The 57,671-nt window shown below is 72.5% G+C and carries 30 protein-coding genes (2 of these 30 only partly in view); 17 read left to right on the top strand and 13 right to left on the bottom strand.

Annotated features, from left to right (window positions below; genetic code table 11):
• The 3 genes in view from LV78_RS17160 to LV78_RS17150 are tightly spaced (at most 32 nt apart) and all read left to right on the top strand, a layout consistent with a single transcriptional unit that may run on beyond the window.
• Nucleotides 1-2,979, top strand: the 3' portion of a protein-coding gene (locus LV78_RS17160; protein ID WP_253846232.1) for a trypsin-like peptidase domain-containing protein. 516 nt of this gene lie to the left of the window's left edge; 2,979 of the gene's 3,495 nt are visible here — the last part of the coding sequence; the start codon falls outside the window, past its left edge; its stop codon occupies nucleotides 2,977-2,979.
• 32 nt (nucleotides 2,980-3,011) lie between these two features.
• Nucleotides 3,012-8,345 (top strand): trypsin-like peptidase domain-containing protein, encoded by a 5,334-nt coding sequence (locus LV78_RS17155; RefSeq protein ID WP_253846231.1) that lies wholly within the window; start codon nucleotides 3,012-3,014, stop codon nucleotides 8,343-8,345.
• A gap of 3 nt (nucleotides 8,346-8,348) precedes the next feature.
• Nucleotides 8,349-9,332 (top strand): Gfo/Idh/MocA family protein, encoded by a 984-nt coding sequence (locus tag LV78_RS17150; protein WP_253846230.1) that lies wholly within the window; start codon nucleotides 8,349-8,351, stop codon nucleotides 9,330-9,332.
• Here the strand turns inward: LV78_RS17150 and LV78_RS17145 are convergent.
• Entirely contained in the window at nucleotides 9,329-9,547 is a 219-nt protein-coding gene (locus LV78_RS17145) for a hypothetical protein (protein ID WP_253846229.1), read from the bottom strand. The genes LV78_RS17150 and LV78_RS17145 overlap by 4 nt on opposite strands.
• Before the next feature lie 101 nt (nucleotides 9,548-9,648).
• Between LV78_RS17145 and LV78_RS17140 the strand changes: the two genes are divergently transcribed.
• Genes LV78_RS17140 through LV78_RS17130 form a run of 3 tightly spaced genes read left to right on the top strand, consistent with a single transcriptional unit; the run spans nucleotide 9,649 to nucleotide 11,382 of the window.
• Nucleotides 9,649-10,485 carry a helix-turn-helix domain-containing protein gene (locus LV78_RS17140; protein ID WP_253846228.1) on the top strand — a complete coding sequence of 279 codons (837 nt, stop codon included), beginning with the start codon at nucleotides 9,649-9,651 and terminating at the stop codon, nucleotides 10,483-10,485.
• Nucleotides 10,482-10,676 carry a DUF397 domain-containing protein gene (locus LV78_RS17135; protein ID WP_372494931.1) on the top strand — a complete coding sequence of 65 codons (195 nt, stop codon included), beginning with the start codon at nucleotides 10,482-10,484 and terminating at the stop codon, nucleotides 10,674-10,676. Before LV78_RS17140 ends, LV78_RS17135 begins: the two co-directional genes overlap by 4 nt.
• A 46-nt stretch (nucleotides 10,677-10,722) precedes the next feature.
• Entirely contained in the window at nucleotides 10,723-11,382 is a 660-nt protein-coding gene (locus tag LV78_RS17130) for a DUF1707 SHOCT-like domain-containing protein (protein WP_253846226.1), read from the top strand.
• Nucleotides 11,383-11,400: 18 nt separating this feature from the next.
• Here the strand turns inward: LV78_RS17130 and LV78_RS42205 are convergent, their stop codons facing one another.
• The 4 genes from LV78_RS42205 to LV78_RS17110 all read right to left on the bottom strand — a co-directional run bounded on the left by LV78_RS42205 (nucleotide 11,401) and on the right by LV78_RS17110 (nucleotide 14,901).
• A complete protein-coding gene (locus tag LV78_RS42205) occupies nucleotides 11,401-12,180 on the bottom strand; it encodes a tetratricopeptide repeat protein (protein WP_504923061.1) in 780 nt (259 codons plus the stop codon).
• A 1,408-nt stretch (nucleotides 12,181-13,588) separates the two neighbouring features.
• A complete protein-coding gene (locus LV78_RS17120; protein WP_253846224.1) occupies nucleotides 13,589-14,101 on the bottom strand; it encodes a DUF6879 family protein in 513 nt (170 codons plus the stop codon).
• A complete protein-coding gene (locus LV78_RS17115) occupies nucleotides 14,076-14,255 on the bottom strand; it encodes a hypothetical protein (protein ID WP_222840701.1) in 180 nt (59 codons plus the stop codon). The genes LV78_RS17120 and LV78_RS17115 overlap by 26 nt, the downstream gene beginning before the upstream one ends.
• A gap of 241 nt (nucleotides 14,256-14,496) precedes the next feature.
• Nucleotides 14,497-14,901, bottom strand: coding sequence for a hypothetical protein (locus LV78_RS17110; RefSeq protein WP_253846223.1), 405 nt, complete (start codon nucleotides 14,899-14,901; stop codon nucleotides 14,497-14,499).
• Between the two features lie 281 nt (nucleotides 14,902-15,182).
• Between LV78_RS17110 and LV78_RS17105 the strand changes: the two genes are divergently transcribed.
• The 5 genes from LV78_RS17105 (at nucleotide 15,183) to LV78_RS17080 (ending at nucleotide 21,026) form a co-directional block, all read left to right on the top strand.
• Nucleotides 15,183-15,506, top strand: a complete 324-nt coding sequence (locus tag LV78_RS17105) for a hypothetical protein (protein WP_253846222.1) — start codon at nucleotides 15,183-15,185, stop codon at nucleotides 15,504-15,506.
• A gap of 5 nt (nucleotides 15,507-15,511) precedes the next feature.
• Nucleotides 15,512-16,687 carry a bifunctional WXG100 family type VII secretion target/C40 family peptidase gene (locus LV78_RS17100; protein WP_253846221.1) on the top strand — a complete coding sequence of 392 codons (1,176 nt, stop codon included), beginning with the start codon at nucleotides 15,512-15,514 and terminating at the stop codon, nucleotides 16,685-16,687.
• Between the two features lie 4 nt (nucleotides 16,688-16,691).
• Nucleotides 16,692-17,066 carry a hypothetical protein gene (locus LV78_RS17095; protein ID WP_253846220.1) on the top strand — a complete coding sequence of 125 codons (375 nt, stop codon included), beginning with the start codon at nucleotides 16,692-16,694 and terminating at the stop codon, nucleotides 17,064-17,066.
• Nucleotides 17,063-19,729, top strand: coding sequence for a YbaB/EbfC family nucleoid-associated protein (locus tag LV78_RS40795; protein ID WP_308208726.1), 2,667 nt, complete (start codon nucleotides 17,063-17,065; stop codon nucleotides 19,727-19,729). The genes LV78_RS17095 and LV78_RS40795 overlap by 4 nt, the downstream gene beginning before the upstream one ends.
• An 82-nt stretch (nucleotides 19,730-19,811) precedes the next feature.
• Complete coding sequence (locus LV78_RS17080) at nucleotides 19,812-21,026, top strand: SatS C-terminal domain-containing protein (RefSeq protein WP_253846219.1); 1,215 nt, start codon at nucleotides 19,812-19,814, stop codon at nucleotides 21,024-21,026.
• 90 nt (nucleotides 21,027-21,116) lie between these two features.
• Here LV78_RS17080 and LV78_RS17075 read toward each other — a convergent pair whose 3' ends face one another.
• Nucleotides 21,117-22,178 carry an adenosine deaminase gene (locus LV78_RS17075; RefSeq protein ID WP_253846218.1) on the bottom strand — a complete coding sequence of 354 codons (1,062 nt, stop codon included), beginning with the start codon at nucleotides 22,176-22,178 and terminating at the stop codon, nucleotides 21,117-21,119.
• 320 nt (nucleotides 22,179-22,498) lie between these two features.
• On the opposite strand from LV78_RS17075, the gene LV78_RS17070 reads away from it, so the two are divergent.
• From LV78_RS17070 to LV78_RS17060, 3 genes are all read left to right on the top strand, one after another.
• Nucleotides 22,499-23,686, top strand: a complete 1,188-nt coding sequence (locus tag LV78_RS17070; protein ID WP_253846294.1) for a coiled-coil domain-containing protein — start codon at nucleotides 22,499-22,501, stop codon at nucleotides 23,684-23,686.
• A 351-nt stretch (nucleotides 23,687-24,037) separates the two neighbouring features.
• Entirely contained in the window at nucleotides 24,038-24,616 is a 579-nt protein-coding gene (locus tag LV78_RS17065; protein WP_253846217.1) for a hypothetical protein, read from the top strand.
• 185 nt (nucleotides 24,617-24,801) lie between these two features.
• Nucleotides 24,802-25,386, top strand: coding sequence for a hypothetical protein (locus tag LV78_RS17060; protein WP_253846216.1), 585 nt, complete (start codon nucleotides 24,802-24,804; stop codon nucleotides 25,384-25,386).
• A gap of 61 nt (nucleotides 25,387-25,447) precedes the next feature.
• On the opposite strand, the gene LV78_RS17055 is transcribed toward LV78_RS17060, so the two are convergent.
• From LV78_RS17055 to LV78_RS17030, 6 genes are all read right to left on the bottom strand, one after another.
• Nucleotides 25,448-26,722, bottom strand: a complete 1,275-nt coding sequence (locus LV78_RS17055; RefSeq protein WP_253846215.1) for a thymidine phosphorylase — start codon at nucleotides 26,720-26,722, stop codon at nucleotides 25,448-25,450.
• A complete protein-coding gene (locus tag LV78_RS17050) occupies nucleotides 26,719-27,144 on the bottom strand; it encodes a cytidine deaminase (protein ID WP_253846214.1) in 426 nt (141 codons plus the stop codon). The genes LV78_RS17055 and LV78_RS17050 overlap by 4 nt, the downstream gene beginning before the upstream one ends.
• Nucleotides 27,137-28,402: an ABC transporter permease gene (locus tag LV78_RS17045; protein WP_372494930.1), complete on the bottom strand. Its 1,266-nt coding sequence runs from the start codon at nucleotides 28,400-28,402 to the stop codon at nucleotides 27,137-27,139. The genes LV78_RS17050 and LV78_RS17045 overlap by 8 nt, the downstream gene beginning before the upstream one ends.
• On the bottom strand, nucleotides 28,399-29,472 hold the full coding sequence (locus tag LV78_RS17040) for an ABC transporter permease (RefSeq protein WP_253846213.1): 1,074 nt from the start codon (nucleotides 29,470-29,472) through the stop codon (nucleotides 28,399-28,401). The genes LV78_RS17045 and LV78_RS17040 overlap by 4 nt, the downstream gene beginning before the upstream one ends.
• Nucleotides 29,472-31,031 (bottom strand): ABC transporter ATP-binding protein, encoded by a 1,560-nt coding sequence (locus LV78_RS17035; RefSeq protein ID WP_253846212.1) that lies wholly within the window; start codon nucleotides 31,029-31,031, stop codon nucleotides 29,472-29,474. The genes LV78_RS17040 and LV78_RS17035 overlap by 1 nt, the downstream gene beginning before the upstream one ends.
• 70 nt (nucleotides 31,032-31,101) lie before the next feature.
• Complete coding sequence (locus LV78_RS17030; protein WP_253846292.1) at nucleotides 31,102-32,238, bottom strand: BMP family lipoprotein; 1,137 nt, start codon at nucleotides 32,236-32,238, stop codon at nucleotides 31,102-31,104.
• 565 nt (nucleotides 32,239-32,803) lie between these two features.
• Between LV78_RS17030 and LV78_RS17025 the strand changes: the two genes are divergently transcribed.
• Together LV78_RS17025 and LV78_RS17020 are read left to right on the top strand one after the other, a co-directional pair.
• Nucleotides 32,804-33,325, top strand: a complete 522-nt coding sequence (locus LV78_RS17025; RefSeq protein WP_253846211.1) for a YbaB/EbfC family nucleoid-associated protein — start codon at nucleotides 32,804-32,806, stop codon at nucleotides 33,323-33,325.
• A gap of 65 nt (nucleotides 33,326-33,390) precedes the next feature.
• On the top strand, nucleotides 33,391-35,046 hold the full coding sequence (locus tag LV78_RS17020) for a hypothetical protein (protein ID WP_253846291.1): 1,656 nt from the start codon (nucleotides 33,391-33,393) through the stop codon (nucleotides 35,044-35,046).
• A 25-nt stretch (nucleotides 35,047-35,071) separates the two neighbouring features.
• On the opposite strand, the gene LV78_RS17015 is transcribed toward LV78_RS17020, so the two are convergent.
• Nucleotides 35,072-39,796, bottom strand: a complete 4,725-nt coding sequence (locus tag LV78_RS17015; protein WP_253846210.1) for a hypothetical protein — start codon at nucleotides 39,794-39,796, stop codon at nucleotides 35,072-35,074.
• On the opposite strand from LV78_RS17015, the gene LV78_RS17010 reads away from it, so the two are divergent.
• On the top strand, nucleotides 39,681-57,671 hold the 5' portion of the coding sequence (locus LV78_RS17010; RefSeq protein WP_253846209.1) for a toxin glutamine deamidase domain-containing protein. 13,242 nt of this gene lie beyond the right edge of the window; 17,991 of the gene's 31,233 nt are visible here — the first part of the coding sequence; the start codon lies at nucleotides 39,681-39,683; its stop codon lies beyond the right edge, outside the window. The genes LV78_RS17015 and LV78_RS17010 overlap by 116 nt on opposite strands.

Raw genomic sequence — 57,671 nt, 5'->3', positions numbered from 1 at the left:
TACGCGGTGCCGGTCGAGGTGTTGGCCGAGCTGACAGCGGAGTGGCGGTCGACCGATCCGGTGGTGCTGCACCTGCCGGGGCTTCGGTGCGGGAGTGGGTTACCCCTGCCTCGGTTCGAGGAGGACGTGCGGGCGGATCTGGTGGTGGTCGCCGGGGATCTGACGGAGCACGGGTTGCGGAGCGAGTTCGCCGAGGCTTTTGGGGTGTTGGCGGAGGTCGCCGAGCGGTTGGGGTTGGCGCGTGACCGGGTGGCGGTGGTGCCGGGGACGCGGGATGTGAACTTGAAGGCTTGTGCGGCGTACTTCCTGGCGGCGGAGGCGGAGGAGCGGGAGCCTGTGCCGCCGTACTGGCCTAAGTGGCAGGCGTACAAGGAGGCGTTCGACCGGTTTTACGAGGGGTTCGAGGTCGAGTTCACCAGGGATGCGCCCTGGACGTTGTACGAGCACCCGGAGTTGGGGGTGGCTGTCGCTGGGGTGAACTCGACGGTGGGGGTGAGTCATCTCAGCGCAGGTGTCGACGTGGCGCAGCCTCCGGCGCAGCGGGTGGAGGAGTGCCGGGCGCGGGGGTGGTTGGTGCTCGGGGTGGCGCACGGCTTGGAGGCGGACCGGTCGTGCGACGCGTGGTTCCGGGATGTGCCGGATACCGCTGTGGTCACCGTTCGACGCGGGGCGACCCAGCGGGACGAGGTCTCCAGGGAGCCGGGCGGGTTCTTCGAGCGGGTGGTGGAGGCGACGGTGGTCGCCCGACCCGAGGCGACCGTGACACCGGCCGAGGGGTACTTGCGGATCACCGAGCGGCTTCCCGGTGGCGGGGTGGACTCGTGGGCGGTGGGCACGGTCGAGGGGGAAGTCACCGCGGCGGCCGTTGACCGGTTCGCCGCAGAGGTGCACACCCGGTTCGCCTCGGGTGATCCCTCTGCCAGGTCGGAACTGGTTTACAGCGGCCCACCGGCTTCGGGAGAGCTGGTCGAACAGGCGCGACGGCGAGGCGTCCGCCTGCGCAGTTGGATCGACTACCTGGGCTTGATCGACCTGCGCCGGTACGAGCAGTCACTACGGGAGCGGCTGGCGGCGGACACGATCTACCCGGCGGAGCTGTACGTGCGGCAGCGATACCAGTATGGAAATCACGCAGGCACGGATGCTTTGGGACAGGTGCTCGACTGGTTGGGCAGCAGCACCGCGCAGTTCGTCATGGTGCTGGGAGATTTCGGACGCGGGAAGTCGTTCCTGCTGCGGCAGGTCGCCAGGGAGCTGAATGGGCCGACCCCGTTGCTGGTGGACATGCGGAGGCTGGAGAAGGCGCCGTCGCTGGATCAACTCCTGGTTCAAGTACTGGTGGACCAGGGCGTTGACGTGGTCGACGTGACCAAGCTGCGGTACATGATCAGCAGCGGCCGGGTGGTGCTGCTGTTCGACGGCTTCGACGAGCTGGAACTGCGGGTCGGCTACGACAACGCGGCCGACTACCTGACGACGCTGCTGGACGTGGTCAGCGGTGAGGCGAAGGTGGTGCTGACCAGCCGCACTCAGCACTTCAAGTCGACCCGCCAAGTGCTGACGGCGCTGGGGCGCGACGTGGCGTCCTTGAGTGCGAGCAAGTTGATGGATCTGGAGGACTTCACGGACGGGCAGATCCTGGAGTTCCTGCACAGGCACTACGGCGGGGACGCCGTTCGCGCACGAGCACGGGTTGAACTACTGCACGAGGTGCACGATCTGCTCGGGCTATCAGGTAACCCCCGGATGCTGTCGTTCATCGCCGACCTGGACGAGGACCAGTTGCGGGAGGTGCAGCGACGGGAGGGATCGATCAGCGCGGCCGAGCTGTACCGGGAACTCGTGGACTACTGGCTGCTGCGCGAGAGCGAGCGCCAGGAGCACCCGCGCGGGTTGCCGTCGTTCGACCGGGACGAGCGGTTGCGGGTGTGCACGGAACTGGCGATGCAGTTATGGGACACGACGGAGGAGACGATCCAGGAGAAAGACCTGGGTGACGCCGTGCAGGTATTGAGCAGGTTGTCCGAGCGGGAGTACTCGCTGGAGCAGGCCGTACACGCGGTTGGTTCGGGGACGCTGCTGGTGCGGAAGGACGACGGGTTCGGATTCGTGCACCAGTCGGTCATGGAGTGGCTGGTCGCCAACGAGGCAGCGGCTGTGCTGCGCGAGGGCGGTGACATCAGGGACATCGTGAAACGATCTTTATCGCTCCTAATGGTGGATTTCTTCTGCGACCTGACCGGTCATGACCAGGCGCGCACGTGGGCGGCCAACCTGGTGTCCGATCAGAGTGCAGACATCCAAAAAAGACACAATGCGCTTAAGGTGCTCAGGAGGCTGAGAGGCGCGGGTCCACTGGATCTGCGTGGACTCGACCTGCGAGGCCTGATTTTTGAGAACGACGACCTCACAGACGCGGCGCTGACCGGGAGCAATTGGAAAGGCGCATTACTGATAAACGTGCGAGGTTTCGAGGCGCACCCGGAACTGACGGATGCGGCGGTGCTGGGCCGCAGCCAGCCCGAGATAGTGCTCGCTTCATCTCCTGCGACCTACGGGGTTGTCTACCAAGAGGACGGCACTCTGCTCACCGTCCTCGAGGACATGAGCGGACAGATCTGGATTCCGAGCGGGGTGTGCGCAGCCACGCTGCACCAAGTCGCAGAAGCGGTGGTCCAACGCAGCGAACCGACAACCGCACGATCACCGGATGGCTCGCGTACAGCCACTATCTTACCCAATGGAGCCACCGAAGTGCGCGGGGCCGACGGCACCCTCCTCATGACACTGGCGACACGCGGAAAGAATTGGCTGACCGCTTTCCCCAGCGGCGCGTACAGGTGTAGCGAGGAATCCTCTGCATTCCCCAGATGGCAAATCGAGCACTGGAATCTATACCTGCGGGAAATCGCCCGCTACTACCCCCACATCCGCCGCCTGACCGACACCGACCCCATCGATCCCCCACCAACCCCCTGACCACGCTGCGCAACCTGTGGTAACCCTGAGAAGTGCAGCCCTCCGCCTTACCCGGCTCCGCCGCCCGCGTGCTCGACGCCGACGACAACCCCGTCGGCGGGGCCGTGTTGCTGGCCGACGGCAAGGTCATGACCTGCGCGCACGTCGTCAACCACGCCCTCCGCCGCCACGAGCGCGACCCCGCCCGCCCCGACGCGCCCATCCGCCTCCAGTTCGGCCCCCACACCACCACCGCCCGCGTCGTCCACTGGATGCCCCCACCGCCCCGCGAAGGCGACCCCGGCGACGACATCGCAGGCCTCGCCCTCGACGCGCCCCCGCCGGACGTCCCCCCGGCCCGCCTGATCGCCACCCTCCCCCGCCCCGGCAGCGTCGTCCGGATCTTCGGCTACCCCGCCAAGCCCGTCCGCCCCGACGGCGCCTGGGTGGACGCCCTCGTCAAGGGCCGCAACAGCCGAGGCCACCTCCAGCTCGAATCCACCTCCGCCCTCCGCGTCCAACCCGGCTTCAGCGGCAGCCCCGTCTGGGACGACGCCACCGGCCGCGTCGTCGGCATCATCGCCACCGCCGGGACCTCCACCCCGGACAGCTACGCCATCTCCGCCGAACAGCTCCGCGTCGGCTGGTCCGCCCTCGGCAGCAGCCGCACCGCCAAGCGCCCCGACCTCGTCACCGCCCTGCACCTCCCCGGTCCCCGCGCGGGCGGCGGGAGCTGGCCGTTCACCGGCGACGACCTGCTCCGCGACCTCCCCGCCGACACCCCGCCCGACCTCCTCGTCGTCACCGGGAACCTCACCGAGCAGGGCGGCAAGGCCGAGTTCACCAGCGCCTTCCACCTCCTCGCCGACCTCGCCGAGGACCTCGACCTCCCCCGCGACCGCGTGATCGTCGTCCCCGGCGCGCACGACGTGAACCGCAAGGCGTGCAAGGCCTACTTCGACACCGCCGAAGCCGACGACGAGACCCCCGTCCCCCCGTTCTGGCCCAAGTGGAAGCAGTTCGCCGCCGCCTTCGACCGGTTCTACGACGGCCACTCCCCCACCTTCACCGCCGACGAGCCGTGGACCCTCTTCGAGGTGCCCGACCTCTCCGTCGTCGTGGCCGGGTTCAACTCCACCACCGCCGACACCCACGAGCGCGCCACCGCCGAGCTCGGCCGCGACCAGGTCTCCCGGTTCCGGACGTGGCTCGACGGGTTCCGCGAGCACGACCGGCTCCGGCTCGGCGCGGTGCACCGGGAAACCCCCGAGTCCACCTGGCGCGCGGACCTGCACCACCTGTTCTCCGCCCCCACCACCAACGACGGCTACCAGCTCGTCTCCTTCGACCCGACCCGCACCACCCGCCAGGCCCGCCGCTTCGCGCACGGCCGCTGGACCGGCGACACCCGCATCAGCCCCACCGGCGCCGCGTGGCGCGTCACCGAGCGCCGCCGCCCCGACCCCGCCCAGGACAGCCCCCCGCCCCCGTCCGGCAACGCCTTCTTCGGCCGCGTCGTCGAGGCCACCCGCTTCGCGCACCCCGACGCGAGCACCGTGCCGCACCCGGAGAAGTCCTACCTGCGCGTCGGCCTGCCGATCCCCGGCGGCGGCGTGGACTACCGGCCGGTGGGCGTGGTCGACGGGGACCTGACCGAGCAGGACGTGGACGCGTTCGTCGTGGACGTGCACCGCCACTTCACCGCCGAGGACCCCGGCACCCGCTCGGAGATCGTCTACAGCGGTCGCCTCGCGTCGGCGGATCTGGTCGGCCGCGCGACCCGCCGGGGCGTGTCACCGCGCAGCTGGGTCGAGTACCGGGGCCTGCTCGACCTCGGCCCGCTGGAGGAGCGCCTCAAGAGCGCCCTGGCCCGCGACAAGGTCTACCCCGAGGCCCTGTACACCGCGCAGCGCTACCGGGTCGTCGGCCGCCACTCGTCCGGCGAGGTGGAACCGGACCTGCTCGCGCGGGTGCTCGACTGGCTCGGCCTGCGGGCGAGGCAGTTCGTGGTGGTGCTGGGGGACTTCGGGCGCGGCAAGTCCTTCCTGCTGCGGCAGCTCGCGCGCGCCCTGCCCGAGCACCTGGGCGGGGTGACGCCGCTGCTGGTGGAGCTGCGGACGTTGCAGAAGGCGCCGACGCTCAACCAGCTGCTGGCGAACGCCCTGGTCGGCCAGGGCGTGGCCGTGGTCGACGTGGACAAGCTCCGGTACATGATCGCCAGCGGGCGGGTCGCGCTGCTGTTCGACGGGTTCGACGAGCTGGAGCTGCGGGTCGGCTACGACAACGCCGCCGACTACCTGCGCACCCTGCTGGAGGTGGTCAGCGGCGAGGCGAAGGTCGTGCTGACCAGCCGCACCCAGCACTTCCGCTCGGCCGCGCAGGTGCTGACGGCGCTGGGCGACGAGGTCGTGGCGACCGGGGCGAGCCGGGTGGTGGAGCTGGAGGACTTCGCCCGCGAGCAGATCGTGGAGTTCCTGACCAAGCGGTACGGCGGCGACCACGAGCGGGCGCGGGCGCGGTTGCGGCTGCTGGACGAGGTCCAGGACCTGCTGGGGCTGTCGCGGAACCCCCGGATGCTGTCGTTCATCGCGGAGCTGGCGGAGGACCGGCTGCGGGAGGTGCAGCAGCGCAAGGGGACGATCAGCGCGGCTGACCTGTACCAGGAGCTGGTGGACTCGTGGCTGCTGCACGAGCAGGCCCGCCAGGAGCACCGGCACGGGCTCCCGGTGCTGGGCAAGGACGAGCGGCTGCGGGTGTGCACGGACCTGGCGACGCGGTTGTGGACGACGGGCGCGAACGCGATCCAGGAGGACGAGCTGGGCGAGGTCGCGGTGGCCGCGCTGACCGAGGTGGCGGACCTCGGGTACACGCAGGACCAGGTGGCGCACGCGATCGGCTCGGGGACGCTGCTGGTGACGGGCGAGAGCGGTTTCGGCTTCGTGCACCGGTCGGTGATGGAGTGGCTGGTGGCGAACGAGGCGGCGCGGCGGTTGCGGGCCGGGGAGGGGCTGGCGGAGGTCGCGGGGCGGGCGATGTCGCGGCTGATGGTGGACTTCCTGTGCGACCTGGCCGGGCACGGGCGGGCGCGGCGGTGGGCGACGGCGGTGACGGCGAGCGCGCTGGCGAGCGCGGAGGAGAAGCAGAACGCGCTGCTGGTGGTCGACCGGCTGGGCGGGAGCGGGCTCGGGGACATGAGCGGGCTGGACCTGCGCGGGGCCGACCTGTCACGGCTCGACCTGCGGGGGTCGCGGTTGGTGGGCGCGGACCTGCGCGGGCAGCGGGTCGACGGGACCGGGCTGTGCGGGGTTGATTTGACCGGGGCTGACCTGCGGGGAGCGCGGGTCATCGGCGGGGACCTGGCCGGGGCGACCTTGGACGGGAGCCGGTGGGAGGGTGCGGCGCTGCTCGGTGTGACCGGGACCGAGGGGCACCCGGAGCTGCGGGCGGCGGCGGTGAGCGGGCGGGACCGGGCCGAGGTGATGCTGGCCCGCAGTGCGGCCGTGCTTGCCGTCGCGTACTCGCCGGATGGGGAGACCATCGCCCTCGCGCACGGCAAGCAGGTGGAGCTGCTGCACGCGGAGAGCCACTCGTCGCTGCGATTCATCGGCGACCACGACGGCAAGGTGACCTCGGTGGCGTTCTCGCCGAACGGGACCCGGCTGGTGACCGGCAGCGAGGACCGGACCGCACGCGTGTGGACGATCGACGGCGAACACGTCACCACCCTCAGGGACTACGGACACCCGGTCACTGCCGTCGCTTTCTCACCGGACGGCAAGCACATCGCCACCGGGACCAGGGAGGGCACCGCGCGCACCTGGACCTACGCGGGCGAGCTGGTCACCACCCACAGCGGCAGGCAGCGCATCACCTCGATCGCCTACTCGCCGGACGGCACGCGGATAGCAGTCGCGAACGTCGAAGGCGTCGTGCAGGTCTGGACCGCCGGGGGCGATCACGTCGTCACCCTCTCCGGGCACGGGAACGGGATCAACACCGTCACCTACTCCCCCGACGGCACGCACATCACCACCGGCAGCGATGACCGCACAGCGCGCACGTGGACCGCAGACGGCACGCAGATCGCCACAGTCATCGACGGCAACAGACCCATCACGGCAGTCGCATACTCACCTGACGGCACGCAGATCGCCACCGGCCGCAGTGATGGTATGGCGCACGTCTCGAACGCGAACGGCACGCACATCGCCGACCTCGCCGGCCACCAAGGCGGGATCACCTCGATCGCCTACTCGCCGGACGGCGCGCTCATCACAACGGGCAGTAGCGACAAGTCCGCACGTACCTGGACCACGGACGGCGCGCTGGTCGCCATCCCGACCAGCCGCTCCAGGACCATCACCAGCGTCGCCTTCTCGCCCGACCACACGCGCGTCGCCACGTCCAGCAGCGACGGCGCGGCTCGGATCTGGACCGTCGACGGGGAGCTGATCGTCACCCTCACCGGCCACGAGCAGCGGGTGAACGCGGTCGCCTTCTCCCCCGACGGCACCCGCATCGCCACTGGCGGACACGACGGCACTGCCTGCGTATGGACCGATGGCGGCACCCTGATCGCCAGACTCACCGGCCATGAGCAGCGGGTGAACGCGGTCGCCTTCTCCCCAGACGGCACCCGCATCGTCACCGGCAGCAGTGATCTGACCGCCCGCGTCTGGAGTGCCACGGGGATGCCGCTGGCCCTCCTCGGCACGCACAAGAACTGGGTCACCTCGGTGGCGTTCTCCCCCGACGGCAAGCTCATCGCCACCGGCAGCCACGACGGTGCCGCGCGGATCTGGATTCCCGACGGGACCCGCGTCTCGACCTTCGGGCACACCAGGCCCACCACGGCGGTCGCGTGGTCACCGGACGGAACGCGACTCGCCACCGGCAGCAACGACGGCACCGCCCGCACTTGGACCATCGACGGCATTCAGGTCGCCAGCTTCATATGGCACACGCGGCGGGTGCACACCGTCGCCTACTCGCCCGACGGCAGGTTCCTCGCCACCGGCAGCAGCGATGGCACCGCGCGGATCTGGACCGCTGAAGGGGAACCCCTGACCATCCTCACCGGGCACAGCGAGATCGTCATCACCGTCGCCTTCTCCCCCGACGGCACGCGCCTGGCCACCGGCAGCGTCGACGGCACCACCCGGATCTGGACCACCGGCGGCGCCCTCGTCGCCACCCTCATCGCCACCCACGAGGGCTGGGCCACCCTCTTCCCGGACGGCTCCTACAAGCACGGCGGCGACGTCGGCGCTTTCCTCTGGTGGGCCATCAAGTCCTGCCGCTTCGAGGTCGGCGAGCTCGACCGCCACTACCCGGAGATCCGGCGCCTGCCTCACAGCGCCCCCATGCCCCCGCCACTACCCTCCTGACCCATGAGCGACCGCGTGCGGATCGGGGTTCTCGGGGCTGCCGCCATCGCCCCCGCCGCTCTCGTCAAGCCGGCACTCAAGTCGTCCGCCGCGGAAGTGGTCGCGGTCGCCGCGCGGGACCCCGAGCGGGCCAGGGCGTTCGCGGACAAGAACCTCGTGCCGCGGGTCCTGGACGACTACCAGGCGCTGATCGACGACCCCGACGTCGACGCCGTCTACAACCCGCTGCCCAACGGGCTGCACGGCAAGTGGACGTTGAAGGCGCTCGCGGCGGGCAAGCACGTGCTGTGCGAGAAGCCGTTCACCGCGAACTCCGAGGAGGCCGAGCGGGTCGCCGACGCGGCCGACGCCAGCGGGCTCGTGGTCATGGAGGCGTTCCACTACCGGTACCACCCGCTGGCCAGGCGGATGGTCGAGGTGCTGCCCGAGCTGGGCGCGCTGCGGCACGTCGAGGCGCGGATGTGCTTCCCGCTGCCCAAGTTCTCGGACATCCGCTACGACTGGGACCTCGCGGGCGGCGCGCTGATGGACGCCGGGTGCTACGCCGTCAACGCGGTCCGGATGCTCGGCGGCGAGCCCGAGGTGCGCAGCGCGCGGGTGCGGCTGCGCAACCGGAAGGTCGACCGGGCGGTCAAGGCGGACCTGGTGTTCCCCGGCGGGCACGTCGGGTTCGTGCACGCCTCCCTGTGGTCGGGCGCGGTGCTGAAGCTGTCCGCGCGGGTCATCGGGGAGAAGGGCGAGCTGCGGGTGGTGAACCCGTTCATGCCGCAGTTCGGGCACCGGATGGCGGTGCGGTTGGACGGGCACACCAGGAACGAGCGGTTCGGCTGGAAGCCGTCGTACCGGTACCAGCTGGACGCCTTCACGGACGCGGTGCTGCACGGCAAGCCGTTCCCGACGACGGCTCGGGACGCGGTGGCCAACATGAAGGTGGTCGACGCGATCTACCGCGCGGCCGGTCTTCCGGTGCGGGTGCCGACGGCCTAGGCACCCTCCTGGTCTTCGAGGTTGAGCTTGTGGCTGAGCTCGTTGTCGTTGACCAGCACGCGGAAGTGGCCGACGAGCGAGGCGTATTCGGGTTCGCGGCACTCGATCGCCGTGCCGTTGTTCGGCGGGGTGACGGCGATCTTGAGCTCCCAGTTCGCGTACGCCCCGCTGATCTTCCAGGTGCGCTCGACGGCTTGTTCGGTCGGTGATTCCATGCTGGGAACGGTGGTTTCTTGCCAACGGGGCACGCAAGCGCCTCCACTTTCGGGTGATCAACACTTTCTTGCCCGCCTGGCAAGGCGCGAGAGTCTGCGGCATGACGCACAAGGGGGCTTCGTTCCGGCAACGGCGGGTGTCCGCCGAGCTGCGGGCGCTGCGGATCGAACGGGGACTGACCTGCGCGGACGTGGCACGGGCACTGGGGGCATCGGAGAGCAAGATCAGCCGGATGGAGACGGGCAAGCGCGGGCTGCAAGCTTTCGACGTCGCCACGATCCTGGGATTCCTCCAGGCCCCGCCGAAGCTGCGCGAGGAGTTGATGGCCCTTGTCAGCGCGGGCGAGGGGCGGAACTGGCACACGATCCACGGCAAGTTGCCCGGCCATTGGCGAGACCTGATCGAGTTCGAGGGGCAGGCCTCGGCGCTCTACAACTACGAGACGCTCCTGATACCCGGCCTGGCGCAGACTTCCGACTACGCCCGCACGATCATGCGGGGCAGCGCGGTTCAGTTGTCGGAATCCGAGGTGGACGCACTGGTCGCGACCAGGCTTGGCAGGCAGGCGGTCATCGGCAAGGCGCAGGTCCAATTGATCATCGATGAGGCGGTGCTGCACCGCCCGCTCGGCGACCCTCAGATGATGCGGGCACAGCTGCACCACTTGGTGGCGCTTGCCAACAGGGCCAAGACGCAGGTGCAGGTGGTGCCGCTGGACAGCCCGGCTCATACCGGCCTGGACGGCCCCTTCCTGCGGCTGGAGTTTCCCGACCAACCGAGTCTCGTCTACGTCGAAACCCGGTTCACCAGCAGTTTCCTGGAAGAGGAGGAGCACCTGCTCAACGCTAAGCTTGCCTGGCGACAGCTCTGTTCCCTGGCGCTGGCACCCGAGGAGTCGGTGGCGCTGATCGCCAAGCACGCTGGCAAGTTGACATGACGGGAGTGCCTTCGATGAGCCTGAACTGGCGCAAGTCAAGTCGCAGCAACAGCACCCAGGCCAACTGCGTCGAGGTGGCTCGCACCCCGAACGGAGTAGCCGTTCGGGACTCCAAGAACCCGAATGGCCCAGTGCTGCGCTTCTCCGCAGCGGCATGGGGGCAAACCCTGAAATCAACCCTGGAATCGTGACCGACCAGGGGGTACCGCACCCCCTCCCCCTCCTAGACTGACCACCGTGAGCGACGAGCTGGTCCCGGACCCCCGTCAGATGCGCGCCTCCGACGCCGACCGCGAGCGCGTGGCGCAGGTCCTGCAGAAGGCGCACGGCGAAGGCCGCATCGACCTGGGCGAGCTGGACGAGCGCCTGGCCTCGGTGTACGCGGCGAAGACGTACGGCGAGCTGGTGCCGCTGACCTCCGACCTGGGCGTGGTGCCGTTCGGCGAGGTGTCCGCGCAGCAGATCCAGCAGCAGCGGTCGCTGGCGAACCGGGTCGACCCGTCGGCGATGCAGGGCCCGTCGACCTCGTTCGCGTTCTGGTCGGGCGTCGAGCGCAAGGGCGACTGGGTCGTGCCGCCGACGCACACCGCGATCGCGGTCATGGGCGGCATCGAGATCGACCTGAGCCGGGCGAGGTTCACCCAGCAGCACACGACGATCAGCGCGAGCTGCTTCTGGGGCGGCATCGTGATCTACGTGCCCGAGGAGGTGACCGTGCAGGTGGACGGCACGGGCATCATGGGCGGCTTCGACGACAAGACCCACCGGACCGAGACGATCCCCGGCGGCCCGGTGGTGCGGATCACCGGCGTGGCGATCATGGGCGGCGTCGAGGTGCGGCGGCCGAAGCGGCCGAAGCTCAAGCGCGGCAGCGACCGGGGCGAGCTGACGGACTGACCAGGGGGCGGGCGCGGGTCAGGTGAGCCGCGCCCGCAGCTCGGGCCCCCTCGGGTCGCCGACCTCCTCGTAGCGCTCGGCGGCCCGCGCCCACAGCTCCCCGGCGGCATCGGCCCCGGCTCCCGCGACCGCCCCGGTTCCGGCTCCCGCGACCGCCCCGGTTCCGCTCGACGCCAGCGCGTCGCCGTGCGCGTGCAGGCTCATCGCCTCGCTGCGCGCGTCCCCGAAGGCGCGGAACACCCCGGCGGCGACCTCGAACTGCCCGACCGCCTCACCGGTCCGCCCGGCGGTGGCCAGGCTGCGGCCCAGGGCGAGCCGCCCCCACGCCGTGGTCCAGGTGTCGCCCAGCTCCTCGAAGATCCGGACGGCCTCGGCTCCGCGCGCCACCGCCTCGGCGAAGTCGCCGAGGCCCGCCGCGCACTGGCCGAGGCTGAGCAGGGCCATGCCCGCGCCGCGCCGCTCGCCGATGCCGGTGAACACCTCCAGCGCCTCGGTGAAGTGCCCGCGCGCGCCCGCGTGGTCCCCCCGGTCGGTCAGGACCAGGCCGATGCCGCGCGCGGCGAACCCGGTCACCCAGTCCGGTCGCACGCCCCGGCCGCTCTCCTCGCGCGCCGCCGCGCGTCCGGCCGCCCGCGCCGCGTGGTAGCGGTCGACGGCCTCGTCGGCGCTGCCGTCGCGCCAGCAGGCGTCCGCGAGGGTGAGCAGGCTCAGCGCCTCGCCGAGGTGGTCGCCGAGCGCGGTCGCGGCCTCGACCGCCCGGAGCGCGGTGCGCCGGAGGTCGTCGCGGTAGGAGCGCATCTCGAAGAAGCCGTCGACGGCGGCGGCCGTCTTCCACACCAGCTCGTGCTCGCCGCGCTCGACGAGCTGGTCGAGCACGGCGAGCAGGGTGGGGCGCTCGTCCTCCAGCCAGCGCAGCGCCTCGGACTCGTCGGCGAAGTCCGAGGGCGGGCTCACCCCGTCCGGGAGCGGCGGCGGAGGGGCGGCGGCCGAGTGCGGGAGGATGCGCAGCCGGGCGCGGTCCGCGCGGAGCAGGAGCCAGGTCGCCGACCTGCGCACGGCCGCGTCCGCGTCCGCGGCGGCGACCAGCTCGGCGGCGTACTCGCGCAGCAGGTCGTGCACGCGGAACCGGCCGGGCAGGTGCTCCTGCGCCAGGCTCACCGACGCCAGCTCGCGCAACCGCCTGGTCGCGGCGGCGAGCGGGACGCCGAACAGGGCGGCGGCGACGTCGGCCCCGACGTCGGGCACGGGGTGCAGGCCCAGCAGGCGGAAGGCGGCACGCAGCTCGGGGCCGAGCGCCCGGTACGACCAGGAGAACACCACCCTGGTGTCGCTGAGCTCGTCGTCGGGCGAGGCGAGCGCGTCGAGCCGCTGCCGCTCGTCGCGCAGCTCGGCCTCCAGCCGGGGCAGGCGGGGACCCGGCCACCCGGAGGCCCGCTCGCCCGCGATGCGGAGCGTGAGCGGCAGGTGACCGCACAACTCGGCCACCCGCAGGGCAGTCGGGCGGTCGGCGGCCACCTCGTGCGGTCCGATCAGCTCGCCGAGCAGGTCGGCCGACTCGTCCGGGGACAGCGCGTCCAGCGTCACCCTCGCGGCTCCTTCCCTGACGACCAGCCCGGAGAGCACGCTGCGGCTGGTGACGACGGTGCAGCAGCGAGGGGACGCGGGGAGCAGGAGGCGCACCTGGTGCGGGGAGCGCGCGTTGTCGACGACGACGAGGAGGTGCTTGTCGTCGAGGAGGGACCGGAAGAGGGACGCCCGGTCGGCCTCGTCGTCGGGGATGTGGTCGGGCGGGGTGCCCAGGGCGCGCAGGAAGCCGTCGAGCGCGGCGGACGGGTCCAGCGGGAGGCCGGGACCGTAGCCCCGCATGTCGACGTAGAGGGCGCCGTCGGCGAACCGCTCGCGCACCCGGTGGGCCCAGTGCACCGCGAGGGCGGTCTTGCCGACGCCGGGTGCTCCGACGAGGACGAGCAGGGCGGAACCGGTCTGGGCGCGGGCGGGGCGCAGGAGGAGGTCGAGCCTGCCGAGGTCGACCCTGCGGTTGACGAACGGGACCGGGCGGAGCGGGAGCTGGCGGGGGCGGGGCCCGGTGGGGGCGGCTGCGGCGCCGGTGACGACGACCCCGCCGTGGAGGGTGCCCACCTGGAGCAGCGACTCGATGCTGTCCCCGGAAGCGGTGTTGCCGCCTGCGGGGGTGTCCGGCACGGCACTACCCCGGCCGGTATTCGCTGTGGTCGACGGCGCGCGCCCAGACGGCCTCGAACGCGTCGCGGCACAGGGCGACGACCTCGGGGGCCTCGGTGATCTCGTCGCCGAGGTAGGTGCCGTCACCCGCGAAGTGGCCGAAGCGGACCAGGCGGTCGTCGAAGAGCCAGAAGTCGTTGCCGGGCAGGGCGAGGTCGGAGGCCTCGCGGCGGGGCAGCCAGCGGACCCGCTCACCTGCGGCGACGTTGAGCGCGGCGGTGTCCTCGTGCTCGTGCCGGATGTAGTCGGTGACCGGTTCGGAGACGATCCGGGCGCGGCGGATCTCCACGCCCCTGGCGACGGTGGCGACGACGAGGTCGTACCAGTCGCGGAAGCGCTCGACCGGGTCCGCGCGGACGCCGGACAGCCAATCCTGGAAAGCCGGGTCGGCGGGTTCGTACACCTCCCGCATTTCCAGGTGCACCGCAGAAGTGCGACAACCGGCGAACAGCTCAGCGAACGTCGGTCGCTCGGTCACGACAGGCCTCCTGGACGAGGTCCCGCATCCTGGCGGGAATGCGCACCACGGTCTCGTGCGGCGCGCGCGGGCTCTTGGCGGTCAGCTCGGCCAGCGCATCCTGGTCGGTGACCTGCGCGCCCTGCAACACCAGGTCCCCGGTCTCGTCGTCCACCCAGACCGCCGCGCAGTTCCCGCCCTGGCAAGCCTGATCGGTTCCCACTAATCGCATTTCCAACCCCCCGCGAGGTCGAACATCGGGCTTGAATGCAATGCTCGCACCAGCGGTTGGGAGGGTCAATAACCCGACCGAGTCGGCCGGGGAAATGTTTGTCCGCGCGTTCGAGGGAAAAGAAAACCTGGCCGCAGATCTGCGGCCAGACGAGTGGTTTTCCGGTCTACCGGGGTCGACGGCCCTAGTACCAACCATCACCCGATCGTGCGGCCTGGCTGTCCACCTCGGCGGCGGCCAGGTGGGACAGGGCGGCGACCGCCTCCTGGAGCTCCCGCTGGCGCTCCGGGGTCTGCTCGGCCTCCAGGCGCACCTCGATGCGGCTGCACCCGGCGCCGTCCTCGGTGACCACGGCCTCGCCGCCGTCCCAGGTGACCCTCCGGACCGACTCGTCCACCCGCACCCCGGTGGGCTCGATGCCCGGCAGGTGCTCGGTCAGGTTCTCCGGGCGGGCGACGAACTCGAACAGCCGCTGCGCGGGCAGGTCGACCGGCGCCCGGTAGGTGTAGGTGGTCATGGCGGGCGAGTACCCCCGGTCCACGCGGCCGAACCTGAGGGCGTCGAACGGGTGAGCGGGACCGGTCGGCACGGGGCGCGACCCCGTCGTCACGCACGGACGCCGACGCGCCCACGCGCGTTCCCAGGGGTCCCCCGCCGCGTCAACCGGGTGTAAAAATGCGAGTGGCCCTCGGCAACGCCGGACCGGTGCCGCCGCGCGTCCCCACGGCTCCTCGGACCGTCCCGCGCGGATCACCTCCCGGTGGTGCGCGGGAGCGCCGTTCGCGGGGCGCGATCTGCGTCGAAAGACCATCGCGGGCAGGCGCTGTCGGGCACTATCAGGGTGATTTCGAGCGGGCACGAGGGGGCAGGGTGGAACAGGGGTTCGGCGTCGACACGGCGGCGCTCGGCGGTTACGGGACGACGGCCTCCGGGCTCTCCGGCGAGGTGGCCGCGATCGGTTCCGGCACGCTGTCCGGGGTGGGCTCGCTGTCCGCCGACAGCTTCTCGAAGCTCGGCGAGGAGGTCGGGCTGGCCGCCGCGTTCCAGCGGGTCGCCCAGCAGCAGCTCGACGGGGCCGCAGGCGCGGCGAAGGCGCTCGACGCGCTCGCCACCGCCGTGCGCGACACGGCGACCGACTACGCCGAGCAGGAGACGCGGAACAGCGCCGCCCTGAACCAGGCCTACCGGGTCTGACCGCCGTGGACGTCTCCGGGCTGATCGGGGCCCTCATCCAGCCGATGAAGGACGACCTGGCCAAGCTGCAGGGCGACATCGGCGGCGCCTCGCGCGCGGCCGACTCGCTCGGCAGGGCCGCCTCCGCCTTCGAGGAGATCGGCGGCAAGCACTCCGGCGCGGCGCGCGACGTGCTCGGCACCTGGTACGGCGAGAAGGCGGGCGTCTTCCAGGACCGGGTGGCCAAGTTCGACGGCGGCGTCGACCTGCTCGCCCGCAACGCCACCGCCGCGCGGGACGCGGCGACCTCGGCCGTGTCCACCGTCGAGTCCGGGCGCACCTCCGTGCAGCGGCTCATCGACGAGTTCACCGACTGGGCGACCCCGAAGCTGTCGACCGCAGCGGCGCTGGACAAGATCGGCGCGCGGGGCGCGGTGCTCGGGATCACCGCCGCCGTGACCGCGCGCGGCGTCGAGTACCAGGGGCGCTCCACCAAGGAGGTGGACCGGCTCAGGGACGAGCTCAAGGCCGTCGCCGACCGGCTCGCCTCGCTCCAGCCCGCCGACTTCGGCGGCGTCGGCGACGGCATCGGCGCGGAGAACGGCGGCGCGACCACGGCGGCGAGCGCCCAGGACGGCGCGGGCACGCGGGAGCCCTCCTCGTACTCCGGGCCGTCCGACAGCGGCGGTGGTGGCGGGAGCGGCGGCGGTGGCGGTGGCGCGGGTGGTGGCGGTGGCCACAGCGGCGGGGGTGGCGGCGGTGGCGTCGGGCCCCGGCTGCCGGTCGCGATCCCGCCCCAGCCGGGCACCGGCGTCGGCGTCAACCTGCCCGACGGCAGCTCCGCCGAGGCGCCCAACGAGATCGCCGCGCAGGCGGTCCGCAACGCGCTGTCCGCGCTGGGCACCCCGTACGTCTGGGGAGGTCAGAACCCTCCCCAGGGCACGGACTGCAGCGGGTTGACCAAGTGGGCGTACGCGGGCGCGGGCCTGGACATCCCCCGGCTCGCCCAGTCGCAGACGATCGGCGCGTCCGTCCCCGCAGGGCAGCTGCTGCCCGGCGACCTGGTGGTGTGGGACGGGCACGTCGCGATGGTGATCGGCAACGGCCAGCTGGTGGAAGCGGGCGATCCGGTTCAGGTGGGGCCCATCCGCACCGACAACATCGGCATGGCGTTCTACGGGTTCTACCGACCGACGGGCTGAGTGCGTGGACGAGGTCGAGCGGGTGGCCAGGCGGGTCGCCGACGCGGAGCGGGCGATCGCCGACCAGCTGGCCAGGACCGGGCCGCTGGTCGGTCGCGCGTCGTCCCCCGACGGCGCGGTCGAGGTGGTCACCGCGCCCGGCGGTCCGCCCCTTGAGGTGCGGATCAGCCGCGCGGCGCTGAGCATGGGAGCCGACGGGCTGGCGGCCGAGGTCCTGCGCGTGGCGCAGCGGGCCGCCGCTGCCGCCGGTGCGGTGGCCGAGCGCGCGCTGGCCGGGGTCGCCGAACCCGGCGGGCTGGCCGAGGCGGGCATACCGATCGCCGACCGGCGCGACGACGAGGACTTCGGTGACGGGAGCTACCTGAGGGGAACGCGGTGAACGAGCAGCGCCTGGACGCGGCCGACCGGCTCACCTCGGCGCTCGCGGGCGCGACCGGCACCGCCACCCACCCGAACGGCCTGGTCAGGGTGACCGCGACGGCCAACGGGGTGCTGCGCGACCTGAAGATCCAACCCGCCGCGCTGGAGCGCGGGCCGGAGGAGCTCGGGGTGCTGGTCGCCGAGACGGCCAGGCTCGCCACCGACGCGGCCGTGCAGACCGGGTACAACGAGCTGGCGAAGGCGATGGGGGACGCGGTGGCCACGGCGGTGGAGGCGGTGGCCGGGCCGCCGCCGCAGCCGGAGGGGCCGCAGGCCGTCGCCGGGCCCGGCGGTGGGAACGGTCCCGGCGGTGGGTTCGGGGACGGGCCCGGCGGTGGGTCGGGGAGCGGTGGCGGAGCGGTCGGCGCTTCGGGCGCGGGTCTTAGGACCGGTGCCGGATCGGGCGGGGCCGGGCACACTGGCGGGTGGTCGGCCGCGAAGTCGGAGGAACAGGGAGTCATGGACCCCTCCCAGTGGCAGGAAGAGGGCGAGGAGCCGGACACCCCGCGTCGGGTGTCGGGCCGCGAGGACGTGCGCGGGTGGCGGCAGGCCGAACCCCAGTCGCGGTCCGGGTGGCCGTCCGCGCGCTCCGCGCCGGGGCAGAGCTGGGCGGGCAAGCAGGCCGAGCGGGTGCCGACGTGGCGGGAGACCCAGGAGCGGGACCGCGCGCGGGCCGAGGAGCGCGAGCGGCAGCGCGCCAGGGAGGCCAGGGAGCTGGAGCAGGCCGAGCTGGAGCAGGCCCAGGCCGCCCAGGAGCAGGCGACCCTGCAGCTGGCGCGGGACGAGGCCGAGAAGGCGCGCGCCGAGGAGCTGGAGCGCGAGCGGGAACTGGCGCAGGAGCGCGAGCGGGAGCAGATCCGGGCCAGGCAGCTGGAGCGCGAGCGCGCCCTTGAACGGGAGCGGCAGCAGGAGCGCGAGCGGGCCGAGCAGGAGCGGGCCGAGCGGGAACGCGCCGAGCAGGAGCACTCCGGGCGGGACGGGCAGGAGCAGGACGAGGAGCCCGAGCCCGCGCCCGGACTGGAGCGCGTGCTCAAGCGCGCCCGCGACCTGGGGCTGGACGTCGAGCTGGAGCGCGAGGCGAGCGCCGAGGAGGAGGCCGCCGAGCACGCCACGAGCAAGATCGTCCGACCGGTGCCGCCGTCGACCGGGTCCGCCCCGGCCGGGTCGACCTCGTCCGGTTCTGCGCCGTCCGGTTCTGCGCCGTCCGGGAGCGCCTCGGATTCCGCGCAGGCCGACGCCGCGAGCGCCGGTCAGAGCGCACCGGCCTCGGCCGAGCACGCCTGGCAGCCGCCGACCGCCTCCTCGTGGCAGCCGCCGACCGCCTCCTCGTGGCAGGCGTCGGCCGACCGGAACTCGGCCGGTGGCGGCACCGCGCCGTGGCAGCGCGAGGGCAGCCAGGTCCCGTTCCCCGGCTCGACCGAGCAGGCCGAGGGCGGGCAGGAGCAGCGCGAGGGCAGGCACCACGCGGTGGGCGCCCAGTCCGGGCCCGGCGCGGGCGGTCAGCCCTCCGGCGCGCCGGGTGAGCAGCCGTGGGAGTGGAAGCCGTCCGTGATCGCGGGCGCCGAGAGCACCCCCGGCGGGCAGCCCCCGGCGGCACCGGCTCCGGCGGCCCAGAACCCCGCAGCGCAGAACCCCGCCGTGCAGGGCACGGCAGCGCCGGTTTCGGCAGGTCAGAGCCCGGCTGCCCAGAACTCGGCGGCGCAGGTCCCGGCGCCGCAGGCCCCTGGACAGCAGGTTCCGGGTCAGCAGGCCCCAGGTCAGCAGGTTCCGGGTCAGCAGGTCTCGGCGGTCCAGTCCCCGGCGCAGCAGGCGCCTCCCGCGCAGGGCTCCGGGCAGCAGCCCGCGCCGTCCTCGGGGCAGCAGCCCGCCGGGCGTCCGCAGGGACGGCCCTCCGGGCGCCCGTCCCGGCGCAACCTGGGCGTCGAGCTGCCCCAGAACCCGCTGTTCCCGCAGGGCCCCGACCAGTCCCGCTCGCCGTCGATGCCGCAGCCGCCGCCCGGCACCGCCGCGGCGATGCCGGTGGCCGCGATGGACCAGCGGTGGCAGTCGTTCGCCACCGACACCCCGGTGGCCGCCGACCGCGTCGCCGCGTGGCACGCCAGCGACTGGCGGCCCACGATCGCCTACGACGAGCCGCCCCTCCAGGGCGGTGGTCAGCCGCAGAGCGGCCCCGGCCCGAGGCAGGGCCGCCCCGGCGGTCCCGGCGGCCGTCCGCCCGGCGCGATGCCCCGTCCCCCGCAGGGGCTCCCGCCCGGCGCGGGGACCATCCCGCCGGGCGCCGGAACCATCCCGCCCGGCGCGGGGACGATCCCGCCCGGCGCGGGGACGATCCCGCCCGGCGGTCCCGGCCGGTTCCCGCCGCCGCCCGCCAACCCGGTCCCGCCGGGGCCGTGGCAGCGCGGCGTCGGCCAGGGCGGCGCGGGCCAGGGCGGTCACCAGGGCCCGCAGGACGGCGGCTACCAGCAGCAGCACGGCGGCCAGCAGCCGTGGGCCCCTCCCGGCGGGCCGCAGGGCGGTGGGCAGAACCGGGGCGGCTACCCGCCCCCGCCGCCCCCGCCGGGCCGTCGCGGCGGGCCCCGCCCCGAAGACGAAGGGGACCGGTTCCGCAGCCAGCGGCGGTAGTCGGAGATCGACCCCGTAGGCTCTGGTCCCGCATCGCACGGGCTGCAAGGCGTTGGTCGCAAGGCGTTGACCGGGAGGTCTGATGGCGCAGGACATCGTCCCGATCGAGCTGGGACTCACCCAGGGGGACGTCGTCACCCTGTGGGCTCCCCGCTGGCGGGAGGAGGGCGAGGAGTGGGAGGCCTTCCTCGGGCACGAGGAGGACCTGTACGCCTTCCCCGACGCCGCGCACCTCGCGGCGTTCGTGCGCGAGGCCGCGGAGCACGACCTCACCGACCACCCGGCGTGGCACGTGGTGCCCGCGCTGTCGGTGGAGGAGCTCTCCCCTGACGAGAACCACCAGTTCGACCTGGTCGGCGTGCCCGAGCTGGTCGCCGAGGAGCCCGACACCTGGGTGATCGGCGAGCTGGCCGACGTGGTGTCGATCGTGCGGTCGCTGGCCGAGGTGTGCGACCTGGAGAAGGTCCACGAGGTGCTCGACTCGGCCGAGGGCTTCGCGCTGCTGCCGCAGGGCACGCTGCCGTTCACCGGCCGCGAGGGCAAGGCGCTGTGGAGCGAGCTGGGCCAGGTCGTCGCGGAGAAGTGGGACGAGGTGCTCGACGCGATCGACGAGGTCGTGTCCACCCCGGACGTGGACGAGGCCGCGCTCGCGAAGGGGCAGGAGGAGCTGGCCGCGTACCAGGAGGCGGCCGAGGCCGCCCGCGCCGAGGACGACGACGCGGAGGAGGACGAGGAGGGCGACGCGCCCACCACGTTCTGGTCCGAGGTCGGCATCGACCCGGTGAAGATCATCACCAGCGCGGGCGAGTACTACACGCTGCGCTGCTACCTGGACGACGAGCCGCTGTTCCTCGGCCGCCGGGGGAAGATCGACGCGTTCACCTCGCCGCGCGCGCTGTCCCGGTTCATCGTCGAGGCCGACGACAACGACCTCACCGAGGTGTCGACCTGGCAGGAGCTGGTGGTCAAGGCGACCGGCGGCGACCTGGAGGTCGAGGTCGACCCGGACAACGTCTACGTGCTGACCGGCCTGGACGAGGACATCGCCGAGGGCCCGGACGGCATCGACCCGACCCAGCTGGACCTGGTGGTCGAGCTGCTGGAGGACGCGGCCGACTGGGCGGGCGACGACAGCGTGAAGCTGGCGCTGAACCAGTCGGAGAGCCTGGGCTGGCTGGTGTCGTACGTGCTCAAGCCCGACCCCAACCGGTTGGCCCCGAGCGCGCCGTACGACGCCGAGGTGACCTCGTGGCGGGCGCTGTCGGCGGCCTTCGAGGACCGGCTGCGCGTGCACTAGTCGTCCGACGCGCGAGAGGGGCGTTCCCGACCTGGTCGGGGACGCCCCTCCGGCGTTTCACGGGGGTCGCGCGCGGGCGGCTCGGCGCGGTCAGCCCTTGAGCGCGGCGTAACCCGGTTCCACGACGTCCTGGATCAGCGCCCTGCGCTCGTCCAGCGGCAGGAAGGCGGCCTTGGCGGCGTTGACCGTGAAGGTCCGCAGGTCGTCCCAGCCGCAGCCGAGCTCGTTCACCGCGACGGCGAACTCGCCGGACGGCGAGCAGTCGCTCATCAGCCGGTTGTCGGTGTTGAGCGTGACCCGGAAGCCGAGGTCGGACAGGCGCTTGAGCGGGTGCTCGGCGAGCGAGGCGACCGCGCCGGTGTGCAGGTTCGAGGTCGGGCACATCTCCAGCGCGATGCGGCGGTCGCGCACGTACGCGGCAAGGCGGCCGACCTCGTCGCCGGTGATGTCCTCGGTGATCCGGACGCCGTGGCCCAGCCGCTCGGCGCCGCAGCGCTGCACGGCCTGGTGGATCGACTCGGGGCCCGCCGCCTCACCCGCGTGGATGGTGAAGTGGGCGTTCTGCTCGCGCAGGTGCTCGAAGACCGGCAGCTCCCTGGTCGGCGGGAACCCGTCCTCGGGGCCCGCGATGTCGAAGCCGACGACGCCCGCGTCGCGGTAGCGCACGACCAGGTCGGCGATGCGCTGCCAGCCGTCGTTCTGGCGCATCGCGCACAGCAGCGAGTTCACCCTGATCCGGTTGCCGGAGGCGGCCTCGCCCTGGCGGAAGCCCTCGCTGACCGCCTCGACGACCTGCTCCAGGCGCAGGCCCCGGTCGGTGAACAGCTCGGGGGCGTAGCGGATCTCGGCGTAGGCGACGCCGTCGTCGGCCAGGTCCTGCGCGGCCTCGGCGGCGACCCTGACCAGCGCTTCCTCGTCCTGCATGACGCCGCAGGTGTGCGCGAAGCCCTCCAGGTAGCGGACCAGCGAGCCGGAGTCGGCGTTGTCCCGGAACCAGGCGCCCAGCTCGGCCGGGTCGGTGGTCGGCAGCCCCTCGTGCCCGCAGGCGTCCGCCAGCTCGATCACGGTCCTCGGGCGGAGGCCGCCGTCGAGGTGGTCGTGGAGCAGGACCTTGGGGGCGGCGCGGAGCGCTTCGGGCGAGAGGGGATTCATGGTCAACACCGTAACCTCGGGCCCGGTGGCGCGTTGTTCAGTCGTGATGCAGAACTTTGCGCTACGCGGGTGTGACCACATATCACCCGCTAGGGTCAGGATTCCTCGGCAGAGGGACTTGGCCAGCGCTGTTACCTGCCGGTACAGCAGGATCAGTTCACACTGATGGACTACAAGCTAGATCAAGATGGGCGATCCCGCCTAGGGGGTAGTACCTGTCACCCCGTGGTCGCGGTTAGGCTCCCGGACGTCTCCCCTCCCCTGGACGAAGGCACCCAGCCGTGAACGAGAACAGCAACTCCACGATGTCCTTCGATCGGATGCGCAACATGCTCACGCGCGCCGCGGAGATCCGTGAGAGCGAACAGCAGCAGATCTTCGACGCGCTGGACGAGATCCACGCGCGGATGTCCCCGCTCGAGACGCTGGGTTCCGTTCGCAAGCGGCTGTCGGAGCTGCCCGACCGGACCGAGGTCAGCGTGCTGGCCGAGCGGCTGGACGAGGCGCTGTCCCGCCTGGAGGCGCAGGACACCGCGGTGCAGGGCATCAACCGCGCGGTGGAGGGGCTGGTCGACAAGCTCGCCAAGCCGTTCGCCCAGCTCGACGGCAGGCTCGACGGTGTCGCGGGGCGCTTCGAGGGCGTCGCGGGCCGGATGGACGGCCTCGAGGACAAGCTGTCGCACATCCACAAGCGGCTGGACGACCTCGACGGGCACCTGGACAAGCAGGACGGCAAGGTCGAGCAGCTGCCCGGCGCGGTGACCACGCCGCTGCGCGAGCGCATCGAGGCGCTGGAGGCGGCGCTCCGGTCGCGCATCGACGAGGTGGACGAGGGCGTGCACGAGCACCTCGACGGCACCCGCGAGGCGCTGCAGCGGACCGTGTCCGACACGTCGGGCGCGCTGCACGGGCGGTTGGACGAGACCCGCGACAACATCAACTCGACCAGGGACGGGTTCCACGCCGCGCTCACGTCGACCAACGACAGCCTGCACTCGGCGCTCGCGGACACCCGCAGCACCGTGCACGGCAAGCTGGACGAGGCCCGCGAGGCGCTGCACGCCGCGCTGGACGAGACCAGGGACCAGGTCGACGCGACCGACCGCCTCGAGGGGCTGGCGCAGCGCTTGGAGCAGGTCACCTCGCGCCTGGACACCATGACGACCAGGCTCGACGCGGTGGAGGACGACTTCGCGACGCGGCTCAGCGAGCTGTCGGGCGTGGTCGAGTCGAGCATGGCGAAGGTCGAGGGCAAGATCTCCGAGCGCCCCGACGCGGACTCGCTCACCTCGATGGTCAACCGCAGCAACAAGGAGTCCGAGCTGCGCATCGGCGGCCAGCTGGACGAGGCGATGGCGACCTTCGCGGAGCTGATCCTCGGCGGCGGCCCGTCCTCCGCTCCCCCGCCCCCCACCGCCCTGCCCCGGCCGCAGCGGCGGGTGCGGAAGAACGGGCCGAAGAACGGCGAGCTGCGCGACGACGACGACCTGGACGCCCAGGGCGCCTGACCGGCGGACGAGCCGGACGGACGAGCCTGCCGGACGGCGGGCTGACCGGACGGCCGCGAGCCGGACGGATGAACTTGAGCGCCTGATCACGGGCGCCCGCTGGTCGGGGAGACTCCAGCGCGGCGCGAGCGCTCGGAAGGGCCCGCCCCTCACGGGGGTCGGGCCCTTTCGCGTGCGTGGGGCGGCACGGGTGCGCGTTCCCGCAGTGCTTCGAGCACCGTCGAAAGGCGGGGGTGGGCGGCCGTTGCGCGGCTAGCGTCGGGGGTGCCCGCAGGACCGGGGAGTCCGGCGGGCGCCGATCGCGGGGCGTCCGGTTCCACGACCGCCCCGCGCGATCCACCAGGGGGAACAGTGGTTCGGAGGAGCGGCAGGCTCATCGCACTGGGGGCGGTGGCGGCGGCAGTGGTGTCGCTGCTGCTGGGCGGCACGGCGAGCGCGAGCGGGGAGGGCGCGTTCACCGCGCAGGCCCGCGCGGCTGGGTTGACGGCGGAGCAGGCCGAGGGGTTGCAGGACAAGGTCGACGACTACCTGCGGGAGGTGGGCGGCAAGCAGGTCGCCCCCAACCGGATCGACCTCGGGGGCGCGGTGCTCACCGTGACCGTGCCCGGCGAGGACCGGACGAGATTCCTCGGCGAGGTCGGCGCGAACGTCGACAACGCACCCGAGTGCAACGGGAACTGGGCGCGGTACGGCTGGTTCTGCGCGTACGAGAACGAGCGGTTCAGCGGCAACAACATCGGGATGTTCTACTGCGGCGTGTACTACATCCCGTGGATCACGATGGGGTCGTGGCACAACAACCAGACCACCGGTACCAGGCCCTGGCTCTACTTCAACAACGGCCAGCCGCCGTGGCACATGCCCCCGGCCGACTCGCAGCAGGCGAGCGGGGTGGGCTGGAGCCCGGTGTCCCGCATCAAGAACTGCTGACCCGCAGGCCCGAACGCGGCGTCTCGAACGCCGCGCGAGCAGGGCTCGCCCCTTCGGGGGCGGGCCCTTGCGCTTCGTGGCGACTCGCCGGGGACCGGGATTCGACCAGGCCCGAAAGGTCGCCTCCGGTGGTTCGGCCGCCGATACCGTCGAGTTCGATCACCTGGACTGCCACAGGGGGAAGCATGGTCGTGGAGCGGTGGAGCAGGAAGCTGATCGCGCTGGGGGCGGTGGCCGGGGCGGTGATGTCCCTGCTGCTCGGCGGCGTGGCGAACGCGGACACCGGGAGCCGCTTCACCGCGCAGGCCCGCGCGGCCGGGTTGACGGCGGAGCAGGCCGAGGGGTTGCAGGACAAGGTCGACGACTACCTGGGGGAGGTCGGAGGCGAGCAGGTCGCGCCCAACCGGATCGACCTCGGGGGCGCGGTGCTCACCGTGACCGTGCCCGGCGAGGACCGGACGAGGGCGCTGGTCGGCGGTGCGACGACGCTCGACAACGACCCGCAGTGCAGCGGGAACTGGGCGCGCTACGGCTGGTTCTGCGCCTACGCGCAGGAGCACTTCAGGGGCGACAACATCGGCATGTACGACTGCGGCGGGTACCCGATCCCGTGGAGCACGACCGGCTCCTGGCACAACAACCAGACCACGGGGACGAAGCCGGTGCTGCTCTTCACGAACGACACCACCTGGATCATGCCTGCCGCCAGCTCGAAGCAGGCGACCAACGTCAACTGGGCCCCGGTGCGCGCGATCTACAACTGCCGCTGAGCCTAGGAACGCCGAAGGGGCGCGGCCACCCGGCCGCGCCCCTCCGTCCGTCGTCCCGGTCTCAGCCGCGAATGGTGTCGATCACCAGCGCCGAGCGCTCGGTGCTCTCCCCGTTCAGCTCCACCCCGCCGCGCAGCGTCTCGAACGCCGCGTCGAAGGCCTCCGGCGTGTCCGTGTGCAGCTCCGCGATCGGCTGCCCCGCGCTCACGCTCGCACCCGGCTTCACCAGGCACCGCACCCCGGCCCCGGCCTGCACCGGGTCCTCCTTGCGGGCCCGACCGGCGCCCAGCCGCCACGCCGCCACGCCGACCGCGTACGCGTCCAGCCCGGTCAGCACGCCGTCCTCGGCCGCCTCCAGCACCCGCGTGTGCTTCGCGACCGGCAGCGCCGCCTCCGGGTCGCCGCCCTGGGCCCTGATCATCCTGGCCCACGTCTCGTACGCCTCGCCGGACGCCAGCACGCGCGCCGGGTCCACGTCGATCCCGGCCAGCGCCAGCATCTCGCGGGCCAGGGCCACGGTCAGCTCGACCACGTCCTCCGGGCCGCCGCCGCGCAGCACGTCCACCGACTCGGCGACCTCGATCGCGTTGCCGACCGCCGCGCCCAGCGGCACCGACATGTCCGTCAGCAGCGCGGTGACCTTGCGGCCGTGGTCGACGCCGATGTCCACCAGGGCCCGCGCGAGGGCGCGCGCCCGCTCCTCGGTCTTCATGAACGCCCCGGAGCCGACCTTCACGTCCAGCACCAGCGCGTCCGCGCCCTCGGCGATCTTCTTCGACATGATCGAGCTGGCGATCAGCGGGATCGCCTCGACCGTGCCGGTGACGTCCCGCAGCGCGTACAGCTTGCGGTCCGCCGGGGCAAGGCCGGTGGTGGCCGCGCAGACCACGGCGCCGACCGAGCCCAGCTGGGCGCTGATCTCCTCCAGGGACAGCTGCGCCCGCCAGCCGGGGATGGACTCCAGCTTGTCCAGGGTGCCGCCGGTGTGCCCGAGGCCCCTGCCGGACAGCTGCGGCACGGCCGCGCCGCACGCGGCGACCAGCGGGGCCAGCGGGAGGGTGATCTTGTCGCCGACGCCGCCGGTGGAGTGCTTGTCCACGGTGGGGCGGTCGACCTGCAGGTCCAGCACGTCGCCGGACGCGATCATGGCCCTGGTCCACCTGGCCGTCTCGGCGGCGTCCATGCCGTTGAGGAAGATCGCCATGGCGAGCGCGGACATCTGCTCGTCGGCGACCTCGCCCCTGGTGTAGGCGTCGACGACCCAGTCGACCTGGCCGTCGGTGAGCCGGTGCCCGTCGCGCTTCGCCCTGATGACGTCGACAGCGGTGTGGCTCACGGCAGGTCCTCCGGTCCGAAGGCGTCCGGCAGCACGGCGCTCATCGGCAGCACGCCGGACGGGGTGTCCACCAGGCAGTCGGGACCGCCCAGCTCGTACAGCACCTGGCGGCAGCGACCGCAGGGCATCAGCAGCTGGCCGTCGCCGTCGCTGCAGGTCACCGCGACGAAACGACCGCCGCCGGTCAGCCGCAGCTGCCCGGCCATCGCGCACTCGGCGCACAGGCCGAGCCCGTAGGAGGCGTTCTCGACGTTGCAGCCGACGACCACACGACCGTCGTCGCACAGGGCCGCCGAGCCGACCTTGAGCCCGGAGTACGGGCAGTAGGCCAGCTGGGCGGCCTGGAGGGCGGCGGCGCGGAGCGCGGTCCAGTCGACCTGGACCGCGTCCCCGCGAACGCCTGTGCCGGAGGAATCACCCACGGCGGTAGACCTCACCATCGGCCGCGGGCATCCGCAACCGCTGGGACGCCACGGCCAGCACCACGAGGGTCACCAGGTGCGGCGCGTACGTGGTGAGCTGGCTGGGCACCTCCTCCACGCTGAAGTAGATCGCGTAGAGCACCACGGCCGCGACCGCGCCGCCGAGCGCCGCGATCCACCGCCGCTTCCACAGCTGCCAGATCACGACCGCGCCGACCAGCAGCACCGAGCCGTAGATCAGCGACATGAACGTGGCGCCGCCGCTGCGCAGCTGGAGGCCGTCGGCGTAGCCGAACAGGGCCGCGCCGCCGAGCAGGCCGCCGGGCCGCCAGTTGCCGAAGATCATCGCGGCGAGGCCGATGTAGCCGCGCCCGTTGGTCTGGCCCTCCAGGTAGCCGGGCTGGCCGGGGTTGAGCACCAGGGAGGCGCCCGCGATGCCCGCCAGCGCGCCGGAGATCAGCACGGCCGCGTACTTGTACAGGTACACGTTGACGCCGAGCGACTCGGAGGCCACCGGGTTCTCGCCGACCGACCGCAGCCGCAGGCCGAAGCGGGTCTTCCACAGGATCAGGTAGCTGGCCACCACGAGCGCGGCGGCGATCATCACCAGCGGGGAGACGCCGGTGAGCAGGCCGCGCAGGATGCCCGCGACGTCCGAGATGCCCACCCGCTGCTGCTGCTCCAGCTCGGCCAGCCAGTCGGTCAGGCCCGCCGCCGAGTAGGTGTCGAACTTCGGCACCGCCGGGGACTCGCGCGGGTTGTTGGACACCGGCTCGAACAGCAGCGTCGACAGGTACTTGGTGACGCCCGCGCCGAGCAGGTTGATCGCGACGCCGGACACGATGTGGTTCACGCCGAAGGTGACCGTGGCGACCGCGTGCAGCAGGCCGCCGAGGGCGCCGAACACGATCGCGGCGATCAGCGCGGGCCACGGGCCCCACTGGTAACCGGCCCACGCCGCGCCCCAGGTGCCCAGGATCATCATGCCCTCGAGGCCGATGTTGACCACGCCCGCGCGCTCGGCCCACAGGCCGCCGAGGCCCGCGAGCAGGATCGGCAGCGCCAGGCCGACGGCGGTCTGGATGGTGCCCGCCGAGGTGAGCTGGGCGACGCCGGTCAGGTACGAGGTGGTGGCCAGCAGGGTGATCGCGCCGACCACGCCGAGCAGGCCGATCGCCCAACCGGGGAGCTTGCGCGCCCTGCCGGGCGGCGGGACGGTGCTGGGCGCCTCGGAGGGGTTCATCAAAGAGGTACTCACGACGACGCCTCCACGGTTCCCAGCTGCTGCCCGACCCGACGCTGCTGGGCCGCGACCTCGAACCGGCGGACCGCCTCGTAGGCCACGACCACCGACAGCACGATCGAGCCCTGCATGATCGTCACGATCTCCCTCGGCACGCCCTGGTTGTCCAGCGCGAGGCCGGCCTTGTCCAGGAACGCCCACAGCAGCGCGCCGAGCGCGATGCCACCGGGGTGGTTGCGGCCGAGCAGCGCGATGGCGATGCCGGTGAAGCCGATGCCCGCCGGGAAGTTCAGGTCGAAGGTGTGGTTGCGGCCGAGGATCTCCGGCATGGAGACCAGGCCCGCGATGGCGCCGGACATGAGCATGGCGATCAGCACCATGCGCTTGGCGTTCACGCCGCCCGCCGCGGCGGCGGTCGCCGACTGGCCGGACGCGCGCAGCTCGAAGCCGAAGCGGGTGCGGTTCATCATCACCCAGTAGCCGACGCCGAGCGCGATCGCGAGCACGACCAGGCCGTACACGGTGCCCGCGCCGCCCAGGTCGATGCCGGGGACCCAGCCGGTCTCCGGGATCTCCGGGGTGCGGATGTTGTTGCCGCGCAGCTCGCCGAACATGTCGCGGCTGATCAGGTACGCGGACACGCCCATGGCGAGCCCGTTCATCATGATCGTGGAGATGACCTCGTTGACGCCTCGGGTCACCTTCAGGATCGCCGGGATGGCGGCCCAGGCGGCGCCCGCGACGGCGGCGGTCAGGATGATCACCAGGGTGTGGACGCCGGTCGGCAGCGCGATGGAGCCGCCGACGACCGCGGCGACGACGGCCGCGACCCGGTACTGGCCCTCGACGCCGATGTTGAACAGGTTCATCTGGAACCCGACCGCCACGGCCAGCGCCGCGATGTAGTACGTGCTGGTGCTGTTGACGATGTCGACGGCGGTGGTGCCCTCGCCGACCTGCAGGACCATGGCCCCGAACGCCCGCAGCGGGTTGGCGCCCGAGATGAGCAGCGCGATCCCGCACAGCAGGGCGGAGAACAGGATCGCCAGTGCGGGCGGCAGCAGCTTGCCGCGCAAGATTCCCATTACTCGCCTTCCACTTCCGCGACGGCCACTTCCGCGACCGCGGCGCTGGTCGCGCCCGCGCCGGTCATCGCGCTTCCGAGGTCCTCAGGGGTGACGGCGCTCGGGTCCGCGTCGGCGACGAGCCTGCCGCGCAGCATGACCTTGATCGTGTCCGAGAGGCCGATCAGCTCGTCCAGGTCCGCGGAGATCAGCAGCACGGCCAGGCCGTTCGCGCGGGCCTGCTTGATCTGGTCCCAGATCAGGGCCTGCGCGCCGACGTCGACGCCGCGCGTGGGGTGCGAGGCGATCAGCAGCACGGGGTCGCCGGACAGCTCGCGGCCGACCACGAGCTTCTGCTGGTTGCCGCCGGAGAGCGCCACGGCGGCGACCTCGATGCCGGGGGTGCGCACGTCGAACTCGTCGACGATGCGCTGAGTGTCCTTCTTGGCGCCCGCGATGTCCAGCCACGGCCCGCGCGCGGTGGGCTTGCGGGTCTGGTGGCCGAGGATGCGGTTGGCCCAGAGGGGCTCCTCCAGGAGCAGGCCCTGCCGGTGCCGGTCCTCGGGCACGTAGCCGATGCCCGCCTCGCGGCGGGCGAGCGTGCCGAGCTTGGTGATGTCGCGCTCGCCCAGCCGGACGGTGCCGTGGTGGGCCTTGCGCATCCCCATGATGGTCTCGACCAGCTCGGTCTGACCGTTGCCCTCGACGCCCGCGATGCCGACGATCTCGCCCGCGTGCACGGTGAGGTCGATGCAGTCGAGCACCGGTCGGGCGCCCTCCTCGGCGACCAGGCCGAGGTCGTCGACGACCAGCACGGCGCGGTCGGTCACGGTGGACTCGCGGGTCTCCGGGCTGGGCAGCTCGGAGCCGACCATCATCTCGGCGAGCTGCCGGGAGCTGGTGGTCCTGGGGTCGGCGGTGCCGACGGTGGTGCCGCGCCGGATGACGGTGACCGAGTCGGCGATCGAGCGGACCTCGTCCAGCTTGTGCGAGATGAACAGGAAGGTGTAGCCCTGCTCGCGCATCCCCCGGAGGGTGTCGAACAGCTCGTTCACCTCCTGCGGCACGAGGACGGCGGTCGGCTCGTCGAGGATGATGATCTTGGCGCCCCGGTAGAGGACCTTGAGGATCTCGACCCGCTGCCGGTCGGCGACGCCGAGCCGCTCCACGAGGACGCCGGGGTCGACGGACAGGCCGGTCTGGCCCGCCAGTTCGAGGATGCGCTTGCGCGCCTTGGCGCCGATGCCGTGCAGGGCTTCCGCGCCGAGGACGACGTTCTCCTGCACGGTCAGGTTGTCGGCGAGCATGAAGTGCTGGTGCACCATGCCGATGCCGACCTTGATGGCCTCGGCGGGGCTGCGGAACCGCACCTGCTCGCCGTTGACCTCGATGGTGCCCTCGTCGGGCTGCTGCATCCCGTACAGGATCTTCATCAGGGTGGACTTGCCCGCGCCGTTCTCACCGCACAGCGCGTGCACCTCCCCCTGGGCGACGCTCAGGTGGACGTCGCTGTTCGCCACGACGCCGGGGAAGCGCTTGGTGATCCCCGACAGGACGACAGCAGGGGTCGGTTTGCTCATGGAGGCTCCCTCAACCACGCGCCAGGCCCCGCGAAGATCGATTCGCGGGGCCCGGCGCGGTCGGTTCGGATCAGCTGGTGGGCTGGTCCGAGACGGTGATCTTGCCCTCGATGATCTGGGCCTTGTAGCCCTCGAGGACCGCCTGGAGGTCGGCGTCGATCTTGCCGCCCGAGGTGGAGTAGCCAACGCCGTCCGACTTGAGGTCGAAGACCTTCGGCAGGGAGGCCAGGTCGTTCTTGGCCGACGCCTTGATGAAGTCGTACACCGCCACGTCGACGCGCTTGATCATCGAGGAGACGATGACGTCCTTGCTCTCCGCGACGGTGGTCTGGTTGTACTGGTCGGAGTCGACGCCGATGGCCTTGACGTTCGCGGCCTTCGCGGCGGAGAAGACGCCCTTGCCCGACGCGCCCGCGGCGTGGTAGAGCACGTCCGCGCCCGCGTCGATCTGGCCCTGCGCCGCGACCTGGCCCTTGGCCGGGTCCTGGAAGCCGGTGAAGTCGCCCGCCGGGGTCAGGTACTTCTTCTCGATCTTGATGTCCGGCGCGGCGGCCTTGGCGCCCTGGAGGTAACCGGCCTCGAACTTGCCGATCAGCGGGGTCTCGACGCCGCCGACGAAGCCGACGTGGCACTTGGCGCTCTGGTAGGCGGCGATGACGCCCGCCAGGAACGAGCCCTGCTCCTCGGCGAACACCAGCGGGGTCACGTTGGACGCGCCCTCGACGCTGCCGTCGACGATCGAGAACTTGACGTTCGGGAACTCCGGCGCGACCGTCTTGAGCGACTCCGCGTAGGCGAAGCCGACCGTGACGATGACGTTGAAGCCCTCGCTGGCCATCTGGCGCAGGCGGGTGACCTTGGCGTCCTCGGCCTCGTTCGGGGCCGCGGTCAGCTCCTTGACGTCCTTCAGGCCGAGGTCGGCCTTCGCCTTGTCCAGGCCGGCGGCGGCGGCGTCGTTGAACGACGCGTCGCCGCGCCCGCCGATGTCGTACGCGAGGCCGACCTTGAGCGCGCTGCCGTCCACCTTCTCACCGGTGGTGGCGCTCGTGGAAGACGTGGCGGCGGCGGCCGGGGGCTTCTCGGCGAACTTGCAGCCCTCACCGGCGGCGCTGGTGGACCCGCCACCCGTGGAACCGGTGTCCTTGGCGCACGCCGCCATGGACAGGACGCTGGTCAACGCGACAGCGGTGACCGCAAAGCCGCGCAGTTGACGACGCACTGCTCGTCTCCCTCCCTGCTCTGTCGAGCAGACAACTCCCGACTCGCAGCGGTCGGGCTCCGAGTGGTGGACCGTACCCCGTGGTAATGACGATCGCGCACGTGCAGGCCCGCCGTGACCTAATCGTTGGTGCCTCGACCCACTACCGCCACTCGACGTAACAATCTCGCCCCGTTCGGTGATCAACAACTACGCAGGGTGAGCTTTGAACCACGGGAGACGAACACCCGTAAAACACTCGGGAAGGCTGGGGCCAACGGCGGGGTCCCAGCCTTCCTTTTGGTCAACGGTTGACAGAACACCCTGCTCCCGACGTCCCGGCGCGGCGGCGGAACCCGGTCGGGACGTCCCCGCAGCAGGCCACCGCGCCCCCCTTCCGGGCGAACCGCGCCGGACGGGCCCATCACCGCCCGCAGCCACCGCCCCACCGCCGCCCGCAGGCGGGAACAGACCCCTAGGTGGCGGTGGTTAGCCCGTTGGTGGCACGTTGGATCCGCGTTGGCGGACTGGGGTTCAGTCCAGTCTGCACCGGTATCCCCCCAGGAGGTTGGCGTTGGACCCCCAGCAGTGGCTTGGCAACTTCGAGGCCAAGCTGGCCGATTTGCAGCAGAAGTCGGCCGACCTCCAGGAGAACTACGCGGCGGCCAGCGCGACCGTGACCAGCCGCGACGGTGCGGTGAAGGTGACCGTGGGCCCCAACGGCGGCCTGCAGAACCTGGAACTGGGCCACCGCGCGACCGAGCTGGGCGCGGCCCGGCTCACCGCGCTGATCATGGAGACGGCCCGCGCCGCCCAGAAGCAGGCGGCCACGAAGGTCATGGAGGCCTTCGCGCCGCTCGGCGAGGGCACCGAGGCGATGCAGTTCGTCAAGGACTCCATCCCCGACGACGGCCCCGGCGAGGACGACGAGCGGGACGACTACGCGGCCCAGGAGCCCGAGCCCCAGCGGCAGCAGGCGCCCCCGCAGCCACCGGTGCCCCCGTACGCGCAGCAGGCGCAGCAGCGCCCCGCCCCCGCCGCCAGGCCCGCGGCCCGGCGGCCCGCCGAGGACGACGACGAGAACCAGCCGTGGTGAGCGGCGCAGCGACCGTGGTGAGCGCAACAGCCGTGCCGAGCAGGAGGTCCTGAGCCGTGGAAGTCATGAACATCACCGAGGAGAACGAGCTCAAGGGCTCCCTCTTCATCTCGGCGTTCGACGAGCTGATCGACTCGGTGGGCAAGGAGGCCGAGACCGAGACCGAGCACGTCCTCGACATCACCTTCGCCGCCATCGGCGCGGCGTCGTCGCTGGCGATGCTCGCGGTCGACCCGTTCGGCACGATCCTGGGCGCGGGCATCGGCTGGCTCATCGAGCACCTGGTGTTCCTGCGCGAGCCCCTGGACATGCTCATGGGCGACCCCGACGACATCAACGCGAACGTCGAGGCGCACAAGGCCCAGGCGGCCGAGATGCGGATCCTGGCCGAGGACCACCGCAAGGGCCTGACCAACGTGGACGGCTGGAGCGGCCAGTCCGCCGAGAGCTTCCAGAAGAACATGGAGGCGCTGGGCGGCGAGCTGGACTCGCTGGCCAACTCGGTCGAGACCAAGGCGAAGATCGTCGCGATCTGCGGGATGCTCGTGCAGGTCCTGCGCGACATCGTGCGCGACATGATCGCCCAGTTCCTGGGCTCGCTGCTGGCGGGCGCGATCGCCGCCGCAGCCGCCGCGTTCTTCACGTTCGGCGCGTCCATCGCGGGCTTCATCGGGTACGCGATCGGCAAGGCCGTCGCGCTGGGCGTGAACATCGCCTCGCGCCTGGCGAAGCTGACCGCCGCGCTGTCGCGCCAGATGGGCCGGATCAAGAACCTGGACGAGATCACCGACGGCATCAGCAAGAACTGGAAGCGGTTCGAGAACGTCGCCGACGTCGCCGAGGTCAGCTACGAGGCCTGGAAGGCGCAGAAGGGCGTCGACCGGCACATCGACAAGGCCCTCGAAGAGGACGCGGTCAAGGACAAGCAGACCGAAGAGGGCAAGAAGGTCTCCGACGCCAGCGACAAGGCGAAGGCGGCCAACGACAAGTACTCCGAGTACAAGGACGCCGAGGCCAAGGCGGGCGAGAACGCGTCCAAGGCCAACGAGGAGCTGAACGCCGCCTCGAAGAAGGCCGGGGACGCGAACACCAAGGTCCAGTCGGCGATCGACGAGGCCAACGCGGCCAGCGCGCGCGGCGACCAGGCGGGCTACGAGGCCGCCATGTCCAAGTACGACAGCGCCAAGTCCGAGGCCGACTCGGCCCGCGCCGAGGCCACCCGCGCCGCCGAGAAGGCGGCCGAGGAGGCCAGGAACGTCGCGGACGCCGCCGAGAAGAGCCAGAAGGCGCTCGACGACGCGAAGCCCGCCGACCAGGCGGCCAAGGACGCGTACAACGAGTACAAGAAGAACAACCCGAGCGGCGACGAGGCGCGGGACAAGGCCGAGAGCGCGCTGACGGCCAAGAACGACGCCGCCAAGGAGGCGAACGCCGCCTACGAGAAGGCGAGCCTCGACGCGGCCAGGGCGAACGCGGAGGCGGCCGAGGCCAACGCCAGGGCGTACTCCTCGGGCAGCGACGCCGACATCGCGGCGGCGGACAAGGCGAGCAAGGAAGCCGAGGCCGCGGGCAAGAAGGCCGAGACGGCGGCGAACGACGCCAAGTCCGCGGGCACGGCGGCGGAGCAGAGCTTCAAGGAGTACGAGCAGAAGTACCCGTCCAAGGAGAGCGGCGGCGGCGGTGACGCCCCCAAGGGCGGCAGCCCCGAGGTCACCACCTGAGCCAGCCCTTCCGGCACGGCAACCACTAGCAGCGGAGACAGTCGTTCATGGCGAAGTTCGGCGGCGGAGCGGACCCCGGCAGTTCGAGCCCGAACCCCGGAAGCTCGAACCCGAACCCCTCGGGCGGCGGTGGCTCGACCCCGTCACCCGGCTCGTCGGGCGGTGGCCCGACGGGCAACTCGGGCTTCTCCATGAACGACTCCTCCATGCAGGGGTTGCAGTCCAGGGCGGGTGACCTCCAGTCGAGGTTGACCGCCATCACCGGCGGGCTGCGCGGGTTGCAGCTCGGCGGGAACGCGCTGGGGCCGCTCGGCATCGTGGCGGTCCCGGCGCTGAACGCGTCGAACGGGAAGACCGTCGAGCAGGCGAACAACGCCGCGAACACGATGGGCAAGGTCCAGGAGGGCATCAGGGCCACCCGCGAGACGCACTTCCAGAACGACCAGTTCGCGCGGGACCAGTTCACCAAGATCAACCCGGACGCGGGCGCGCAGAAGCCCGCGGGCGCGGCGGGCGGGCTCATCGGGGCGCCGTCCGCGCAGGGGCCGAAGACGAGCCAGACGACGAACGTGCCCGGCGCGTCGACGTCCGGGCAGATCGGCACGACCGGTCCGCAGGGGCCGAAGACCAGCCAGACGACGAACGTGCCCGGCGCGACCGGGACCGGGCCGCTGGGGACCAAGGGGCCCGGCGGGGCGCAGGTCAAGGCGCCGACGAACGTGCCCGGCGCCACCGGGACGGGGCCGCTGGGGACCAAGGGGAACACGGGCGGGGCGCAGGTCAAGGCGCCGACCAACGTGCCCGGTGCCACGGGGACCGGGCCGCTGGGGACCAAGGGGAACACCGGCGGAGCGCAGGTCAAGGCGCCGACCAACATCCCCGGCGCCACCGGGACCGGGCCGATCGGGTCTCCGACGACGGCCGGTGGGTCCCAGGTCAAGGCGCCGACGAACGTTCCCGGCGCGACTGCCACTGGCGCGCTGGGCACCAAGGGGCCCGGCGGGGCGCAGGTCAAGGCGCCCACCACAGTTCCTGGCGCGACCGCGACCGGTGCTTTGGGCACCAAGGGACCTGGTGGGTCCCAGGTCAAGGCACCGACGAACGTGCCCGGTGCCACCGCTACTGGCGCTTTGGGCACCAAGGGGCCCGGTGGGTCCCAGGTCAAGGCACCCACCAACGTCCCCGGTGCGACCGCTACTGGCGCTTTGGGCACCAAGGGGCCCGGTGGGTCCCAGGTCAAGGCACCCACCAACGTCCCCGGTGCCACGGCTACCGGCGCTTTGGGCACCAAGGGGCCCGGTGGGTCCCAGGTCAAGGCACCCACCAACGTCCCCGGTGCGACCGCTACTGGCGCTTTGGGCACCAAGGGGCCCGGTGGGTCCCAGGTCAAGGCACCCACGAACATCCCCGGAGCCACCGCCACTGGCGCGCTGGGCACCAAGGGACCCGGCGGATCCCAGGTCAAGGCACCCACCACCGTCCCCGGCGCAGGTGGCGTGGGCAGCGTGCCGAAGGCGGGCGCGGTCGGCGGGCCGTCGGTTGGCGCGTACACGCCGCCCACCGGTGGCACGCAGGGGCCGTCCACCGGCGTGCGCGGCAGCACGAGCACGGGTGGCGCGGTCGCGACGCCGCCCTCCCCGACCGGGTCGACCGGTGGCAGGGGCGCGACGCCCGGCATGGGCGGCGTTCCGCCGATCTCCCCGGCGGGCTCGCCCGCGACGGCGGGTGGCGGCGACCGGGGCGGGTCGAAGTACGTCACGCCGAGCACGCCCAAGGGCGTGTTCGACACCGGCAAGTCGCCGATCGGCAGCAACGGCACGATCTCGTCCGCGCCCAAGGCGGGCACGGACGTGCCGACCGCCAAGCCCTCCGCGTCGCCCACCACGGGCGGCGGCGGGGCGCCGAAGATCCCGACGCCGAGCGCGGGCTCTTTCGGCGGCGTCCCGACCGCGACGCCCACCGGCTCCTCGCCGACCGGGTCGGCTCCCGGCTCGGCTCCGGGGTCGCCGTCGGTCACGTCGCCGACGTCGCAGACCGGGACGCCGACGGCGGCCAGGCCGAACGCGGGCGCGACCGGGATGGGCACGCCCATGGGCGGCATGGCCGGTGCGCCCGCCGCGGGTGCGGGCGGCGTGCCGAACGCCGGTGGTGACCGGGGCGGGTCGAAGTACGTCACGCCGGGCACGCCGAAGGGCGTGTTCGACACCGCGAAGCCCCCGGTGACCGGCGACGGCACGATCAAGAACGCGCCCACGTCCAACTCGTCCACCCCCGGCGCGGCGCCGACCCCGACGCCGAAGGTGCCCACGGCGACGCCGAGCACCCCGCCGGTGACCGGCGGTTCGACGCCTCCCGGTTCCACGCCCGGTTCGACTCCCGGCACGACTCCCGGTGGCGCGCCGAAGATCCCGACGGCGATGCCGAGCACGCCGCCGGTGACCGGTGGTTCGGTGCCAGGCGCCACGCCGGGCACCCCCGGTGCGACGCCGGGCGCGGTGCCCGGTTCGACTCCCCCGTCCCAGACGGCGCAGCCCGGTGGCGCCCGCCCCGGCGCCCCGACCGGACTCGGCACGACGCCGCCGATGGCGGGCGGCATGGCTCCCCCGCCCGCAGCGGGCGGCGCGGTCCCCCCGGCGGGCACGACGGGCGGCGGCTCGAAGTTCGGCGGCCCGAGCACGCCGAAGGGCGTGTTCGACGCGCCCAAGCCCCCGGTCAGCGGCGACGGCACGGTGAAGACGGCGCCGACGTCGGGCCCGTCCACGCCTGGCGCGGCCCCGACGCCGACCCCGAGGACGCCTGCGGCGACCCCGCCGGTGGGCGCGCCGAGCACGAACACGCCGAGTGCGAACACGCCGGGCGCCACTCCTGGCGCGAACACGCCGGGCAACCGGGGCGGCCTCGGCCTGCCGCCGACCGCGACGCCCGCGCCGGGCGCGCAGACGGGTGTCCCCGGCACGAGCACGCCCGCCACGCCCAGCCCGAACACCGGCACGAACGCTCCCGGCACGAACACGGGCTCGAACACGCCAGGCGCGCAGGGCAACCGGGGTGGTCTGGCCACGCCGCCGCCGATGGCGGCCACGCCGCCCGCGCCGTCGCCCACGACGTCCACCCCCGGCTCCCCGTCCACGACCACCCCGCCCCCGGCGGGCAGCGCGGGCAACCGGGGCGGCCTGAACGCACCGCCGCCGTCCGGCGCGGTGAACACGCCCGCCCCGTCGCCCGCGAACCAGCCCGGCGCGACCACGCCGGGCGCGCAAACCCCTGGCGCGCAGGGCAACCGGGGTGGCTTCACGCCTCCGGTCAGCGCCCCGACGACCGCGCAGCCGAGCACGCCGTCGCCGAGCAGCCCGACGCCCGGCACCTCCACGCCGAGCCCCCAGACGCCCGGCACGCCGCCCCCGGCGAGCAACCAGGCACCCGGCACGCCGTCGCCGACCAGCCCGACGCCCGGCGCCTCCACGCCGAACGCCCAGACGCCTGGCACGCCGTCCCCGGCAGGCCAGCCGCAGAGCACTCCGCCCCCGGCGAGCCAGACGCCCGGCACGCCGTCCCCGGCAAGCCAGACGTCCGCTCCGGGCACGCCCGCGGCGAACCCGCAGGGCACCCCGGCGGCGAACCAGCAGGGTGCGAACCCCCCTGGCGCGCAGGGCAGCAGGGGCGGCCTGAACGTGCCGCCCGCCGCAGCGCCGACGCCGGTCGCCCCGAACACCCCGCAGGTCACGCCTGCGACGTCCACGACGCCCCCGGCGGCCCCTCCGGCTCCGCCCGCTGCGCCGACGCCGTCTCCGGCGAGCACGCAGTCGCAGCCCACCCCGGCGCCGAGCACGAGCGCCCCCACCACGAACCCGACCCCGCCGCCCACGGCGAGCACTCCGGGGACGAGCGCGCAGCCGCCGAGCACCCAGTCGCCTACGACGCCCCAGCCCGCGCAGAGCACCCCGCCGCCGAAGGCGGGCCCGGTCGGCGCGCCTCCGGTCGCGTCCCCGCAGGTCAGCGCGCCGACCGCGCAGCCGACCAGCACCCCGACCCCGGCTCCGCAGCACCAGTCTGCCCACACCCCGGCCGCCCACACTCCGGCCGCCCAGTCCCCGGTCACGCCGCCCCCGGCAGCCCCGACCCCGGCCGCGCAGACCGCACCGCCGACCGCGCAGCCCACGAGCACGCCGTCCCCGGCGACGCCGACCGCGCAGCCCACTCCGACCCCGACGCCCGCGCCGCCCACGGCGAGCACCCCGCAGGCCACGCCGCCCACCAGCGGCCCCTCGGCCACGCCGCCCGCGAGCACCACGCCGCCGAGCAGCACCAGCCCGAGCACCCCCGCGCCAGCAACCACGCCACCGAGTACGCCCGCCCCGGCAGGCGCCACGCCGAACACCCCGGCACCGGGAAGCACGGGGCCCAAGGCAGGCGCGGACACCACTCCCGCGCCGACCACCGGCAACCCGACCGCGACCCCGACGGCCACCCCGCCTGCGGCGAACGCCCAGACCAGCACCCCGCCCACCGCGCAGACGCCCGGCGCGACCACGACGGTCCTGCCCCCGAACGCGCAGCCGCCCGCCGGGCAGCAGCCGTCCGGCAAGGCCGCCGACGGTTCCACGCGCCCCGGCGACCCGAACGCCCAGCCGGTCGTGGCCCCGCTGCCCGTCGCCACCCCGACCCCGCCGAGCACGTCCCGGCCCGCGCCCACCAGCGCGAACCCCGACGCGCGCGGCTCCCAGGTCGACCCGGACGCGGTCGTCGTCAACCCGGACCTCCAGGCCAAGCTCGACGCGGCGTTGGAGGCCAACGCCAAGGGCCACCCCGGCCCCGACCTGTCCACCCAGCGCCCCGACTTCCCGCCGACCCGCGCCGACGCCTGGGGCAACTACAAGCAGGCCGAGCACAACCTGGTGCAGGCCAAGGCCGACCTCGACGCCGCGCAGCAGCGGCACGACGTCGCGGGCTCCAGCAACGCCCCCAAGGACCTGGTCGACGCCCAGGCCAAGTTCGACGCGGCCAAGTCCGACTTCGACGCCTCCGTCCAGGACGTGCGCGCCTGGGGCAACGACCCGGCCACCCTGCTCGACACCGAGGCCGACCTGCGCGCGCAGTCCCTCAAGGACAACCCGCGCCTGCTCGGCGGTGGCCGCGACACCGACGCCCAGTTCATCAAGGACATGCTGTCCCCCGACAGCACCGTCCCCCTGCCGCCGACCGTCACCCCGGCGACGGCCACGGCTCCCCCAGCGCCCCCTGCGGACACCGCGTCCACCTCGGCGAACCCGGACTCCACGCCCAACCCCGACGCGCCCACCCCGAACGGCCCAGCCACCCCCGAGGTGGACACCCCCGCCGTCACCCCGGACCAGCAGGCCCAGCTCGACGTCCACGGCGCCGTCCCGGTGCGGGTCGACGGCAAGGACGCGCCCACCAGCTTCGCCAACGCGATCACCACGACGCTGGACGTCAACCGCGACCCGAGCAACCCGAACCTGAAGCCGGAACCGGCCGTCGCGCCCGTGCTGAACGCCGACGGCAGCGTCGACATGACCGGGACGGCCAAGGCCGCCGACGCCCAGGTCTACGTGCTCAAGCCCGACGGCACGTTCGCAGGCCCGTTCGGCCCGGTCACCGGACGCATCACGCACGTCGTGCAGGACGGCCCCGACGGGCCGGGCGCGCGGTTCAACGCGATGAAGGAAACGAACTTCTACGCGCGCAAGGACCTGTCCTTCCCCGGTTCGAGCAAGCTGCCCAGGGAGGGCAGGCAGCCGCAGCAGGAGATCATCCACCGCGGCGACTTCGAGGTCGTCACGGTGGCGGGCAAGCACTACGCCAAGATCTACACCGCCGTCGTGCACCCGGCCGACATCAAGGTCGAGAACGGCGTCGTGCAGTCCGAGCACAAGGACATCCAGCAGGGCCCGGACGGCAAGATCATCGCCAGCGCGGGCAGCACCAAGGACTCCGCGAAGCTCTGGGTGGGCGGTGGCAGGCCCGGTCGCGCGCTCCAGTGGCTCGCCAAGTACGACGCGGCCGAGACCGGCAAGCCGCTGCCCGGCGGCGTCACGACGCAGCCGGTGCTGCGCTCGTTCCTGGTGCCCGCCAGCGACCTCAACGCCATCTCGTCCAAGTCCGTCCCCGAGTCCAAGCTCGGCGCGTTCCCCACGGCGACGACGAACGTCGACCGGACCGCCGACGCGAACCAGTACGGCATCGGCACGCAGGACCTGCCCGACCTGGCCGACCACGCCCTCCCCGGCTCGCTGACCACCTACGGCCCGTCGGACGGCAAGGGCGGGGCGACCATCCCGCAGCCGGACGCGGCCGGGCGCCCCGAGCCGATCGGCAACCTGTACGAGCAGGCCGGTCTGCCCGCCGACTTCAACTCGAACGCGCTGGGCAACAAGTACGACCCGTGGATGAGCCTGACCCCGGACCCGGCCAGCCCCGGCAACTCCAAGGGCTCGTTCAAGAACGACCCGGTCGAGCTGTCCAAGATCGCGGCCGAGCTGCGCGAGCACGTCACCACGTACAACCAGGCGAAGCAGGACCCGTCGCTGCGCACGCCGAACCACGTGATCGACCCGAACACCACGCTGTCGCCGAACCAGGCGCAGAACGCGAACGCGTCCACGGTCGCGACCGACTTCGACGCCCGCTACCGCAACCTGAACCAGTTCCTCAGCTCGGTCCCACCGCTGTCGGAGAGCCTGACCCCGCTGAAGAACGACGTCCTGTCCACGGCCCCCGGCGCGCTGGGCGACGTGCTCTCCCAGACGGGCACGCCCAAGGTCGACGACGGGGCGTTCGCCAAGGCGATCGACAGCGCGCTCAACCCGCCCGACCGCACGCTCAAGGACGGCAGGACCGTCCCGACGCCCGGCCCGGTCGCCAGCGCGCTGAAGAACCCCACCAACGACTTCCAGCAGGCGAAGGGCAACGGCAACACCCCCGCCACGATCAAGAAGCACCTCTCCGACGGCTTCCGGGACGGCAGGGACTTCGACGCGGCGGTGGTCACCCCGACCGCCGACAAGATCATCAACTCGATCCTGGGCCACCCCGACCTGGCCCTGCTGAGCGACAGCAGCAAGGCGGACCTCGACGCCCAGTACCGCGCCGCGATCGAGCCCGTGATCAGGGAGCAGTACCAGGACATCTCCCAGCTCACCAAGAAGGCCCCCGACAACAACGGCTACACGCTGCCCGCGCTCAAGCCGGACGGTTCAGCGGCCCCGTTCGTGCTCCAGGGCAACAACCTGGACCTGTTCAACCAGCGGGTGGACCAGGCCGTCCGGGACGTCACCTCGGGCCCGCGCGTGCACCCGACGAACGGGCCGATCGAGCTGCGGATCGACCCCGGCAAGTTCGAGTCGACGGTGCGGGACAACGTCGTCGGGCCGGTCGTGGACAAGGCGCTCACCGACTTCACCAGCCGCGACCTCGTCGGGGACATCAACGCCGACGCGGACGGCGTCAAGGCCGACATCCGGGACAACGTCCTCCCGCAGCTCAAGGACGCGCTCGGCACCGAGCTGAACACCAACAGCGCGCTGAACCTGGTCGACCCGGACGCCCGCGCCGAGATCGCGGACAAGGTCGCCGCCAAGGCCGACCAGGACTCGCAGAAGGCGCTGGGGAACTTCACCTTCCAGCCGGTCGACCCCGCGAAGGTCGACGCCACGATCAAGACCGCCGAGACGCTGGCCGTCCAGGCGGAGATCGGCGCGCTCCTCGCGGACGACGCGAAGCGGATCGAACTGGACTTCAACACCAGGGAGATCAACACCGACGGCAAGGGCCCGGACGGCAAGGACCTCGCCCCGTTCGACAACGACTTCCACGGCTGGAAGTCGGGCGCGGACGCGACGTTCGCCAACCAGCGCGAGTTCGGCGCCAAGCTCAGCGACATCCTGGCCGACCCCGACGCCAAGCCCAAGGCGGCCATCGACGCGCTCATCAACGAGTACGGCCCCCTCATGGGCGAGCCGAACCTCCAGGGCAAGTTCGACGAGGTCGCCACCAGGCAGACCGGGAACCCCTACCGGGACGGCGCGACCAAGGGCGAGTACACCTTCTACGAGCACGCGCAGATGGTGCTGGGCCAGTACCAGGACCTCACCAGGAACGACCCGACGCCTGCGGCGGACCGGTTCGTGTCGCCGGACACGATGGCCAAGGCCATCCTGTTCCACGACATCGAGAAGGTGAACGCCAAGAACCAGTTCGGCGGTCAGAAGGGGCCGAAGGCCGAGGTCGCGGAGGCGCCCTCCGGCAACGCGAAGGGCAGGCACGACGCCGAGCCCGAGCACAAGCTCGCCGTCGACCTGATCGAGCGCAACAAGGGGCTGTGGGACAGCCCGCGCGACGTCGCCGCGGCCAAGGCCCTCGTCGACTCCGACCCGATCGGCTGGTACCTGCGCGGTGAGCACGACGCCGACACGGCGTTCAAGTTCATCACCGACCTGGCCGACCGGCTCGGCGACCCGGACCCGAAGAGGGACACCCCGAACCCGGACAACCCGCGCAAGATGTTCGAGGAGTTCCACCAGTACTACCAGGCGGACTTCTCCTCCTACACCAAGCACAGCGACTTCGACCCGACCGTGGCGCACCCGGACGGCCCGGCAGGCAGGCCGGGGCCCACCGCGCCGCCGAACGCGTTCAACGACTTCTTCGTCCCCAACAACGACCCGAACGCCGGGGGCATCCAGCGCACCGATGACGGGCGGGCCTACCAGTACGCGCCGCCGAAGGACCCCGGCGCCAAGGACTACCCGGCGCGGATCGACGCGCTGGCGAAGATGTTCGAGTCGCCGCAGACCGTGCGCGACCACATGACCCGCATCAACGAGGCCGACGCCAGGGCAGAGGGCGGCAGGCTCGGGATGCCGGACGGGCAGCTCGGGCTCAGCCCCGAGCTGCGGGCCCAGTTCGACGCCGCGCTGCACGCCGACGCGAACGGCCACCCCGGCCCGAACCTCGGCAAGCAGCGCGAGGGCTTCCCGTCGACCCGCGAGCAGGCTTGGGGCGACTACAAGCAGGCCGACCACGGCGCCCGCCAGGCGAACGCCGACCTGGTCGACGCGGAGGCGAAGCTCAACACCGCCAACGCCGCGCTGGACCCGAACAAGCCGGTGGTCCCCGGCAACAGCACCCCGAACCGGTCGGTCGCGGACGCCAGGGCCGACTACGAGGCGGCGAAGGCGAACGCGGCCAACGCGGACGCGGCGCTGAAGCGCGCCGACGCCGACGTGCGCGCCTGGGGCAACGACCCGGCCAGCGTGAAGGCGGCCGAGGCGAAGCTGCTGGAGCAGTCGCTCAAGGACAACCCGAGGGCGCTGGGCGGCAGCAGGCTCGACGCGGCCCCGCCGCAGTCGAACGCCCAGCCGAGCACCCAGCCGACCCCGCAGCCGAGCACCCAGCCGCGCCCGGAGGCGCAGGCAAGGCCGGACACCCAGTCCAGGCCGGGCGGCCCGGTCCAGCCGGACGCGCAGCCCCGCTCGACCTCGCAGGCCCGACCGGACGCGCAGGCCCAGCCGAACAGCCAGGCCCAGCCGCGTGACAACGGCCCCGCGCAGCCCGACACCCGGCGTGACCGGGGCGGGAACACCCCCGGTGACGTCTCCGGCTCCGGCCGGGGCGACCGGGGCGGCGTGCCGCCGCAGGACGTGCGGACGCCTGAGGTGGACGCGCCGAGCCCTCGCACGCCCGACGCCGACTCGCGCCCCGAGCGCGCCGAGTCGAGCGCCAACCCCGAGCCCGCGCTGCCGAACGCGCCCGCGCCGCAGCGCGACTACACGCCTCCGGCCGCGCAGCAGGAGAAGCTGAACATCCACGGCTCCGAGGCGGTCGACGTGCCGGGCACGGGTCCGGTCGACACGATGGTCAACGCCATCGCGGTGGCAGTGGAGCCGCACTCGGCCGAGAAGCGCGCCGCACTGGTCGACAAGATCAACAGCAATCTGCGGGGCACCCCGAACCCGGACCTCGACACCGTGGCCAAGGCCGCCGACGCCAAGGTCTACGTGCTCAAGCCCGACGGCGACTTCACCCCCAGGCCGTACGGCGAGGTGACCGGCAAGACGGTCCACGTCGTCGCGCAGAACAACGACCCGGCGGCGGGCAGGTTCAGCGGCGTGGAGCAGGTCCGGTCCATCGGCCTGCCCGGCGTGAACTACCCCGGCCCGACGAAGTGGGACGCGGGCGCCAAGGGCAAGGACGAGACCCTGCACCGCAGCGACTTCGAGGTCGAGACGGTGGCGGGCAAGCACTACGTGCGGATGTACACCGCGATCGTCAACCCGATCGACATCAGCACGTCACCGCGCAAGGACATCCAGCAGGACGCCGACGGCAAGATCACGATCCACACCGGCAGCAACAGCCAGCTCTGGGTGGGCGGCGGGCGGCCGATGCGGGCGGCCCAGTGGGCGGCCAAGTACAAGATCACGGATGGCGGCAAGCCCGCCGAGTCCGGCGTCGGCGTCAACGAGCCGGTGCTGCGGTCGTTCCTGGTGCCGCTGGAGAACTACCTGGACGTCACCAACAACGCCGTCCCGGAGCAGAAGGCGAAGCAGTTCAAGTCGCCCGAGGGCGACCTGCCCACGATGAACGTGGACCACGCCGGTGACGCCAACCAGTTCGGCGTGGGCCCGAAGGAGTTGAAGGGCCTCCAGGACAACGTCCTGCCCGGCTCGCTGATCACCTACACCTACGCGGCCGATCCCGACGCCATCCCGATGCGCTCCCAAGCGGGCCGCGTCGAACCCATGGGCAACGTGCACGCCACCACCGGCATCCCGGCGGGCTTCGAGTCCACCGTGCTGGGCACGAGGCTGGACCCGTGGTTCGAGTGGAAGCCGGACCCGAAGAACCCCGGCAAGGACACCGCGACCTTCCAGAACGACGCGGGCAAGCTCAAGGACATCGCCGCCGAGCTGCGCCAGCACGTGGCCACCTACGACCAGCGCTACCACGACGGCCCGGACTACAACGCGCTGCTGGAGGCGGACACCACCGCCGCCCCCGCCGAGCGGGCGAAGCCGAAGGACGGGTCGGCCTTCCAGCCCGGCGCCGACCGGGCGACCCGTGACCTGCAGCTGAACAAGTTCCTGCTGGACGCGCCACCCGTCGCGGCGCAGCTCTCCGGGATCAAGGACGGCGTGCTGTCCACCGCGCCCGACGCACTGGCCGCGGTGACCAACGAGATCACCGCCACGCCCCAGGTCGACCAGAAGGCCTTCGCCGACGCCCTGGCCGCGAACGTCGAGACGGAGCTGACCCGGTCGCTTCCGAGCGCGCTGGCGGAGCTGTCCAGCAACTGGCGCTCGCCCAAGGAGCTCGGGAAGATCATGGCGACCGGCAAGCCGGTCACCGAGTCGTTCTCCTCCGCCGTGGTCACCCCCACCGCGGACAAGCTCGTCGCGGACGCGGTCGCGGACGTCCTCGCCAACCCGAAGCTCGCGACGGCCACCAGCGCGGAGAAGAACGCGATCGCGGCCGTCGTCAAGGCGCACTACGACCCGCTGGTGCGGGGCGCGGTCGAGAACGCGCTGGCGAAGCCGGGCAAGGACGTCAAGGGCGCGGCGATCAACAACCGGATCAGGTTCCTGCCCGCCGAGGTGGGCACGAGGCTGGCGGCCCTGCCCGAGGTGGACCCCGCGCTGCTGCCCGGCCCGATCACCCCGGCCGACGTCAAGGACGCGGTGGGCGCCCAGCGCCCCGCCGACCTGGCGACCCTGGTCACGGACGCTGGCGGCCAGCCCCCGAAGAGCGGGTCCAACCTCGACAAGCTCATGGACGGCGGCTTCAGCAGGCCCTCGGTGCCGTTCGGGGAGGTCGTGCTCGACCCGCTCGTCGACAAGATCGTCGACGGGATCGTCGCCGACCCGAAGTTCGCGCCGCTCACCGGCGCCAGCAAGGACCTGTTCACCACGCCCGAGTACAAGGCGAGCGTCCGGGACGCGATCCAGGCCAAGCTGGACAGCATCGCGCAGGGCGGCTCCAAGCCCTGGTTCGGTCCGAAGGAGAACTTCGCGCCGACCGACCCGAACACCTTCAAGATCACCGGTGAGTTCGACGGCTCGGTCGTCCCGAAGCTGGAGATCGGCCGGGCGGACCTGGTCGACGCCGCGACGCGGAACGTCTTCCCCTCCGTGGTCGCCCCGCAGCTCGACTCGCTGGCGGCCAAGGACTACATCGGCGCGCTCAACAACGGGTCGCCCGACCTGGTCGACGACATCAGGAACGTGCTGCCCGACCTGAAGGAGCAGACCGAGAAGGCGCTCAGGGAGCACCCGAACCTCGACCTGGTGTCGCCGGACTACCGAAACGCCATCGCGAGCGAGGTCGCCGAGCGCGCGAACACGCGGTCCGAGGCGAACCTGGCCCGGTTCGAGTTCGGCGCCGTCGACATGGAGGCCCTCTCCGACTTCATGCACGGCACGGTGCAGGACGTGGCCACCCAGGCCGCGATCGGCGCCGAGCTGTCCTCGCACTCCTCCGAGATCGCGGTCGACCTCGACGTCAAGACCAGGGAGCAGGGCCCGCACGAGAACGTCTTCGGCGACAGCACCCCGGAGACGCGGAAGAGCGAGTTCGAGACCCAGCGCGACGTCGGCGTCGACCTGGACTCGATGGTGTGGGGCGACGGCACGCGCGGCAAGGAGCTCGTGGACAAGCTGATCCAGGAGTTCCCCGAGCTGAGCCGCAAGTACGACGAGGTCACCACGCCACTGGCGGGCAACGCGGGGAAGCCGAACCGCGAGGCCCACAAGAGCGACAAGGTCCAGACCTTCTACGAGCACGCGCAGATGGTGGTCAACCAGTACCTGGACCTGACCAAGACCGACCGCGACAGCGAGAGGTCCCGGTTCATCGCGCCGGAGACGATGGCCAAGGCCATCCTGTTCCACGACATCCAGAAGAACAACGCGAAGACGCTCTACGGCGACGGCAAGGACCTGCACGACCGCGAGCCCGAGCACAAGCTCGCCGTGCAGATGATGGGCAACTACCGGGGCCTGTGGGCGAGCCCGCGCGACTTCGAGGCCGCCAAGGCCATCGTGGACTCCGACCCGTTCGGCTTCTACCTGCGCGACGGCAAGGGCAACGACGCGGACACCACGTTCGCGTTCATCAACGACCTCGCCGACCGGCTGGGCCCGCCTGACCCGAACTCGCCGAACACCGACGCGGTGAAGGCCGAGAACGCGGCCAAGCTGTTCGCCGAGTTCCACCAGTACTACCAAGCGGACTTCTCGTCCTACAGCTCGCGCAGCGACTTCTCCCTGCGCTACGACGCGGACGGCAAGCCCGTCGCGGACTACACGCCCGGCAAGATCCAGGACGAGGCCTTCGCGAAGGAGTTCGCGAACCCGGAGGCCAAGCAGTACACGCCCACCGCGGACGGCCGCCACTACCAATACGCATCGAACTACCAGGCGAAGATCGACGCACTGGCCGGCATGTTCGCGGACCCCGCGACGACGCTGGAGCACCGCGAGCGCGTCCGCGGCGCCGAGGGCCCGAAGCCCGCCGAGCAGCAGCCGCCCGCGCACCGGTGGCCCTCGGAGAACCAGGGGGCCGACACGGGCTCGGCGAACCCCGAGGCGCGGTCGCCGCAGGCGCCCGCCCCCGACGGTGCCCGGAACGCGCCGTCCGGCACCCCGCCGCGCGGTGACGCGGCCCCCGCCCGGCCCGCGCCGGATGGGCGCGCGCCCGAGCGGTCGTTCGACTCCGAGCCCGGCGCCGCGCTGGACGCCAGGCAGACCGCGCAGCTCGACTCGCTGGTCTCCGACATCGCCGAGACCAACTCGATGCGCGAGAGCCGCGGTTACCAACCCGCGGTGGTCGAGGTGTCCGGGCCGAACGCGCGGGCCGTCGTGGACGCGCTCGGCGAGCGCGGCGTGGCGGCCGACGTCCGCGAGAGCGGCGGTCGCACGACCGACGTGCACGTGGACTACGACCTGAAGCGCCCCGGCGACACCACGCCGCCGTTCGCGAACGGCCCCTCTGCCGTGAACCCGGTCGGCACGCCGGACGCGCGCACCGGAGCGGACGCCGACGTGGACGCGCGCCCGGACGTCGACGGCAGGGCGGACCGGGACGCAGCCTTCCTCGACGTGCTGGACGTGCTGGAGAGCAACCCGCCCAAGGCCGTCGAAGCACACCCGGTCCTGGGCGACCCGAGCTGGCGGCACAGCACCGCCACCACCGCGCCGTGGTTCGAGCCGAAGTCCCCCGTCTCCGCCGACGCCATCGCGGCGGCGCGGGAGAGCACGCCGGTCACCTCACGGGTGCGCGGCGAGGACGCCGGGCTGTTCGAGAACAGCCGCGTGCACCGGGATGCCGACGGCCGCATGCGGATGGACATGAAGCCGTGGCAGAGCCCGATCGCGTACGACGTGCGCGATCTCGACGTGAACGGCGTCAAGGTCCGCGACGTCACCGTCAACATCGAGGTGGCGGCGCGCAACCCCGAGGTCGAGGCCAAGGCCAAGGCCGGGGTCGAGGCGCTGTTCAACCAGGGCAACCGGCTGCCCAGCGGCGCCCAGTTCAACGTGAACGTCGAGTTCACCACGGAACCGCTGGGCGTCCACCGGCCGGTCGAGTTCCCGAGCGGCGGCAGGGCGAACCAGCTGAGCTGGCCGGTGAACTCCACCCCGCAGGTGCTGGCGCACGAGGTCGGGCACTTCCTCGGCCTGTTCGACGAGTACACGGACACGGGGAAGAACCCCGCGCCCCAGCCGGTCTTCAACCAGAAGGGCGGCGCCCGCGTCCTCGACGACGCGGGTCCCATGACGAACCGCTTCGGCGAAGCGGGCGCCTCGCTCAAGCCGCGCAACCTGTGGCAGATCGAGACCCGGATGGAGGGCCTGGAGTCCCCGGTGCGCGGCGCGCCCGCTCCCCAGGTGGACGGCCGCCCCGCGCAGGCCGCCCCGTCCGCGCCCAGCACGTCCAAGGGCAAGGGCCGGGACAACGGGCAGAACCAGCGGAACCAGCCGCCGAACAGGGACAAGGGCGACGGGCCGAACCGGCGCGGCGACGACCCCGGCAAGGGCAAGGGCAAGGGCCGGGGCGGTCGCGACGGCAACGCCCCCGGCGGCTCCGGCCGTCGGGGCGACCAAGGCGCCCCCGAGGTCCGGCAGACCCCGCAGGACAACCGGCCCGACAACCGCGCGCCCAACCCCAGCGGCACGGACGTCTCGCAGGTGGTCGCCCCGCCGCCCGCGTCGGTGCGGCTGGACCAGAGCCTGCGCAACGCCAAGTTCGACGCGCTGGTCGACGGCCACGCTGAGCCCTCCACCACCAAGGACAACTACCTCGCCAAGACCAAGGAGAGCGGGGAGAAGAACCAGCCCGTCTCCTTCGTGGTCAACGCGATCACGAGCATCGACGACCTGCGGGCGAACCTGGACGCGTTCGTCGCCGAGCTGAAGCCCGGCAGCGACCTCGACGGCAAGGTCGCCGTGGTCATCGGCGTCAACCAGCGCGACGGGCAGGCGCCGAACCTCGACGCGTTCGCCGAGCAGGTGAGCGGGCTCGACCTGCCGGTCGCGCTCGTGCCGGTGTCGTACACGCCGAACGAGCGGGGCTTCCCGCACGGCGCCGTGCGCAACAGCACCCTGGACAGCGAGGCGACCCGGTTCGCCACGAACGCCATGCTGGCGAACGACTCGCACCCGTACCTGTCGTTCCAGGACTTCGACAACGGGTCGCGGAGGATCGAGTCGGGCGAGCACTCGTTCGACTACATCGCGAACTCGCTGAAGAACGAGAACGGGGCCGCGCCCGCGAGCCGCCCGCTGATGATCAGCGGCGGCTACCGGGTCGACCTGGACACCGACGCCAAGCTCGACGCGCTGATCGACGAGACCAGGACGCGCGTCGAGAAGCTGCTCGCGGAGGCCCAGGCGACCGCGAACGCGCCCACCGACCACATCACCAACAACCGCGAGCGGCGCAACGCCGAGCACCGGGCCAGGCGCGCGGGCGAGGACCTGGCGAAGCACCGGGAGGCGCTGCGGGTGCTCGACCAGCAGCCGAGGGCGTTCGCCGAGCAGTTCAAGAGCATCATCGACCTGGACATGATGACCAGGGCCGAGCAGGCGAAGACGCACCCGACGATCCCCTACTCGCCCGAGCCGAACCTGTTCGTGGACGCGGTCGTGCCGATGGTGCACGGCGACGTCCGCTTCTCGCCGACCGGCGCGGAGATGACGAACCTGACCGGCGGTCTGGCCAAGGTCCAGGCGCACGAGCTGGGCGTCGCCCACGCCGAGAAGACCAGCGCGGACGGGGCGAGCCAGGCCGACAAGGACAACGCGCACTCGCGGCTGGAGGTCGACGCCGCGAACAACCGGAACGAGTTCCGGGGTGAGGCGTTCGCGCCGCACTTCACCGACGCGGCGACGGCCACCGACCTGAGCAGGCTCGCGGCGGGCTACCTGTCGACCGGCAAGCTCCCGCAGACCCACATCGAGCTGAACACGGTGCTCAGCCGGGTCTTCGAGCAGAACGGCGGCAACGCCAGGCCCGCGTACGACCAGTTCCGAGCGGGCTTCGCGGACGCGGACCCGAGCCTGCGCGACCCGCTTGCGGGCGACCACCGCCCTGCGGGCACGGACCCGCTGGTCACCAGCGACGGCTCCGGCCGGGGCTCGCTGCACAGCACGACGTCCACCGACACCGGCGCGGGGCGGCCCGCCGAGCTGCCCGGCGCGAGCCGGGAGGTGCTCGGCTCCGGGCCGAACACCCGCTCCGGCCTCGGCGACGTCGACGCCGAGCGGCGCGCAGCGGCGGTCAACATCGCCATGTCCGAGCCGCACAGCGCGATGCGACAGGACTTCGCGCGGCTGCGCGACCACGTGAAATCGGACGTGGACACCCTCCGGGCGCGCCAGGAGGTCGCCTCGACGCGGCAGTCCGTCGAGAGCGCGGCCAAGCAGAGCCAGGCCTACTCGAACGCGATCGACAACGCGCGGGGGCTCGTGGAGAGCACCCGGCAGCAGCACGCGCGGGAGACCGACGCCGGGAAGCGCACCGAGCTGGCGGCCGAGCTCGCCAGGCTGGAGAAGCAGGTCACCGACCTGACCGCCAGGCGCGACGGGCTGGACGCGCGGCGCGCCGAGCACGAAGCGCGCATCCCGGCTCTGGAGGGGCGCGTCGATCAGCTGGCGCGCGCGAGCACTCCCCCGGAACCCAAGCCCGGCAGCCTGTTCGACGCGGTGCACCAGGCGACCGGCGATCGAGGTCCGCTGGCTTCCGACCTGCGCGACGCGGTGCTGCGGAACGGCGTCGAGGCGGCGCCGAAAGCGACGGCGAACCGCCCGTGGAACGCGCCGCAGAACCAGCTCGACGCGATGGTCGAGTTCCGCGTGGCCAACCCGATGCACCAGGGCGACCTGGTCAACGCCTTCGGCCAGCACCAGCCGCACGTGCGGCTACCGGAGGCCGACGCGCGGCCCGGCGCCACGACGCCGGACGCCGACGCCGACGCGCGCAGCGCCGAGAACGCGCGCGAGTTCGCGCTGCGGATGACAGCGACCGAGCTGAACCGTCCGATCGTGCTGCACTCCCCGGACGGCTCCACCAGGCAGGTCGACCCGTTCCTGCCCGGCTGGACGTCCTCGCCGGTGGAGCTGGACGTCGCGCCCGGCCAGAACGGCAGGCCCGTCTACAGCCCGCGCGGCCTCAACCAGGAGCCGTCCGGCGCACGCGCGCCGAGCGTGCCCCCGACGAGCACGCCCGCCCCGCGCGCGCCGGAGGCCGACGCGCCCCGGTCCCGGTCCAACCCGGAGCCGGTCCCGCCGAACGCGCCGTTGCGCGAGACGTTCCGGAACCTGTTCCGGCCCTCGGACGCGCGCACCGCCGACGTGGCGCTGGACGACCTGTCGACCACCGGCGGGCGGACCGACGCCACCCCGTCCACCACGCCGAACACGGCCCCGGCTCCGGTCGACGGCACCGCTGTGCCCGAAACCGGGACCACCGGGGTGGACGGCGGGATCGAGAGCACCACCGACGGCGACGCGCGCACCGACGTGCCGCCGACGGACACGACCACCGACACCACCACCAAGCAGCTCGACACCGCCCTCCTGCCCGAGTTCGTCCGGGACAGCTCCGCGCTCGGCACCATCGCCGTCCGGGACGTGCACGGGGCCGCCCAGGTCACCGCCGCCGTGCCGAACCTGCCCGCCGCCGACGCGGCGCGCATCCAGCACGCCGTCAACACCGAGTTCGAGACCTTCCTCGGCGGTGGCCGGAACTTCCAGGTCAAGATCGACGGCAAGTGGCGCGAGATCAACATCAAGGCGCAGCTCGACCTGCCCGCCACCGGGAGCATCACCACCACCCCAGCGCCCGGCACGACCAAGGTGGACACCGCCGTGCAGAGCGGCACCTCCACCTCGCAGGGCCAGGCGATCACCACCGCCAACGAGATCGGCGCGTCCGGCGCCTACAGCCAGCTCGCGGGGCCGTACGTGTCGGCGGGCGCCAAGGCCAAGATCGCCACGCCGGTGGTGGGCCAGCAGACCTCCTCCACCACGGTCGACCAGCGGATCATCCGCTCGGCGGAGAGCTCGGCCTCGGCGACCGTGCCGGTGACGTTCACGGTCAACACCACCGACGTCTCCGGCCGCTTCCCGAACGGCCCCGCCGCGCCGGCGAGCACGACGCCGGGCGCCACCCCGGCCGTGCCCGGTCCGCAGACCGTCACCGGCAGCGTCGACCTCCAGATCCCCGACACCCTCACCAAGATCGGCGAGTCCGGGGCCACGCTCCGCGCCGACGGCCAGGTCACCCAGGGCGCCCCGATCACCGACCCGGCGGTGGGCGCGAACCTGGACAACCCGGTGCCCGAGGCCGTCTCGGTGCACGACTCGGCCAAGGCCTTCGCGGACGCCCAGCTCCTGCTGCACCCGTCGGTCACCGCGCTCGGCGCCCCCGGCCGCTCCGGGCTCCAGGACTTCCTCAGCGGCACGAACATCCGCCGCAACCTCGGCCCCATGCTCAACGGCTGGGTCTCCTCCCCCGACCTGGCCAGCGCGCACGGCAAGAAGACCGGCGCGGTGCAGATGCGCGCCACGATCACCCGCGCCGAGCTGGTCGGCACGCTCGACACCGCCGAGATGCGGCTGCACGAGTCCACCGCCCGCGCCAGCGGCACCTCGGCGTCGGTCCCGTCCGGCTTCGACGTGAGCGCGGGCCTCGGCGGCGTGATCGGCCAGCCGGGCGTCCTCGCGGGCCAGGTCGGCGTGGTCGGCGGCTACTCGGCGAGCACCGCCGAGGGCGGCTCGGCGGGCCTGACCACCAGCAACCGCACCGGCGTGCAGCTCAAGGGCGACGTCGGCGTCTACAAGATCACGGCGGACGTGGAGGTGCGCGGCCCCAAGGGCACCGTCACCGTCCCCGTCACCACCTACCAGCGCATCGGCCTGGCCGAGGCGACGGCGCAGAACGTCGACGGCCAGTCCCCGAACTTCCCGGTGCCGGACGGCACCCCCGGCCGGATCAAGGAGGGCACCGCGGGCACCCGCCACGCGCCGCCCTACCTGGCGTCCGCGCTGGCTGCGGGCAACGCGAAGGTCGGCTCGTTCCCGGCGGCGGGCAAGGTGCTCGGCGACGTCGAGGCGATGCTCAAGGCCGACCCCGCCACCAAGGACCTGCTGCCCGAGTGGGGCAGCACCCCGCCGCCCGCGACCACCAAGTCGCGCAACCCGTTCAGCGGCTGGCGGGACCGCTCGCACGCGACCTCGCTCCAGCTGGCGAACCAGCGCGAGCTGGAGAAGCTGTCCCCGACCGCGCTCAAGTCCACCATGGACGGTCTGCTCGGCTCGGGCGTGACCGCCCAGCTCAAGAGCGAGACCGCGACCACGCGGACCTACACCAACATCACCGTGCGGGCCGTGCCGGTCGGCAACCCCGCGCACCTGGGGCAGATCGACAACCGCAACGTGCGGGCCTCGTCGGCGGTCGCGCCGAAGCTGGACAGCTCCAGCTCCACCTCGAAGGGGTGGAACGTGGGCGTCGAGGGCCGGATCAGCGCCCCGACGAAGGACGGCGGCCTCACGATCACCCCGATGCCGCAGGCCGGCGTGAAGTACAACCAGGCCACCGGGCACAAGAACGCCGCGGGCCCGACGGTCTCGAACACCTCGCTGAACGTGGGCAGCAAGAACGCCCAGCTGTTCCAGGGCGAGGTGCGGCTGGTCGTGGAGATCACCTCGATCGAGCGGCCCCGCACGTTCGCGCCGCACAGCAAGTCCGACCTGCCCGGCACGCGCGTGCCCGAGGTCAGGACGATCGCGACCAAGCAGTTCCCCGACACCCCGAACGCCACGCACCCGGTCGAGCTGTGGATCTCCGACAGCTCGACGATGACCGGCGACCCCAAGGGCTTCAAGCCCGGAACGCCGACCGTCCCCACGCCCATGGGCGGCAAGCCGACCGTCAAGGACCTGCTGGCCGATCACGGCGCATCGCGCGCGGACCGCAAGCCCACCCCGGCCAAGGCCGAGAAGGGCGACCCGATCGCGCCGAAGCTCCTGCACGTGGAGGCGTTCACCGGCGCCGAGCACGTGCGGGACATGGCCGTCGACGTGGTCAACCGCGCCTCGAAGGACGACAAGGCGCTGACCCTGCCCGGCACCCCGGCGCGCGCGCAGATCGACACGATGTTCTCCGCCGAGAACATCGAGGCCGCCCTGCCGAAGCTGCTGGAGTCCGGCATCCAGGAGCAGGGCCTCAAGTACGGCAGGCGGTTCACCGCCCGCTCCGGCTCCCTCGGCATGACGATGGGGCTGAGCAACCCGAAGCTGGTGTCGATCTCCGACCACTTCGGCGACGGCAACGGCAACGGCACCGAGAACGCGTCGACGGGCGGGGCGAAGGCCTCGGCCGAGTCGTCCAAGTCGAAGTCCGTGGACGCCACGGCGGGCGCCAACGTGGTGACCAGGAAGACCCCGACCGCGCCCGAGGGCGAGCCCGCGCCGGGCACCACGGCGGTGGGCGTCGGCCTCATGGGCAAGTACACCCCGTGGAGCGAGAAGAAGTCGTCGGCGGTCGAGGTGTCCGGCACGGTCGACCGCAACGTGGTCACGCCGGGGACGCAGCGCACCGTGCTGGTGCAGCTGGACGCGGACGTGTCCGTGGTGGCCGAGAGCCGCTCGGGCAACGCGCTGTACCACGGCGGCACGCCGAACGCGGCGGGCGCCACGACGAAGCTGCCCGGCGCGGTGTTCGTGCGCGTCACCGAGGCCGAGGCGCGCGAGATGGGCGTCCTGCCCAAGCTGCCCGAGCACGTCCCGGCCGAGGTCATGCCGGAGATGCGCCCGCCGAAGTCGATGACGACGGACGGGTCGAGCGCGCTGGGCCTGGGCACCGTGGAGAACGGCCCTGACCTGTCGGCCGAGGTGAACCAGCTGATCGATCAGCTGAACAAGGAGACCTCGCGGTTCGGCAGCTCCACGATGATCCCGGACACCGTCATGCGGGACCTGACGAACAACTTCCAGCGGCTCACCGACTTCACCTCGCCGACCAGCGTGCAGGCGCTGATCGACGGCGCGCTCGACGGCGGCGTCCCGCTGCTGCTGCACCAGCCGGGCACCTTCGGCAAGGACACCTACCAGGTGACGCTGAAGGCGAAGCCCGCGGGCGCGCCGAAGTTCGTGGAGGTGGTGAACGACGGCGTCGACGTCGAGCACACCGTCACGGGCGCGGTGAAGCAGACCACCGCCCTGACCAACAAGACCGGATGGTCGCTGAGCGCGCTCATCCCCGGCATCAACCAGCCGGGCACCGCGCGGCCGAACGCGCCGGGCACGGTGAACGGGGCGATCCCGATCGCCGTCACCGCGCACGTCGCCCACACCCAGGCGGTCGGCGTCAGCGACTCGAAGACCGAGCAGGAGGGCAACCTCCGCGCGGCCACCGGGCCCGCGGCCCGGTACGTGGTGCCGGTCGAGTTCGAGCTGGTGGTGGAGAAGGGCGCGAACGCCGATCCGGTCACCAGCGTCAAGAGCGGCCCGCAGGACATCTCCATGCGGCTGCACGCGGACAACCAGCGCGTCACCGCGCCGCCCGCGAAGGCCACCCCGAGCGCGGGGGCCGGGACGCCGCAGGTCCGCACGGCCGCCGACGCCCAGCCGGACGCGATCGCCCGCTGGCGGGGGGCGGACAACGGCAGCTGGGTCCCGCCGGGCGCGTCGGTCGAGAACTTCCGGGGCGCCGAGGCGGTGCGCGACGCCGCCGTGGAGGCGCTGACCAAGGCGGGCGCGGGCAAGGGCCTGACCGGCAAGGGCACCGGCTCGCTGAACGTGGTCCACAACGCGATCAGCTCCGAGGTGCTCCAGCCGGGCCTGCCCGGTGTGTTCCGCGACTCGCTGAACGTGCCGACCCTGCACGAGACCTCGGTGTTCGGCGGCAAGCACGCCGACGTGAAGGTCTACGCGCGGGTGGTCGAGCGGAGCCTGAACTCGCTCAGCGAGAGCGTGAACCTGGAGAACCCGAAGACGTCCACGTGGACGACGAACGCCGAGGCGAAGACGACCAACGGCGGCGACGCCGGGTTCGGCGTCGGCGGCGGCGCGCGGTTCAACGACACGGTCGCGAACAACACCGAACTG

The organism is Actinosynnema pretiosum, assembly GCF_024171695.1.
Taxonomy (GTDB): domain Bacteria; phylum Actinomycetota; class Actinomycetes; order Mycobacteriales; family Pseudonocardiaceae; genus Actinosynnema; species Actinosynnema pretiosum.
This window is presented reverse-complemented; position numbering and strand designations above follow the sequence as displayed.

What these genes read in the sequence shown, in the direction of transcription:
- LV78_RS42205 (WP_504923061.1), bottom strand. Translation starts at nt 12,180, where the DNA reads ATGCGCTCCTACCGCGACGACCTCCGGCGCACCGCGCTCCGGGCGGTC.
- LV78_RS17060 (WP_253846216.1), top strand. Translation starts at nt 24,802, where the DNA reads ATGGTCGTGGAGCGGTGGAGCAGGAAGCTGATCGCGCTGGGGGCGGTG.
- LV78_RS17070 (WP_253846294.1), top strand. Translation starts at nt 22,499, where the DNA reads ATGCGCAACATGCTCACGCGCGCCGCGGAGATCCGTGAGAGCGAACAG.
- LV78_RS17020 (WP_253846291.1), top strand. Translation starts at nt 33,391, where the DNA reads ATGAACATCACCGAGGAGAACGAGCTCAAGGGCTCCCTCTTCATCTCG.
- LV78_RS17040 (WP_253846213.1), bottom strand. Translation starts at nt 29,472, where the DNA reads ATGGGAATCTTGCGCGGCAAGCTGCTGCCGCCCGCACTGGCGATCCTG.
- LV78_RS17075 (WP_253846218.1), bottom strand. Translation starts at nt 22,178, where the DNA reads ATGAATCCCCTCTCGCCCGAAGCGCTCCGCGCCGCCCCCAAGGTCCTG.
- LV78_RS17035 (WP_253846212.1), bottom strand. Translation starts at nt 31,031, where the DNA reads ATGAGCAAACCGACCCCTGCTGTCGTCCTGTCGGGGATCACCAAGCGC.
- LV78_RS17135 (WP_372494931.1), top strand. Translation starts at nt 10,482, where the DNA reads ATGACGGGAGTGCCTTCGATGAGCCTGAACTGGCGCAAGTCAAGTCGC.
- LV78_RS17145 (WP_253846229.1), bottom strand. Translation starts at nt 9,547, where the DNA reads ATGGAATCACCGACCGAACAAGCCGTCGAGCGCACCTGGAAGATCAGC.
- LV78_RS17140 (WP_253846228.1), top strand. Translation starts at nt 9,649, where the DNA reads ATGACGCACAAGGGGGCTTCGTTCCGGCAACGGCGGGTGTCCGCCGAG.
- LV78_RS17150 (WP_253846230.1), top strand. Translation starts at nt 8,349, where the DNA reads ATGAGCGACCGCGTGCGGATCGGGGTTCTCGGGGCTGCCGCCATCGCC.
- LV78_RS17080 (WP_253846219.1), top strand. Translation starts at nt 19,812, where the DNA reads ATGGCGCAGGACATCGTCCCGATCGAGCTGGGACTCACCCAGGGGGAC.